The sequence below is a fragment of the Neobacillus drentensis NBRC 102427 genome, assembly GCF_001591445.1.
GTDB lineage: Bacteria > Bacillota > Bacilli > Bacillales > Cytobacillaceae > Neobacillus > Neobacillus drentensis.
In genome coordinates, this window is the sequence record NZ_BCUX01000004.1 from 1 (window position 1) to 57671 (window position 57671).

62 protein-coding genes, 1 pseudogene and 1 riboswitch (1 of these 64 running past the window's edge) are annotated in these 57671 nt (G+C 38.4%); of the genes and pseudogenes, 20 read left to right on the forward strand and 43 right to left on the reverse strand.

The window, feature by feature from the left end:
- Window positions 1-338: 338 nt before the first annotated feature.
- The gene (locus tag BDR01S_RS25185; protein ID WP_157406090.1) at window positions 339-476 is read left to right on the forward strand and encodes a hypothetical protein; all 138 of its coding nucleotides are present in this window, start codon (window positions 339-341) and stop codon (window positions 474-476) included.
- 516 nt (window positions 477-992) lie between these two features.
- Here BDR01S_RS25185 and BDR01S_RS02095 read toward each other — a convergent pair.
- The 5 genes from BDR01S_RS02095 to BDR01S_RS02115 all read right to left on the reverse strand — a co-directional run bounded on the left by BDR01S_RS02095 (window position 993) and on the right by BDR01S_RS02115 (window position 4945).
- Window positions 993-1745, reverse strand: a complete 753-nt coding sequence (locus BDR01S_RS02095) for an exodeoxyribonuclease III (protein WP_066256332.1) — start codon at window positions 1743-1745, stop codon at window positions 993-995.
- Window positions 1746-1865: 120 nt separating this feature from the next.
- Window positions 1866-2666 carry a divergent polysaccharide deacetylase family protein gene (locus tag BDR01S_RS02100; RefSeq protein WP_066256334.1) on the reverse strand — a complete coding sequence of 267 codons (801 nt, stop codon included), beginning with the start codon at window positions 2664-2666 and terminating at the stop codon, window positions 1866-1868.
- A gap of 96 nt (window positions 2667-2762) precedes the next feature.
- Entirely contained in the window at window positions 2763-3203 is a 441-nt protein-coding gene (locus BDR01S_RS02105) for a peptidylprolyl isomerase (RefSeq protein ID WP_066256336.1), read from the reverse strand.
- Window positions 3204-3444: 241 nt separating this feature from the next.
- Window positions 3445-3897, reverse strand: coding sequence for a CBO0543 family protein (locus BDR01S_RS02110; protein ID WP_066256338.1), 453 nt, complete (start codon window positions 3895-3897; stop codon window positions 3445-3447).
- On the reverse strand, window positions 3824-4945 hold the full coding sequence (locus tag BDR01S_RS02115) for a DUF2515 domain-containing protein (protein ID WP_066256341.1): 1122 nt from the start codon (window positions 4943-4945) through the stop codon (window positions 3824-3826). Before BDR01S_RS02115 ends, BDR01S_RS02110 begins: the two co-directional genes overlap by 74 nt.
- 90 nt (window positions 4946-5035) lie before the next feature.
- On the opposite strand from BDR01S_RS02115, the gene shc reads away from it, so the two are divergent.
- Window positions 5036-6901 carry a squalene--hopene cyclase gene (gene shc, locus BDR01S_RS02120; protein ID WP_066256345.1) on the forward strand — a complete coding sequence of 622 codons (1866 nt, stop codon included), beginning with the start codon at window positions 5036-5038 and terminating at the stop codon, window positions 6899-6901.
- Between the two features lie 46 nt (window positions 6902-6947).
- Here the strand turns inward: shc and BDR01S_RS02125 are convergent, their stop codons facing one another.
- A complete protein-coding gene (locus BDR01S_RS02125; protein ID WP_066256348.1) occupies window positions 6948-7454 on the reverse strand; it encodes a mismatch-specific DNA-glycosylase in 507 nt (168 codons plus the stop codon).
- 141 nt (window positions 7455-7595) lie between these two features.
- Between BDR01S_RS02125 and BDR01S_RS02130 the strand changes: the two genes are divergently transcribed.
- The 4 genes from BDR01S_RS02130 to BDR01S_RS02145 are packed head-to-tail and all read left to right on the forward strand — an operon-like array spanning window position 7596 to window position 9966.
- On the forward strand, window positions 7596-8216 hold the full coding sequence (locus BDR01S_RS02130; RefSeq protein ID WP_066256349.1) for a copper amine oxidase N-terminal domain-containing protein: 621 nt from the start codon (window positions 7596-7598) through the stop codon (window positions 8214-8216).
- Window positions 8217-8232: 16 nt separating this feature from the next.
- Window positions 8233-8484, forward strand: coding sequence for a hypothetical protein (locus BDR01S_RS02135; protein WP_066256352.1), 252 nt, complete (start codon window positions 8233-8235; stop codon window positions 8482-8484).
- Window positions 8459-9406 (forward strand): FAD:protein FMN transferase, encoded by a 948-nt coding sequence (locus BDR01S_RS02140; protein WP_066362982.1) that lies wholly within the window; start codon window positions 8459-8461, stop codon window positions 9404-9406. Before BDR01S_RS02135 ends, BDR01S_RS02140 begins: the two co-directional genes overlap by 26 nt.
- The gene (locus BDR01S_RS02145) at window positions 9403-9966 is read left to right on the forward strand and encodes a ferric reductase-like transmembrane domain-containing protein (protein ID WP_235846473.1); all 564 of its coding nucleotides are present in this window, start codon (window positions 9403-9405) and stop codon (window positions 9964-9966) included. Before BDR01S_RS02140 ends, BDR01S_RS02145 begins: the two co-directional genes overlap by 4 nt.
- A 26-nt stretch (window positions 9967-9992) precedes the next feature.
- Here BDR01S_RS02145 and BDR01S_RS02150 read toward each other — a convergent pair whose 3' ends face one another.
- The 23 genes and pseudogenes from BDR01S_RS02150 to BDR01S_RS02245 all read right to left on the reverse strand — a co-directional run bounded on the left by BDR01S_RS02150 (window position 9993) and on the right by BDR01S_RS02245 (window position 32318).
- Window positions 9993-11231 (reverse strand): sensor histidine kinase, encoded by a 1239-nt coding sequence (locus BDR01S_RS02150; RefSeq protein ID WP_066256357.1) that lies wholly within the window; start codon window positions 11229-11231, stop codon window positions 9993-9995.
- Window positions 11224-11901, reverse strand: coding sequence for a response regulator transcription factor (locus BDR01S_RS02155; protein WP_066260163.1), 678 nt, complete (start codon window positions 11899-11901; stop codon window positions 11224-11226). The genes BDR01S_RS02150 and BDR01S_RS02155 overlap by 8 nt, the downstream gene beginning before the upstream one ends.
- A 109-nt stretch (window positions 11902-12010) precedes the next feature.
- Window positions 12011-12595 carry a YitT family protein gene (locus BDR01S_RS02160; RefSeq protein ID WP_066256361.1) on the reverse strand — a complete coding sequence of 195 codons (585 nt, stop codon included), beginning with the start codon at window positions 12593-12595 and terminating at the stop codon, window positions 12011-12013.
- 112 nt (window positions 12596-12707) lie between these two features.
- Window positions 12708-14033, reverse strand: a complete 1326-nt coding sequence (locus BDR01S_RS02165; RefSeq protein ID WP_066256363.1) for a Na+/H+ antiporter NhaC family protein — start codon at window positions 14031-14033, stop codon at window positions 12708-12710.
- A 152-nt stretch (window positions 14034-14185) separates the two neighbouring features.
- Entirely contained in the window at window positions 14186-16060 is a 1875-nt protein-coding gene (abc-f, locus tag BDR01S_RS02170; RefSeq protein WP_066256366.1) for a ribosomal protection-like ABC-F family protein, read from the reverse strand.
- Window positions 16061-16199: 139 nt separating this feature from the next.
- On the reverse strand, window positions 16200-16361 hold the full coding sequence (locus tag BDR01S_RS25190; protein ID WP_157406091.1) for an RAxF-45 family protein: 162 nt from the start codon (window positions 16359-16361) through the stop codon (window positions 16200-16202).
- A 224-nt stretch (window positions 16362-16585) separates the two neighbouring features.
- On the reverse strand, window positions 16586-16999 hold the full coding sequence (locus BDR01S_RS02175) for a hypothetical protein (RefSeq protein ID WP_066256369.1): 414 nt from the start codon (window positions 16997-16999) through the stop codon (window positions 16586-16588).
- 27 nt (window positions 17000-17026) lie between these two features.
- The gene (locus tag BDR01S_RS24685) at window positions 17027-17293 is read right to left on the reverse strand and encodes a peptidylprolyl isomerase (RefSeq protein ID WP_082797282.1); all 267 of its coding nucleotides are present in this window, start codon (window positions 17291-17293) and stop codon (window positions 17027-17029) included.
- Window positions 17290-18729 carry a S1C family serine protease gene (locus BDR01S_RS02180; RefSeq protein WP_082797280.1) on the reverse strand — a complete coding sequence of 480 codons (1440 nt, stop codon included), beginning with the start codon at window positions 18727-18729 and terminating at the stop codon, window positions 17290-17292. The genes BDR01S_RS24685 and BDR01S_RS02180 overlap by 4 nt, the downstream gene beginning before the upstream one ends.
- A 163-nt stretch (window positions 18730-18892) precedes the next feature.
- Complete coding sequence (locus tag BDR01S_RS02185) at window positions 18893-20293, reverse strand: ATP-binding protein (RefSeq protein ID WP_066256372.1); 1401 nt, start codon at window positions 20291-20293, stop codon at window positions 18893-18895.
- Window positions 20283-20984: a response regulator transcription factor gene (locus BDR01S_RS02190; protein ID WP_066256374.1), complete on the reverse strand. Its 702-nt coding sequence runs from the start codon at window positions 20982-20984 to the stop codon at window positions 20283-20285. Before BDR01S_RS02190 ends, BDR01S_RS02185 begins: the two co-directional genes overlap by 11 nt.
- A gap of 224 nt (window positions 20985-21208) precedes the next feature.
- The gene (locus BDR01S_RS02195) at window positions 21209-22183 is read right to left on the reverse strand and encodes a quinone oxidoreductase family protein (RefSeq protein WP_066260168.1); all 975 of its coding nucleotides are present in this window, start codon (window positions 22181-22183) and stop codon (window positions 21209-21211) included.
- A 13-nt stretch (window positions 22184-22196) separates the two neighbouring features.
- Complete coding sequence (locus BDR01S_RS02200) at window positions 22197-22976, reverse strand: enoyl-CoA hydratase/isomerase family protein (RefSeq protein ID WP_066256376.1); 780 nt, start codon at window positions 22974-22976, stop codon at window positions 22197-22199.
- Between the two features lie 48 nt (window positions 22977-23024).
- Window positions 23025-23150 (reverse strand): annotated as a pseudogene (locus tag BDR01S_RS24690) (SDR family oxidoreductase); the annotation flags it as partial.
- A gap of 26 nt (window positions 23151-23176) precedes the next feature.
- Window positions 23177-23914 carry a 2-phosphosulfolactate phosphatase gene (locus BDR01S_RS02205; protein WP_066256378.1) on the reverse strand — a complete coding sequence of 246 codons (738 nt, stop codon included), beginning with the start codon at window positions 23912-23914 and terminating at the stop codon, window positions 23177-23179.
- Window positions 23915-23940: 26 nt separating this feature from the next.
- Window positions 23941-24996 carry a phosphotransferase family protein gene (locus BDR01S_RS02210; RefSeq protein ID WP_066256380.1) on the reverse strand — a complete coding sequence of 352 codons (1056 nt, stop codon included), beginning with the start codon at window positions 24994-24996 and terminating at the stop codon, window positions 23941-23943.
- A 118-nt stretch (window positions 24997-25114) separates the two neighbouring features.
- A complete protein-coding gene (locus BDR01S_RS02215; protein ID WP_066260171.1) occupies window positions 25115-25681 on the reverse strand; it encodes a TetR/AcrR family transcriptional regulator in 567 nt (188 codons plus the stop codon).
- Window positions 25682-25812: 131 nt separating this feature from the next.
- Window positions 25813-27426 carry a long-chain-fatty-acid--CoA ligase gene (locus BDR01S_RS02220; RefSeq protein WP_066256382.1) on the reverse strand — a complete coding sequence of 538 codons (1614 nt, stop codon included), beginning with the start codon at window positions 27424-27426 and terminating at the stop codon, window positions 25813-25815.
- Between the two features lie 60 nt (window positions 27427-27486).
- Window positions 27487-28239: an SDR family NAD(P)-dependent oxidoreductase gene (locus tag BDR01S_RS02225; RefSeq protein WP_066256385.1), complete on the reverse strand. Its 753-nt coding sequence runs from the start codon at window positions 28237-28239 to the stop codon at window positions 27487-27489.
- A gap of 32 nt (window positions 28240-28271) precedes the next feature.
- Window positions 28272-29480: an acyl-CoA dehydrogenase family protein gene (locus BDR01S_RS02230; RefSeq protein WP_066256388.1), complete on the reverse strand. Its 1209-nt coding sequence runs from the start codon at window positions 29478-29480 to the stop codon at window positions 28272-28274.
- 168 nt (window positions 29481-29648) lie between these two features.
- Complete coding sequence (locus BDR01S_RS02235; RefSeq protein WP_066256390.1) at window positions 29649-29846, reverse strand: hypothetical protein; 198 nt, start codon at window positions 29844-29846, stop codon at window positions 29649-29651.
- A 934-nt stretch (window positions 29847-30780) separates the two neighbouring features.
- Complete coding sequence (locus BDR01S_RS02240; protein WP_066256392.1) at window positions 30781-31758, reverse strand: alpha/beta hydrolase; 978 nt, start codon at window positions 31756-31758, stop codon at window positions 30781-30783.
- Window positions 31759-31769: 11 nt separating this feature from the next.
- Window positions 31770-32318: a helix-turn-helix domain-containing protein gene (locus BDR01S_RS02245; protein ID WP_066256393.1), complete on the reverse strand. Its 549-nt coding sequence runs from the start codon at window positions 32316-32318 to the stop codon at window positions 31770-31772.
- Between the two features lie 181 nt (window positions 32319-32499).
- Between BDR01S_RS02245 and BDR01S_RS02250 the strand changes: the two genes are divergently transcribed.
- Window positions 32500-33384 (forward strand): VanW family protein, encoded by an 885-nt coding sequence (locus tag BDR01S_RS02250; RefSeq protein ID WP_066256394.1) that lies wholly within the window; start codon window positions 32500-32502, stop codon window positions 33382-33384.
- A gap of 31 nt (window positions 33385-33415) precedes the next feature.
- Here BDR01S_RS02250 and BDR01S_RS02255 read toward each other — a convergent pair whose 3' ends face one another.
- The gene (locus tag BDR01S_RS02255; RefSeq protein WP_066256396.1) at window positions 33416-33682 is read right to left on the reverse strand and encodes a hypothetical protein; all 267 of its coding nucleotides are present in this window, start codon (window positions 33680-33682) and stop codon (window positions 33416-33418) included.
- 197 nt (window positions 33683-33879) lie between these two features.
- Between BDR01S_RS02255 and BDR01S_RS02260 the strand changes: the two genes are divergently transcribed.
- Together BDR01S_RS02260 and BDR01S_RS02265 are read left to right on the forward strand one after the other, a co-directional pair.
- The gene (locus BDR01S_RS02260) at window positions 33880-34593 is read left to right on the forward strand and encodes a class I SAM-dependent methyltransferase (RefSeq protein ID WP_066256398.1); all 714 of its coding nucleotides are present in this window, start codon (window positions 33880-33882) and stop codon (window positions 34591-34593) included.
- A gap of 101 nt (window positions 34594-34694) precedes the next feature.
- On the forward strand, window positions 34695-34946 hold the full coding sequence (locus tag BDR01S_RS02265; RefSeq protein WP_066260172.1) for a sigma-G-dependent sporulation-specific acid-soluble spore protein CsgA: 252 nt from the start codon (window positions 34695-34697) through the stop codon (window positions 34944-34946).
- A 281-nt stretch (window positions 34947-35227) separates the two neighbouring features.
- Here the strand turns inward: BDR01S_RS02265 and BDR01S_RS02270 are convergent, their stop codons facing one another.
- Complete coding sequence (locus tag BDR01S_RS02270; protein ID WP_066260176.1) at window positions 35228-36097, reverse strand: YitT family protein; 870 nt, start codon at window positions 36095-36097, stop codon at window positions 35228-35230.
- 1030 nt (window positions 36098-37127) lie between these two features.
- Here BDR01S_RS02270 and BDR01S_RS02280 point away from each other — a divergent pair.
- The 4 genes from BDR01S_RS02280 (at window position 37128) to BDR01S_RS02295 (ending at window position 39905) form a co-directional block, all read left to right on the forward strand.
- Window positions 37128-38402, forward strand: a complete 1275-nt coding sequence (locus tag BDR01S_RS02280) for an erythromycin esterase family protein (protein WP_066256405.1) — start codon at window positions 37128-37130, stop codon at window positions 38400-38402.
- A 142-nt stretch (window positions 38403-38544) separates the two neighbouring features.
- Entirely contained in the window at window positions 38545-38748 is a 204-nt protein-coding gene (locus tag BDR01S_RS02285) for a DUF1657 domain-containing protein (RefSeq protein ID WP_066256408.1), read from the forward strand.
- A 70-nt stretch (window positions 38749-38818) separates the two neighbouring features.
- On the forward strand, window positions 38819-39025 hold the full coding sequence (locus tag BDR01S_RS02290; protein ID WP_066256411.1) for a DUF1657 domain-containing protein: 207 nt from the start codon (window positions 38819-38821) through the stop codon (window positions 39023-39025).
- Window positions 39026-39044: 19 nt separating this feature from the next.
- Window positions 39045-39905, forward strand: a complete 861-nt coding sequence (locus BDR01S_RS02295) for a DUF421 domain-containing protein (RefSeq protein ID WP_066256414.1) — start codon at window positions 39045-39047, stop codon at window positions 39903-39905.
- A gap of 47 nt (window positions 39906-39952) precedes the next feature.
- Here BDR01S_RS02295 and BDR01S_RS02300 read toward each other — a convergent pair whose 3' ends face one another.
- The gene (locus BDR01S_RS02300) at window positions 39953-40945 is read right to left on the reverse strand and encodes a DMT family transporter (RefSeq protein ID WP_066256416.1); all 993 of its coding nucleotides are present in this window, start codon (window positions 40943-40945) and stop codon (window positions 39953-39955) included.
- Between the two features lie 235 nt (window positions 40946-41180).
- On the opposite strand from BDR01S_RS02300, the gene BDR01S_RS02305 reads away from it, so the two are divergent.
- Window positions 41181-41795 (forward strand): PH domain-containing protein, encoded by a 615-nt coding sequence (locus tag BDR01S_RS02305; RefSeq protein ID WP_066256419.1) that lies wholly within the window; start codon window positions 41181-41183, stop codon window positions 41793-41795.
- Between the two features lie 44 nt (window positions 41796-41839).
- On the opposite strand, the gene BDR01S_RS02310 is transcribed toward BDR01S_RS02305, so the two are convergent.
- Window positions 41840-42472: a nitroreductase family protein gene (locus BDR01S_RS02310; protein ID WP_066256422.1), complete on the reverse strand. Its 633-nt coding sequence runs from the start codon at window positions 42470-42472 to the stop codon at window positions 41840-41842.
- A 135-nt stretch (window positions 42473-42607) separates the two neighbouring features.
- Between BDR01S_RS02310 and BDR01S_RS02315 the strand changes: the two genes are divergently transcribed.
- Window positions 42608-42967: a winged helix-turn-helix transcriptional regulator gene (locus BDR01S_RS02315; protein ID WP_235846474.1), complete on the forward strand. Its 360-nt coding sequence runs from the start codon at window positions 42608-42610 to the stop codon at window positions 42965-42967.
- Between the two features lie 61 nt (window positions 42968-43028).
- Here BDR01S_RS02315 and BDR01S_RS02320 read toward each other — a convergent pair whose 3' ends face one another.
- Window positions 43029-43841 (reverse strand): YitT family protein, encoded by an 813-nt coding sequence (locus tag BDR01S_RS02320; protein ID WP_066256424.1) that lies wholly within the window; start codon window positions 43839-43841, stop codon window positions 43029-43031.
- A 226-nt stretch (window positions 43842-44067) separates the two neighbouring features.
- Window positions 44068-44259, forward strand: a riboswitch (Lysine riboswitch).
- 103 nt (window positions 44260-44362) lie between these two features.
- Here BDR01S_RS02320 and BDR01S_RS02325 point away from each other — a divergent pair.
- Window positions 44363-45844 (forward strand): amino acid permease, encoded by a 1482-nt coding sequence (locus BDR01S_RS02325; protein WP_066256427.1) that lies wholly within the window; start codon window positions 44363-44365, stop codon window positions 45842-45844.
- An 89-nt stretch (window positions 45845-45933) separates the two neighbouring features.
- Here the strand turns inward: BDR01S_RS02325 and BDR01S_RS02330 are convergent, their stop codons facing one another.
- Complete coding sequence (locus tag BDR01S_RS02330; RefSeq protein ID WP_066256434.1) at window positions 45934-46158, reverse strand: helix-turn-helix domain-containing protein; 225 nt, start codon at window positions 46156-46158, stop codon at window positions 45934-45936.
- Between the two features lie 124 nt (window positions 46159-46282).
- On the opposite strand from BDR01S_RS02330, the gene BDR01S_RS25635 reads away from it, so the two are divergent.
- Complete coding sequence (locus tag BDR01S_RS25635; RefSeq protein ID WP_166252002.1) at window positions 46283-46456, forward strand: hypothetical protein; 174 nt, start codon at window positions 46283-46285, stop codon at window positions 46454-46456.
- A gap of 54 nt (window positions 46457-46510) precedes the next feature.
- On the opposite strand, the gene asnS is transcribed toward BDR01S_RS25635, so the two are convergent.
- Window positions 46511-47902 (reverse strand): asparagine--tRNA ligase, encoded by a 1392-nt coding sequence (gene asnS / locus BDR01S_RS02335; RefSeq protein WP_066256437.1) that lies wholly within the window; start codon window positions 47900-47902, stop codon window positions 46511-46513.
- A 170-nt stretch (window positions 47903-48072) separates the two neighbouring features.
- The gene (locus BDR01S_RS02340) at window positions 48073-48954 is read right to left on the reverse strand and encodes an alpha/beta hydrolase (RefSeq protein WP_066256441.1); all 882 of its coding nucleotides are present in this window, start codon (window positions 48952-48954) and stop codon (window positions 48073-48075) included.
- Between the two features lie 203 nt (window positions 48955-49157).
- Between BDR01S_RS02340 and BDR01S_RS02345 the strand changes: the two genes are divergently transcribed.
- Window positions 49158-49388, forward strand: a complete 231-nt coding sequence (locus tag BDR01S_RS02345; RefSeq protein ID WP_066256444.1) for a hypothetical protein — start codon at window positions 49158-49160, stop codon at window positions 49386-49388.
- A 19-nt stretch (window positions 49389-49407) separates the two neighbouring features.
- On the opposite strand, the gene BDR01S_RS02350 is transcribed toward BDR01S_RS02345, so the two are convergent.
- A complete protein-coding gene (locus BDR01S_RS02350; RefSeq protein WP_066256447.1) occupies window positions 49408-49869 on the reverse strand; it encodes a GNAT family N-acetyltransferase in 462 nt (153 codons plus the stop codon).
- A gap of 180 nt (window positions 49870-50049) precedes the next feature.
- Between BDR01S_RS02350 and BDR01S_RS02355 the strand changes: the two genes are divergently transcribed.
- Window positions 50050-50184 (forward strand): BA3454 family stress response protein, encoded by a 135-nt coding sequence (locus tag BDR01S_RS02355; RefSeq protein ID WP_066256449.1) that lies wholly within the window; start codon window positions 50050-50052, stop codon window positions 50182-50184.
- A gap of 100 nt (window positions 50185-50284) precedes the next feature.
- Here the strand turns inward: BDR01S_RS02355 and helD are convergent, their stop codons facing one another.
- Window positions 50285-52621 (reverse strand): RNA polymerase recycling motor HelD, encoded by a 2337-nt coding sequence (gene helD, locus BDR01S_RS02360; protein WP_066256452.1) that lies wholly within the window; start codon window positions 52619-52621, stop codon window positions 50285-50287.
- A gap of 366 nt (window positions 52622-52987) precedes the next feature.
- Here helD and BDR01S_RS02365 point away from each other — a divergent pair, with 366 nt between their 5' ends.
- Window positions 52988-53521, forward strand: a complete 534-nt coding sequence (locus BDR01S_RS02365) for a YceI family protein (protein WP_066256457.1) — start codon at window positions 52988-52990, stop codon at window positions 53519-53521.
- A 524-nt stretch (window positions 53522-54045) separates the two neighbouring features.
- On the opposite strand, the gene BDR01S_RS02370 is transcribed toward BDR01S_RS02365, so the two are convergent.
- From BDR01S_RS02370 to BDR01S_RS02385, 4 genes are all read right to left on the reverse strand, one after another.
- Window positions 54046-54984, reverse strand: a complete 939-nt coding sequence (locus BDR01S_RS02370) for an ATP-grasp domain-containing protein (protein WP_066256459.1) — start codon at window positions 54982-54984, stop codon at window positions 54046-54048.
- Between the two features lie 195 nt (window positions 54985-55179).
- Entirely contained in the window at window positions 55180-55668 is a 489-nt protein-coding gene (locus BDR01S_RS02375) for a L,D-transpeptidase family protein (protein ID WP_066256462.1), read from the reverse strand.
- 97 nt (window positions 55669-55765) lie between these two features.
- Window positions 55766-57268 carry an aminotransferase class V-fold PLP-dependent enzyme gene (locus tag BDR01S_RS02380; protein WP_066256466.1) on the reverse strand — a complete coding sequence of 501 codons (1503 nt, stop codon included), beginning with the start codon at window positions 57266-57268 and terminating at the stop codon, window positions 55766-55768.
- 142 nt (window positions 57269-57410) lie between these two features.
- Window positions 57411-57671: the 3' portion of a hypothetical protein gene (locus BDR01S_RS02385; protein ID WP_066256469.1), read on the reverse strand. The gene runs 87 nt beyond the window's last position; the window shows 261 of its 348 coding nt (coding positions 88-348); its start codon lies beyond the right edge, outside the window — the gene reads right to left on this strand; the stop codon is at window positions 57411-57413.

The following is a 57671-nucleotide window of genomic DNA, read 5'->3' on the forward strand; positions in this document are numbered from 1 at the left end:
TTCTATGATTCTACTCTGTTGCCAACCAATCAGGTGATTAGCGACTTTTATTATTCTAACATAACATTTTTTCAATGTCAACTTCACCAGAAATAACTTTCAAATACGTTATTTCGTTTCAGCGACAAGATATATCATACTATCCTAACAACTATTCGTCAACCCCTTTCCCACAATTTTTTTATAAATTGAATAGCACTATTAATGAAGTTATTTGGACTTGCAATAATCATATATAATTACATACCTATAGGAAAAAGATTGAAATAGGTTAAGATTCCCTTTTAAAGGAAAAACTACTTCTGTAATTGTGTTAGCAAAAAGGAGATGACGCAGATATGAATATGTATTTTCAGAAAAAAGAGGATGAAAGTAGCTTAGATACTACTGTAGAACAAGAGCAATATAATCCATCAGTTTTTGAGGAAAGATCACCTGAATTTGATGTAATTGGAACGGCCCTAAACGATGTTTAATTCACCAAACAAACCCTTTAATAAAAAGAGCACTCCTCTTTTTATTAAAGGGTTCCGTTTTCGGGCGCTTTCTTATTAAAAGACTCAAAAATTGACGTATGAATCGCATACGTTTCTTTATTTATCAGGGGATAGACGGAAAAATTCCGCTTAATTCGTAATTATTATTAAAAAAGGCTTAAATAGACGGAGAGATTCCGCCTATTGACTCGAAAAATTCGAAAAGGGAAGATTTTGCTTTGCATAACCGGAAAACCTCCGCTTATATACCCCGAAACGAGCTCCATTTTGCATTTAACCGGAAAAGCTCCGCCTATTTTACTTTTACTAGTTACTCGATTAAGGACAAGATATCTAGGAATCTGCACTTTTTCCAAACTGCTTTTGAACATCCTTCTTGATATCCATATCATTCCCTCCTAGAATACTTCTGTATTATTACTATATTAGAGATTCCTGATAAAGAAAATGACATGAATTTTATGATTTGTAATAAGAAAAACTAATGATTTAAAATCAATTGATTTCAAGTAGCACTGGACAATGATCACTCCCCATCACATTGCAATGAATATCTGCATTTTTAAGGCGCTCCCGCAATTTTTCGGAGACAATAAAGTAATCAATCCGCCAGCCAATATTCCTTTCCCTGACTTTAGCCATGTATGACCACCAACTATACGCACCAACCTGTTCCGGATAAAAATGACGATAGCTGTCAATAAAGCCCGCTGCAAGTAATGAGGTCATTTTCCCGCGTTCTTCGTCCGTAAACCCGGAATTTCCTACATTAGATTTTGGATTTCGAAGGTCAATTTCCTGATGGGCGACATTCAAATCTCCGCATAGGATAACAGGTTTCAGGTTATCTAAATCTTTCAAATGCTGAAGGATACGGTCCTCCCAATCCAAACGGTAATTGATTCTCGCTAGATCTCTTTGTGAATTAGGGGTATAGACATTGACTAAGAAAAAATCGTCAAACTCTAATGTAAGAACTCGTCCTTCATCCTCACTCTCATCTGTTCCTAAACCATAGCGAACCGAAAGAGGTTTATTCTTAGTAAATACAGCGGTACCGGAATAGCCTTTCTTTAACGCATAATTCCAGTATTGATAGTATCCTTCTAACTCAAGACTAATTTGCCCTTCTTGCAGCTTGGTTTCTTGCACACAGAAAATATCTGCTTTCACTTCCTGAAAATATTCCATAAAGCCTTTTTTAACGCATGCCCTAAGGCCATTGACATTCCAAGATACTAATTTCATTTTAACTATTCCTTCTTCCTTGCTGAAGCTTTATTTATTTGTGTTTGATTGCTGACATTTTATCAGTTAAGACGGAAGAGTAAAAGCAATATGAAAATTACACAAAGCAAAAAAAGGCAGTTAGCTGCCTTTTTTGAAGGGGATAAAGTACTTTTCTGATACCTTGTCAGAAAACAGTTTAGAAGCTGGGACTATTTTTATTTTTCGTCTATTGAATTCGTCTATCGATTGAAAGACCCCAATCGAACACACCTTCCCAGTTATTCCGACATGTCCAATTGCAATTCCCGTGCCTTTAATTTCTGTAATCTTAGCCAGTCTTATCATTTGTTTTCGAACATGCGCTGACGAGGATATATCGTCTAAAAACACATCTCTTTTTAAAATGGGGACGCCCAGTTCCTCAGCTATTTTTGGAAATTTTGTATTTGGACTTGTTGCACTATCGATAATAAATAATCTTTTTTCCTTTGCAACCTCAACAATTGCACGAACTATTTGTTCATTTTCAACTGCCAGGGAACCCATATGATTATTGATGCCTACAGCATATGGAACATCTTTGATTGCATCCTCGACAATTTGCCTTACTTCACCCGGTGAAAGATCATTCGTGATGGGTCTTGGCCCGAGCCATGATCTTTTTCCCTTTTTCGGTTCCATTGATAAATGAATCATCACTTCGATCCCATATTTATGAGCCCATTTTGCATGTTCTTTCGAGTGTTCTGTAAACGGCATAACTGCTGCCGTAATCGGTATGTTCCCTTCGAGGAAGTCCCGTACACCACCCGAACCACCACCGAAATCATCAATGATAACCGCAGCCTTTAGTTCTTTGGGTTCGATTTTTTCGGCAAATGCTGGCTGTTGAAATGTAAATACCATTAATGGAATAAGCATCATTACAAATTTCCCCATAACTGACCCCCAACTTGAGCTATTTGAGGTTAATTTGCCCCATGTCATTAATAATTAGACAAAAAAAAAGAGGGCTGGAACAGCCCCCTATGTTACCTATTCTTCATCAAATACTTTAACTTCTTCCATTTTATCGCCGTTACGCATCGCTTTAGCCGCTTCAAGTCCTGAAGTTACTTGACCAAACACGGTATGAACACCGTTTAAATGCGGCTGTGATTCATGAACGATAAAGAATTGGCTTCCGCCAGTGTTTTTGCCTGCATGTGCCATTGACAGTGAACCAGGAACATGCTTGTGAGGATTTCCTTCTGTTTCACAGTTGATTGTATAACCAGGACCACCCATTCCAGTTCCGGTTGGATCGCCTCCCTGACTCACGAAACCAGGAATAACACGATGGAAAACTACCCCATTGTAAAAGCCTTCATTCGCTAATTTTTCGAAATTAGCTACTGTCCCTGGTGCTTCATTTGGGAATAAATCAAATTCGATTGTCTCGCCATTTTGCATTTTTATGTATCCTTTTTTAGCCATTAAAAACACTCCTTTATGTAAAAATCATTTTTATCATACACTTTTCAATGAAGAAAAGAAAGTTTAGGAACCCAATTTTCTTCAATTGGTTATATTTCTCCTATGGTTGTGGTAATATAATAGTACCCCTTCCGAACATTCGCTTGTTGCGGGACACTTAACCAATGTACGGACGGAAGGGGCAAGGTGTAACATTGGTTACATCGCAAAAGCCGAGATGTGAGTCTCGGCTTTTTGTATGTTAATCTTTTCGTTTTTCCATCCAAGTGTAAAACAAATAAATCATCGTTAAAAATAGCAGATACCCAAAAAACGTATAGAGGTGTTTCCAGTTCTTGGTATGCTCAAACCAGCCGATTACTTCAGCAAATTTTTCAAAAATAGGCATCAAAAGACTAATAAAAAGAATAAGCCCCACTTTCCCCCAGCGATTAACCTGGTTCATCGCCTGAAGAAAGAGGAAAACCAACACTGGCAGCACCCCAAGTGTAAAGGCAATATTGATGGAGAAAGTATCCTTCATTAGCCTCATTGGGAATCGATAAATATCTTTCCCTACAAAGAAAAGGTCTAAATACGTAGCCACCAAGGTAGCTAAAAAAACTGCGGTAAGTGAAGGGTTACTCCAAAATCGAGATCGCTTTTTTGGCGATTGCTGCGAGTTCGAGTCTTTCCAGTGTTTTACAGTATTCATTTCTAATCTCCCCGTCAATTTTTTCGCTGTCATCCATTAAATATTCAACAACAAGATGATCTTCAAACCAATCCCCTTTTTCGGCTTCCGATTGACTCACATTCTTCCAAGCATTTTCAAGGGCCGGACTATAAATTCTCCTTGCTCGCGGCCTCAGCTGACAGGACTTTAAACGCGTTTGGTAGGCAAAGCCGGGAATTCCTTCGTTGACGTTATTAAAAATTTGCGGCCAGTAATCCTTCCTAGAACCTGTATGCGGATGTGTTTTTGCCCACTCCAACACTTGTTTTAGCCGCTCTTTGTCTTTAAATAGGACTGCATATAATCTTTTTCCAAGTAAAATTCGTTCATTTAATGATTCAAACTGATGAAGGGTTTGCCCGACAAGGTTTCTTTTTCCATAGGGAAAAAGGATATGATTAAAAGAAAGCAGATCTTGGAGGATAAATTGGAGTTTAGTTAACACTCCTTTTTGGTAAATCGGATTTTGCACCACTCTTTTTTCCAGATAACTTTGTTCATTAATAATCAGTGCGATGGCTAGGATGTAGGTTTCTTGATTGATCCAAAAATGATTCCAAATCGTTTCCATAAAGGTAGAAATGTTTAGATACGAACATAAATGAAACAGCGGTTTATTTTGTTTTAAGCTTTCCCTGTACAATAGAAATTGCGGAAAAACATCTTGAAAAATCAACCAATTCCCACGCTCCAAAAAGGCAAAAAAGGTATCTCTTTCTTTTTTAGGGAGTAATCGGGTAAGGAATTCACCTTTAAGGTCCGTCATATTCCAACCGCCATTCCGGGAGACCATATGCCCGAGAAACGCCCAATGGATTTCCGGATGGTGAAGATAAAATTCAAGGTAGGCCTTTGTTCTTGTGACATTATTTAAGTTATGTTCCTTTGTCTCCATTCTTATTTGGTCTAAAAGTGCCCCTTCACTTTTTATAATCAATGGCGGCAAATAGGATTGTTTGCTTTTCTTCTTTAATTCGTCTCTAATCAATTCAAGTGGTGACTTCTCGCGATTTCTCGTAAAAAATATGGCACATGGCCTCCTTTCGTAATTCTCCTTCCACTATTGGAATATGTATGAATGAGAATAATTTTCCGGGAGAGGAGTGAGTACTAAACAATGATTAATACAAAAAAGGGTATCGATTGGATTATTGAAAGGTTACGGAAAGACCAATCTCCCGACGGATCTTGGAATTACCCCTTTGAAACAGGATTGTCAACTGATGCCTATATGATCATTTTATTGCGGACATTAGAATTAAATGATGAAGAATTAATTCAAGGCTTGGTTTCGAGGATCTTAAGTAAGCAAGAAAAAAACGGAGCCTGGAAACTTTACTATGATGAAGGCGATGGAAACTTGAGTGCGACCGTGGAAGCATATTACGCTTTGTTGTATTCGGGATATGCAAAGAAAGATGACAAACGTTTACGCGCTGCAAAAAAGTTTATTTTATCCACTGGGGGCTTAGAGGAAGTTAGTATCTTTACAAAAGTGATGCTTTCATTAACCGGCCAATATATTTGGCCGGATTTCTCTCCACTTCCGATTGAATTTATTCTCTTGCCACACTATTTTCCGATTAATTTCTATTCTTTTTCCGTCTTTGGCCGAGCAAATCTTACTCCAATTATTCTTCTCGCCGACAAAAAGTTTTTTATTAAGACAAAGAACAGCCCTAATCTTTCCGAACTGCATTTACACCGTAATCAGGAAAATTTCTGGTTTCGTTCTTCTGAATATCGCTCCTTGTTTTCATTTATCGAGGATGGGGTCAAACGATTAATGGGCATACCCGAGCATCTCCATCAGTTGGCGATTGAACGCGCCAAAAAGTATATGCTGGACCACCTGGAACCGGATGGCACCTTTTATAGTTCCTACAGCAGTACCTTTTTAATGATCTTTGCCCTACTATCATTAGGCTATAAGAAAACGGATCCGGTAATCACAAAAGCCGTGAACGGATTGATTGCCATGAAGTGTGAAATCAACGGATACCCCCATATGCAGTATACAACGGCAAATGTCTGGAATACTTCGTTGATTGGATATTCCCTTCAGGGCGCTGGGGTTTCAACAGACGATCCAATGGTCAAGAAGGCCAATCATTATCTGCTAGACCAGCAACAGCATAAATTCGGTGATTGGGTCATCCATAATCCAAAGACTTTGCCGGGAGGGTGGGGGTTTTCCGAGGTAAATACAATGAATCCTGATGTCGATGATACAACTGCCTCCCTCCGCTCGATCTCTAGAATTGTTCCGCAGGAGAGACATGCCTGGGACCGAGGTCTGGAGTGGCTTTTGTCGATGCAAAATGACGATGGCGGCTGGGCGGCGTTTGAAAAAAACACCGATACAAAGTTATTTGAATTCCTCCCGCTCGAAAAAGGAGAATTTTTGCTGACAGATCCCTCCTGTGCAGATATTACAGGACGGACCCTGGAATTCTTGGGGAATTATACAAATTTATCAAGCGACCACAAGGCCATCCAAAGAGGTGTCAACTGGCTGTTGAGAAATCAAATGAAGGACGGTTCTTGGTATGGAAGATGGGGTATTTGTTATTTATACGGAACTTGGGGCGCCATTACCGGTTTATTAGCTGCAGGGATTCCTACGAGTCATTCGGCCATTCAAAAGGCAGTAAAATGGATACATGGAATCCAAAATGAGGATGGCGGCTGGGGAGAGTCATGCCATAGCGATAGTAAAAAAACCTACGTGCCATTACAAGCAAGTACCTTAACGCATACGGGCTGGGCACTCGATACACTAATATCCACTTCAGAGGAACCCACTTCCCAAATTCGAAAAGGAATAACCTATTTATTATCGTCACTTGAAAAAGAAGATTGGACCACTGCTTATCCAAAGGGTCAAGGAATGGCTGGCAATTTTTACATTCACTACCACAGCTATCGCTACATTTACCCGCTCATCGCCTTGTCCCATTATCGGAAAAAATTTAATTTGTAATAAAAAATAAAACATCGACGGCACTGTGTATGTTCCGTCGATGTTTTTATTCTGAAAGAATTGGGGCAAGCCCTTTATAGATGTCAACGATTTCCTCCATTTTCATTCGAACTAGGCCACTTGAAGAGGGAGCAACGAAATCAACCACCCCAGGAACCATGCTTTTTGTTTGCCTTCCCCATTGAATCACTTTTAATCCACTGTATTGCTGGTAAACTCCCTTTCCAACAAAGCAAACTACCTTTGGCTTTAACTGCTCCACCTTTTTCTTTAATATTTCTTTCCCCAGCATGTACTCTTCTTTCGTAATTTCATCGGCTGCCTTCGTCGGCCTTTGAACAATATTTGTAAAGCCATACCCTAATTCGAGAAGTTTTGCGTCTTCTGTTGCATCATATTTTCGTGGTGTTAACCCTGCATCGTACACTATCCTCCAAAAACGATTGTTAGGATTGGCATAATGATGTCCAAGTTCACTCGAACGGATGCTGGGATTAAAACCAACAAATAAGATCTTTAAATTTTCCTTTAAATGGTCATTGATGGGATTCATAACTATTCCCCTTTTCTGTAAGCCTTCATACCTTTACCAACTATAACATTTATTATGTTTTTTATTATATCCTACCGTTTTCAGTTTTTTTTCAGATTAGTGGACTAAACTGCTTAAAAAAGGTACAAGGAGGACAAAAAGTTGAACAAAAAATGGAAAAGGTTAATGACGATGTTGGCTATCCTCATCACGGTAATTTCAATTGGAACCCGTGTGATTGCAGATGATGGACACGACCATGATGATGACGATGATGACGACAGAACTGAATATTATCAAGAAAAAAATGACAATGATGATGAAAACAGGCACGTGCCACAAAATCAAATCACTAATCTACAACCATCAGAATATTGGAATGTCTGGTCTCGCGAGTCAAGGAACAGCCCAAACAATCCCTTACCAATTACAGAACCTGCTGAGTTAACTTTTCTTGTGGAAGGTGACGAAACAAGGGTTTACTTTATCCCCAAGGAAGGCCAGTTACTGGTATCAGCAGATCGTATTTCTGAACTCTTAGGTGCTCGAGTCAAGTTCTATCAGCAAAGTAAGATAGTAGTCTTACAAAAAGGAGAGCTAGAATTAGCCATTAGAGCAGGTTCAAACGCAGCGTTTGAAAATAGGATTAAAACACCGATGCCAACTCAAGCAACTGCCTATGAGAATTCCATCTACCTTCCTATTTCGGTAGCTGCGAATGCACTTGGCTACCGAATTTCTTTCGATAACACTAAAAAGGCACTGGTTCTTCAATCAATTTAAAGGGAGCGTGAACATTGTGGCAAAATCTAATAAAGCAAAGTGGCTTATCGGGGTGACAGGTACTGCTCTTTCCGCGTTTGTAATTAGTCAGGTTGGCGCAAACCAACAGGGTCAGAGCCTGCCATACGATCAACCCATCATTACAGACTCAATGAGCAAGGAGGAAAAGGATTTCGTTCAACTAGATTGGTCAAATTATTCGATTTATGGGGATGACGTTGTAACGGAAGGTGTTGAACAAAGTGATCGACAAACAAGTAGATCCTGAAACGTTTGAAACAATAACCTTTGACGCTATGAATACCACCTTTTATTTTGTAGTTTCAAAATGTAAGATGTCGAATTGGAAAGAAGTTATCAAAGGATGGGTTAGGTATGTTGAAAAGGAGTGGTCTCGATTTCAAGGAGGAGACAATGAGTTAGGACAATTAAATAATTTAAAAGTAGGTCAAAAAATGAAATTATCACTTCCGCTTTACTACGTCCTACAAAGAGCAGAAGAATATCGCCATAGAACAAACAGTTCATTTTCGCCCTATTTACTATCGCAACTCCAATTTCATGGTTATCAACTATCCTTTCCCTTCCCAATGAATGGATTCGTTAAGAAGGAGGTAATTCCTCCGATGATTGACAGCAAAACTTCTCCATTTTTGTTTGATCCAAAACAGATTACAGTCATCCGGACGTCTGAAGGAAAGGTTGATTTAGGAGGAATCGGGAAAGGATATACCGTTCAAGCAGCTGCAAGATGGTTGAAGAATATTGGCGGGGCTTCAGCAGGGATGGTAGATGGAGGTGGTGACTTAACGGTTTGGTCTGATGGATTAAAGGAATGGAAAATAGGTGTCGCCCATCCACTGCAAAATAATAGGGAAATCGCCCAATTTCGCCTTAAAAATGGCAGTATCGCAACATCAAATGTAATTTATCGGAGTTGGACCAAAGGAAATGAGAAGAAGCATCATATTTTAAACGGCAGGACTGGCTTACCTGCTGAGAATCATATGATTCAAGCGACAGTCATTTCAGAAAACTGTCTGGATGCAGAAGTCGGCGCAAAACTGTGTCTCATCGAAGAAGTGAAAAATATTAAAACTCAGTTAAAAAAACTAAATTCAGCATGTACTTATCTTCTTGTAAATGATCAAGGGAAAGTTATATCAGACAAATTTGGGGAATTGATGTGACCGAATTATTTTCTTCTTGGACATTAATCCGCACGTCAGGATTCTTGGGGTATTACTTCCTAACCCTTTCCCTTTCTCTTGGATTAGTTCAATCATTGTCAATACTGAAGAAAAAGAAAGCAATGCTTCTTTCGTTACACCAGAAAAGCAGTTGGTATGGATTGCTTTCGATCATCTTTCATATCATCTTAATTTGGCAGGATCAATTTGTTCCCTACTCACTAGATGAGCTTTTCATTCCTTTTTTTGCCGAAAACGAACCGCTTTTTTCCGCATTGGGTACTCTATCATTTTACTTGTTTTTCCTTGTCGCACTATCCTCCGATTTTTTCATGAAGAAATTGGGGTTTAAGATGTGGAAGAATATTCATTTTGCCGTGTTACCTGCTTGGATTTTAATGCTTATTCATGGACTTGCGATTGGGACGGATTCAAGTGAACCGTGGGCGTTATTTATTTACTCTTTTTCGAGCTTTCTAATTATCGTCCTATTGTTTATTAGGATCACCGATAATGCTTCGAAACATCAAAGCTCCAGCCGCAAAAATCTTAAATGCTAATAAACGTCAGCTCCGTAAGCTGGCGTTTATCTTTTGTCCTTAAAACTCACCGTAAACACTGTTCCCTCTCCTTCATTACTGACTACATATATTTCTCCGCCATGGGCCTTAACAATGGTTTGAGCAATCGAAAGACCCAAGCCTGCCCCACCTTTTCCCCGTGACAAATCGGCACGATAAAACCGATCGAAAATAAACGGCAGGTCCTTGGATGTGATCCCGCAGCCTGTATCACGAACAGTTATTATTTTTACCCCATTTTCTGAATGTAAAGATAAGCTAACCTTGCCTTCCGTTGTGTACCTTATAGCATTATCGAGCAAAATATATAGTAATTGTTGAACTCTTACTTCATCACAGATAAAAGTGATATCCGTTTGGATATTTTGTTCAAATTGAATACTTTCCGGTGCTATCCTTGAGAATTTTTTAAAAACGGTCATTAATAAGCCTGATAGATTTACCTCTTTCATCTCCAAGCTTAATTGGTCATTATCACTTCTTGCTAAAAATAAAAGATTATTGATTAGACTGCTCATGAGATTTGCTTCTGTTTTGACATCTTCCAGAACCTCTTGCCCGTAAGAACTTAAATTTTCTTTTTCTTCCCTCATCAATACATCAACGGAGCTATAAAAAATACTTAGCGGAGTTCTTATTTCATGAGAAGCGTCAGAAACAAATTTTTCTTGTTTCTGAAAGGCATTTGTTATTGGTTTCATTGCTTGCCCTGCAAAATAATAGCCCAAGCCTGCAAATAACAAGCTAAAAAGTAAGGTTAATCCAATGAGAGTCCATGTGATATTTTGAATCAGGTGCTTTTCGCTTGAAATATTCATCCCAAGAATAACAAAATCGTACGGGTTTTCATTGAGTGACAGAGGTCGTTTAACTAAGAGGAGATGTTCCTGTTTCCAATCCACTCTTTCTGTAAATGACTTTCCTTTTGTCAGCATATTTTCTTCTATCCAACTAGAGAGGGATGGAAGTGATTCCTCCCCATAAATCAGTTCAGCCTGTCGATTGTAAACGTAGTAAAATATCGCTCGGTTTGGATCTTTCTCTAAGCCATGATGTTTTTTTTCATAGAGCTCTTCGATAAAGTCCGATTTTTCTTTATTAAAATATACGTTTATTTCATCTAATTCTTTTTCATTTATTTCATCTGAGATCAATAAATAAAGCAAGCCAATAAATGATACAAGTACACAAAGGAGCGACAAGGAATAGAGTAAGGTTAACTTTGCTTTCACTTGGCTAAACATCGGAATGTCTCACTTTATAACCGATTCCGCGAATATTTTGAATTAACGATGGAACCCCCGGTAAATCTATCTTTTTTCGAACTAATTTTACCAATGCATCCAAGGCATTATCAGAGACTTCTGTCTCATAGCCCCACAGTTTTTCAAACAATAGCTCTCTTGTCAGTACTTGATTATGGTTTCGAAATAATAGTTCTAAAAGATGGTATTCTTTTTTTGTTAATTCAATTATGGAATCGTTTCTTTTTAAGACATGAGTATTTAGGTCGAGGGTTAAATCAGCGAGAGTGATTACTTCTTCTAAAGGTTTTTCTTTTCTGCGGCTTATCGCTCTTATCCGTGCTAATAACTCATTCAATTCAAACGGCTTAACAATATAATCATCGGCACCTGAATCAAGACCTAAGATGATATCTTGATTGGCATCCTTTGCAGTTACAAATAAAATTCCACTCTGGATTCCTTTTTGACGCAGCCTTTTACAAACAGCTAAACCATCTTGTCCCGGCATCATCCAATCCAAAATAATGACATCGTAAGTAAGAAGGCTGGCATGGTCATATGCTTCCTTCCCATTCTTTACCCAATCAACGCGGTGAAATTCGTTTTGAAGTAAGTGGGCAACTAACTTCCCAAGTCGGACATCATCCTCTGCCAGTAATATATTCACATGCTCCAGCTCCTCTTTCAAAAAAATTCCTTTTGCTTTTATCATAGCAAGCTTTTCTGAAAAAAGAGTGAAAAATCCATGAACGTATTGGGAGGAAAGAATGATTAACCTAATCTATGTAAATTTGCTCCTTTCGAAAAGAGGTAATCAGACTCGCTAATAGTCCCACAATTGCTACGATGATCAATGAATAAAAAAGTTTCACATCTTGAAGCAGAAAGAGGCCAGTAATAATGATGACGGCGTCCATCGCAAACATAATGACACCAACATTCACCTTTGACCATTTGGCAATGATTAATGCAAGCAAGTCCATACCTCCAGGACTAATATGATGTCGGAGCATAACCCCAACCCCACTACCAATAATCATCGCCCCAATAATCACACTACTAATAATCGGCAAATGGAACATTCCATCCAATGGGACCAACAACTCTATCATGAGTCCTGTACAGATTGCCCCAATTACACCGTTGAAAAAATAACCAGGATCTGATTTAAATGCGAACATATACACAGGGATATTAAGAAGAATAAAAGTAATTCCCGTTTTAAAACCAAATATATATTTTAGCAATAGGCTGATGCCTAAAAACCCTCCATTAATAATGTTCAAAGGAAGAATAAACCCATTTATACCAATCCCAATCATGGTACTCCCAAACCCAATTATCAGCAATTTCTTGATCATATAATTCATCCCTTGTCCCAATTCTTTATTACCACATATATGATAGAAGGAGGAACTTCATTCGAAGGGATTCATTTTAGTTCGCAGAAAAGGAGTCACAAAGGACTCCTTTTTAAGCAATTGCTGTTTGTTTTTCTTTGGATTTTCGAGTCTGTTTAACCACGGATACCAACATCGTTAAAATGGGTAATATCCATAAAAAAAGCGCAAAAGGCAGATATTCAATGATTGGAATACCGACGATTGTACTGCACATGATGGCAAGGACACTCCACGGCACTACTCCTGGAAATAGCATGGTTGTGTCCCCCATGACTCTTGCTAACTCCTCTTTTCCATAATTCCTCGACCAATGTGGTAGGAAGGACCTCCCGGTAAGAATAATTGGCAAGGTTTGATTGGCCGCAATTAACGTAATCAAAAAGGTTGCCAGAAGTGTTTTAAAGGTATCACCAGTTAGAGAACGAGATGATTGTAACCACTTATCTAAATAAGGCTGAATGACATTCATTTCTTCCAACAGGCCATTATACGCACCTGCCAAGCCTAAAAACAGGAGCAATTCATACATATGAAGGAACCCACCGCCCAGACCCTCGATGCCGTGCCATAAAGAGAATACGAGTTGAGGTAAAGTTGTTCCGCTGAAAAGTGCAATGACTGCAGCTGATATTATGCTAGTTAAAAAGGCATAAACAATGCTAATTCTTAATAGAACAAACGTTATTAGGATGAGCGGGGGGATAAATCGTACAACTGATAGTTCATTCCAACTTACTTGTTGCTGATTAGTAACAGCTGTTTGTGAGACCAGATAGTCCGCAACCCCATAAAAGCAAAGGCATAGAATAATTGCCGCTATGGTAGTTATAAACATCGCCTTCCATTGTCTTTTTACCGGTAATTCCACCGTATGTGATAAAAGTTGATGCGCACTTGAAAACGGTGAAGTCCTGTCCCCTACAAACGCTCCTGATACCAAGGCACCAGCCACTATTTCAACAGGAAGGTGCAAGACGATAGCCGTACCGATAATTGGTAAACCAATCGCGCTTAAAGTGCCTACCGTGGTGCCAAGCAGCATCGAAAATACCATGGCACTAAGAAACGATAAGACAAGAAAATGATGCGGTGTAATAAAATGCAGAGCAATTTTTACCATTTGTTGAATGGTACCTGATAAGTACCAAGACGGCAGTAAAAAACTAACCAGGAATAGAATTAGAATAACGATTCTTGTCTTAGTAACACCCAATATACTAATATGCAGGATCTTTTTTATCGATAGATTTTTCCTTTTTGCTAACCAAATAAGCAGGAGATAGCCTGGAAAAAATCCAACCACGAGGGGGTGATGAAAGATAACGGACCAAACCACCCCTGTTAAAGTAATGAGCAAAAGCAGCAAAACTTGTCTTAATGAAAACTTATCAATCATAGAAGAACCCACCCTTTGTTTACCAAACATCTTTTCATTATAAGGAAAAGTTCTCCTTTCGAATAGGAAAAATTTATATAAAAAGAGCCGCAAAACTGTCGGCTCCATTATTCCTAAAAAGCATTATAAACAAATTGACATTCTTTCCGGTTTTAGATGATTTCCTCTAGCTGTTGGTAGAGACGGTCACGGCTGTTTTCTCGCAATTCTAATTCATGATATATTTTTTGCAGTAACTCCAGCTCGCTTTCAACTCCAAGTTTTTGTTTTAGATCTTGAATTTCTGCCTCAATTTCCTCGATTTCCACTTCAAGTACGCCTACCTTATCTTCTTCCACCTTTGATACTTTTGGCAAGGAAGTTTTGCTCAACACCGGCTTTTCCGGTGGTTGTTTGATCGTGATTGTTTCTTCCAGTTTACGCTTTGCCCAGTCATAGTTTCCATCGAAAAAGCGAACAGTCCCATCCTGAAGCCAGTAGATTTTCTTAAATAGTTTATTGAGGAAATAGCGGTCGTGGGACACAGCTAATATCGTTCCGTTAAAATGTTCTAGCGCCTCCTCTAACACCTCGCTGGAATCAATATCGAGATGATTGGTCGGTTCATCTAGGATCAAAAGATTAATATCCTGGTACATCAACTGGGCAAGTCTAAGTCTCATTCTTTCTCCACCGCTTAGTTGACTTACCTTGCGGAATACGGCTGGGCCGTAGAATAAAAACCGGGCTAAAATATGACGCGCTTCTCCTTCATTGACGACTACTTCAGACCGAAATACATCAATCAGCTGCTGATCGCCGATTTGAGTAAAGACATGTTGTGACAGATAACCAACTTTCACATTACTTCCAACCTTGACCACACCTTTATCCGGTTCCATTTCCTTTAGAATCATTTTTAAAAGCGTAGATTTACCAGTGCCATTCTCCCCGACAATGGCGGTACGGTCCTTAAATTGAATAAGCAGGTTCACGCGGTCAAACAAGGTCCTGCTTCCAAAACTCTTCGTAACGTCTTCTATTACGATCACATCTTTGCCGCTACGGTCAGCTGCCTCGAAATCGATCGCCATTTTTTTGACATCTATCTTGGGACGCTCCAGTTTTTCAATCCGATCCAGTGCCCTTTGCATATTTGTCGCTCGTTTGTGAAGAGCTGCACTTGGTGGGTTGGAGCGGTTTGCCCACTCACGGAGACGCTTAATCGCCTCTTTCATCTTTTTTATTTTCTTCTGTTGTTCTTGATACTCCTGAAATTCTCTTAACAATCGCAATTCTTTCTCTTTCACATAGCCGCTGAAATTCGTATGGTAGAGTTCAATTTCTCCATCTTCCATTTCCAGCACCTTTGTGACAACCTCATCTAAAAAATAACGGTCATGGGAGATGAGGATAATTGTTCCCGTGTATTCCTTTAGGAAGGCCCCCAGCCATTCAATCGCCTTCAAATCTAAATGATTTGTCGGTTCATCAAGCAACAAAAGTTCTGGATTTTTCAATAAACTCAAACCCAGTCCAACTTTTGTTTTCTCCCCTCCGCTTAATGATGAGAAAGTTTTTTCAAGCAGGTCAGTAATATTTAACCCGTTTGCAATCCGGTCCAATTGAGCATCCATATCGTATCCGCCATTTAAGATAAACTCATCTTGCAGTTTCCCGTAATGATCCATTAATCTTTGGAGATCACTAGGAGCAATATCCTGCCCCATTTCAACCTCTAATTGCTGCAGCTTGGTTTCTGCTGCTGTTAATTTCTCAAAAGCAGTTTTTAATACTTCCTTCCCTGTCAGCTCTTTATAATCAGGAATCTGAGCTAGATAGCCGATTTTGAGACCTTTTTTCCAATGAATAACCCCTTCATCAACCGTTTCCTGATTTGCAAGTAATTTTAATAATGTTGTTTTGCCGCCGCCGTTGCGTCCGACAAGACCCATCCGGCTTCCTTCCTGTACTTCAATGGATAAGTCTTTAAAAATTATATTTCCACCAAATGATTTGGCTATATGATTAACGCTGCAAATTATCATGTTCATTCTCCTTTTTCATAAAAATTAAAGATGAACACTCTCTTTTTAATAATAAAAAGGCCGCGGGCATCTATTACGACCCGCAGCTTTTAAAAAAGGGCATGAAAAAAGAGTGCGTCAAGATGCACTCTCTTCCTACCTATTTTTGGTGGGGAAAGAGATGTGTTATCGTTCTATATTCATTTTTTTGTTTTGAAAAAAGGGCAGACTCCCCCCCTTTGAAAACTACACCATGAAAAATTGCACGATAAATATTAAGAGCTTCCAACCATAATAACCGTGCAAAAATAGAACGATTCATCTCTTCTCCACCTCCGTTTCTAATCAAGTTATTTTTATTGTAAATTTTTCTGATAACGATTGCAAGCCCGTTTTTTCTGATTAATCTAAAGGTTGGGAGTTTGATTCCGCCAAATGAGGTAGTTATTCCGCCAACATTTGGGTGAATTCCGCCAAACCGAAAGATTATTCCGCCAAACTTTAACGTGATTCCGCCTACTTAGCCACTTTTTCCGCCAACACACTTTAATGAAGGTACTTTTTACGAGAACCCTGCCTTCTTCGGAAGACAAACTTTCGAAAATCATCTTCCTTTAAATTCCCATCGTAGATTAAGAAGAGTAATGATTGATATTCTGGATACCGCCCCTTGACAAAAAGGGCGAAATCCTTTCGATCGCCCTTTTGTTTCATTTTAAACTCTTCCTGTCCAATGATTTCTTCAATCTTCTTCTCATAATAGGCCTTCGTATCTTCCCACTTTTCCTTGCGATTCACCAAAACATCTCTAGCATAATCAGGTAATTTCTCAATCACAAGATCAATATAGCCTTCTGACCACATTATCATTTTGTCCTTTTCAGGGAGTTCAAAGACCATATTCATCAACTCAAGATCATCGACAGTATCCGTTGCTGCATATTTCCCGACCCGATTCATCTTGTTGTTCACCTCTTGATTGTTGGGTTAGACCTCTTCTAGAGTATTCTCAATCTTATAGTTCTTCTTCTTAGCCTCTAGCCAGGTTGTATACTCAGATTCAACTTTCTGATCAAGTAAAGTCGCTTTAATTTTAGCTTTACTGTCATTATAATTTGCTTCTTGTGCTTCCTTTTTAGCCGCAACTTTAATAATATGATAGCCATACTTTGTCTTTACTGGTTTACTTACTTGGTTTACGGCTAGTCCAAAAGCCGCATCGTCAAATTCTGTAACCGTTCTCCCTTTGGTTATTCTGGAAGTTTCACATTGACCGTCATTTGTTTTCCGTCACGGTAAACTCCAAATTTTATTTCATCACCCTTGTTTACTTTTGTGTATAAATATTTCCTTAGATCTGAAGAACTAGTAATTTTTGTTCCATTCATGGAGATAATAATATCCTTTACTTGCAGTCCGGCGCTTGCAGCTGCAGAATTAGGCTCAATGGTTGTAAGCATGACACCCTTAGTTGTGTTCGGCAGGTTTTGCCAGTACATTTGTGGAACTTGATCAAGGTCAGAAAGCCCTACTCCAAGATAGGGACGGTCAATTTTCCCGCTTTTTATTAATTGATTCACAATTGGAATCAGGTCATTACTTGGAATCGCAAAGCCTAACCCTTCGACACCACTCTCAGAGATTTTTAAACTATTAATGCCAATCACTTGCCCTTGTGGGTTAATTAAGGCACCGCCGCTGTTCCCTGGATTGATTGCAGCGTCCGTCTGAATAACATTAGTATCCCAATTTCCCGCTGAAGTGGTTACTGCGATGCTTCGATTCGTCGCACTTACAATCCCTTGTGTTACTGTTCTTGATAGATCAAGTCCGAGCGGGTTTCCAATTGCATAAACCTGGTCGCCCGGACGGAGTGTAGATGAATCACCAAAATCGGCTTTTGCCGTCACGTATTTGGCATCAATTTTTAATACAGCGAGATCCGTTAAGGCATCCGTACCAACCACTTCTGCGGTTGCCTTTTCCCCGTCAAACAAAGATACTTCAAGTTTTGAGGCCCCTTCGACCACGTGGTTGTTGGTGACAATATAGGCTTTGCCATTATTTTTTTGAAAAATAACCCCAGAGCCTGATCCACTTTCCACACTTTGTGAAGTATTAGGATCTCCATAAAAATTATTCTGTTGTTGTTGATAATTGACGATCCCGACAATGGCTTTTGATACCTTTTCGACCGTATCTGCAATTGAATTAGATGATGCCGCTGTTGGCTGAGCCACAACAGGAGTTACCTGTGTACCTTGTTGAGAACTGATTGCCACTTGATTCTCCACTTTTGGGAAATGATCATTGATATAGTCTGTATAAGGAAGAACGGCTAATGTCAAAACAGACCCAATTACTCCTGCTGCAAGTGTAGAAGCAAATCCTTTTGCGCTCCGTTTTTTCTTATCCTTTTGAACAACCTGACTGAAAGTACGCGATTGCTCCATTTCCGGTGGTAATAATACTTCCTCCGTGGGTTTAAAATCTGTAGTTTCTTCTCGCTCCTCACGCTCCATAAAATCGTTCACCTCAACTTTGTAAGTTGCATCGACTGCATATTTATTTTCTTCGGTATGATTGACATTGATTACATCTGTAATTGGTTCTTCTCTATTCGTATTTCCGGTTTTCTCAGATGAATTTTGTTGACCTTTTTCGAATTCATTTTCATTTTTAAATTCCATCTCACTCAATCTCCTTCAAAGATTTTCTACCTTGTCTATACTTTAACGAACAAATCTTAAGAAATTATTAACAAACTATAACGGCTTTTGGAAATATCTAAGAAATTATATCTTTTTTGCACAGAAAAGCTGCCGGCACCCGCCCGCAGCTTTTCATAAACTATTAAAGTTTAATCACGAATTTGGTCCCTTTACCCGCTTCACTGAACACATTAATTTCTCCATTATGAAGCAGGACTAATTGCTTAACAATCGAAAGTCCTAAACCAAATTCACCGTACGGGTTACTGGTCCTGGAAAGATCAGCTTTATAGAAACGACGCCAGATGTTATCTAACTCACCTGGATCAATGCCAATCCCCGTGTCTTCCACTTCAATGATGGTCGACTGATCCTCCATTCTTCCGCGCAGCCAAATGGTCCCGTCCGAGGTAAACTGAATGCTATTTTTGGTAATGTTAATTAATATTTGAATCAGACGGTCATAGTCAGCATTGACCATAACATCTGGTGAAGCATCAATCACAATTTGAACTTTTTTATCCTCTGCTTGCGGCATTAATTGTTCCTGAATAATTTCTAATAACTCAAGGAGCTGAAAATCTTCTCTATATAATTGGATCTGATTGGAGCGAATTTTGTCGTAATCCAAGTTTTCATTGACGAGGCGAATTAGTCTTTTTGCTTCTTGGCTCACTAAATTAATCCCACGTTCTTTATCTTCTTCTGGAATCATGTCATTTTTCAAACCCTCGATGACGCCGCTAATTGTCGTTAAGGGTGTCCGCATTTCATGAGAAACATCAGACAAAAATTGTCTTCGTCTATTTTCAAGACTTTCAATTTCCTCCATGGAGGTATTAATTTTATCAACCATATGATTAAAATCGTTTGCTAATTCACCGATTTCATCAAAATTAGCGGAAGCTACGTGTACATGATAATTCCCGGCAGAGACAAGGGAGGTTGCTTCTCGAAGACGTTTAATCCGGTTAACATGAATCCTCGATAAAAACCAACTAAGCAGAAAGGACACGGCCAGTGCAATAAGGATGGTATATAGAATAAACTGATTGACACGGTGAATCATTGCACTTGAGCCGCTAATCGGAGAAGTTAACAAAATTCCTCCGATAAAGTTCCCGTTATCAAGATATGGTAAAACAACAAAAGTAACCCCTTCTTGGCCAAACCTTTTAAAATCACTTTTCACTACCAAGGTTCGCCCCTTTGAAATCTGATCCCAATCCTTGTCGGATAGACCTCGAATAGCCGGACCTTGTTTTCCTACTGCGTAAAGGTTCCCATATTGATCAAACATACTAAAGCTCATTTTTCGAGTCACTAACACGGAACTATACCGATTAATAATAGACTCCGTCGCTTGAGGAGTTTGTTCAATATCTGACAGGATGGACTTCCCGTAAGAAATGAGCTCGTTTGCTTTGTTCTCATAGACCAGATTTTCTACATAATGGGCAAATAAAAGACTTAATACTAAAAAGGCAACAATGATAATACTGATGTGACTAAAGAATTGTTGGTAAATATACCTAAACTTCATCCGCTTTGACTGATTCATCAAACTTATACCCTACCCCCCATACCGTATGGAAGAATGGCTGTGAGTTTGTTTCTACTTTTTTCCGTAGTCGTTTGATGTGAACATCGACCGTCCGCTCATCACCGTAAAACTGATAACCCCACACTCGTTCAAGCAGCTGTTCTCTTGAAAACACCTGGCGGGGATGTTCAACCAAATAATAAAGTAAATCGAACTCCTTTGGTGTTAAGTTTGTGACCGACGTTCCATCGACAATTACTTCTCTGGTATTTTTACTTACTTTAAAGTGGTCTGTCTTGAGAGAATCGTCACTTTCTTTTGGAACTTGGGTTTGGAAGCGTCGCGTTACTGCCTTAATTCTCGCCATCAATGTCAGTGGACTAAATGGCTTGGTCACATAATCATCCGCTCCCATTTCCAGCCCAAGTACCTGGTCTGACTCACTGTCTTTCGCTGTTAACATAATAATTGGAACCGTATAATTTTCTTGACGGATTTTACGACAAATCGTTACCCCGTCCATTCCAGGCAGCATCCAGTCAATAATGAGAGCATCCCATGACCCTTCTTTTATACGGTTGTATCCGACGAGGCCATCATTGACAAACTCCCCATCAATACCTTCTTTGGCAAAAAACATTTCAATCATGGAACACACACTTTTATTATCTTCAATCACTAATATCCTCATTATTGATCCACTCCTACTACAACTTAAAGTGTTCTTTTTATTAAGTTTATCTCAAATTTTAAGCATATCAACAATAAATACAATTCTTCCCTACTATTTAATAGTTTGTTCATAGTTTATTAATAAATGAGACGGTGTGAAGAGAGCCAGGCGGCGCTTCACCTTTTTCCAATTAAAAAGAGGCTTGAATCACATCAAGACCTCTTTCATACGTTTATAAAACATTATGGCTCTAAAATTAATTTCCCTTGGGTTTTTCGCGATTGCAGCAGGGTGTGGACCTTTGTTGCATCCTCTAATGGGAATACCCCGCCAATGGTGAGCTTTAATTTCCCTGCACCGAGGTATGTAAATAACTCAACTAAACTTGGCTGAAGTAACTCGGGTTTCCTCATAATCTGTGGCAGGAAAAAGCCAATTACTGATTGATTTCTGGCCATAAGCGATGACGGATAAAAGCGGGCCTGTTCGCCGCTTGCTGCACCAAACACAACAAGGCGTCCAAACGTGGCAAGACATTTAACAGTTTTATTAAAAACCTCACCGCCCACCATTTCAAGCGCCAAATTTACCCCTTTGCCTCCTGTTGCCTCAAGAACCTGCTGTTCCCAGTCCGGCTCCGTATAGTTAATGAGCACATCTGCACCCATTTCACGTGCTAACGCCAATTTTTCATCCGAGCTTGCGGTTGCAATCACTTTGCCTGCCCCCAATAATTTGGCGAGTTGAACAGCAATTGTTCCCACACCACCTGCAGCAGCATGCACAAGGACACTTTCACCTTCTTCTAACCGTCCCATTGTTTTTAAAATATGGTACGCACTTAAGCCTTGAAGTGGAAGTGCGACAGCGGTATGGAAATCTAAATGCTCCGGAATTGGTATCAGCGCACGCTCATCGGCTAACGCATATTCCGCATAGCCCCCTGATTCGATTAAAGTGACAATTCTTGTTCCCGGCTTAACTTTCGTCACCTGGTCGCCCACGGCAGCGACGACTCCGGCTATTTCAGCACCTGGGATAAAAGGCAGCGGTGTTTTCACGACGTACTTCCCTTCTCTCCTCGCGGTATCTGCGTAGTTGACACCAATTGCTTTAATTTCAATTAATACTTCATTGCCAGTTGGGGCCGGCTTGTCAATTTCCACTAACTTTAATACTTCTGGTCCGCCATACTCTGTTAATCGAACTGCTTTCATCATTTGTCATCCCCTATTTCCCTTTAAATGCTGGTTTTCTCTTTTCCTTAAAAGCAGTAATACCTTCTTTGTGATCAGCCGTTTGCACCATTAATGTCTGAATTAGCCGTTCCTGCTCAAGGATATCCTCAAGTGTTGAGGTAAATGATTGATCAATTAATTTCTTTTGTTTTCCAAATGCTTTTCCGGGACCATGAGCTAATTTTAAAGCAAACTTTGTTGTTTCTTCCTGGAGTTTTTCTAATGGTACTAGATAATTAATCACCCCCAGTTGATAGAGACGCTCTGCAGGGACCGGCTCTGCCGTAAAGAAGAATTGTTTTGCTAAATGCGGGCCAATTAGTCTTGGAAGTAAATAAGAGCCGCCGCCATCAGATATTAAGCCCACCTGTGAAAAACTAAGGGCAAACTTACTTCCCTCTGCTGCTACAATTAAATCACAGGCAAGAGCTAAATTAAAACCCGCCCCGGCTGCAAACCCGTGGACAGCTGCAATGATCGGCTTTTCTGTTTCTTTCATTAGTAAAATGAGTTCATTAAGTTTCCCGATATGGTCGTAAACTTGAACAGAATCTGCCTGCCCCATTGTTTTCACGTCACCACCCGCACTAAAGGAACGCCCAGCTCCTGATAACACAATCACCTGGATGTCTTGATCATTTTGGGCATTTATAAGTGCATCCTTTAACCCTAAAATCATCTCGGGGCTAAACGCATTTAGACTTTCCGGACGGTTTAATGTTAATGACAAGACCGGACCTAATTTTTCTATTACTAAATCTCCTTGGCTCATTTTCATCTTCCTTTCGGTTTAAGTTGGAAAACTTTCATTTAAATAGATTTATTTTATCAGCCAGCCGCCATCAACAAGTAAATCCGAACCAGTCATATAAGAGGCGTCACTTGAAGCAGCAAATGCTATGACACTGGCAATTTCTTCGGGATTTCCTACTCTTTGTAGGGTTGTGCAAACCTCATCAATGCCACCACCTTCTATACAGAGTAGATTGTTTCGACCACAACTCTTCCGTCCTTTAAAATAGGGACAATCGATGTTATACCTTTGGATGCAGCTAACCTTAAGTCTGGCTGTTGATCATATTTATCAAGCAGTTTACCAACATAGGAATCTAGTAAAACTTCGTAGGCATCCACTCGACTCCTGTAGAAATATAAGGCTGTTTTCGCTGCATCCGTTAATTCATATTCACTATTATTGATCAGACAATCAACTAAATGACCTGCGCCATAAAAATCTTCTAAACTCGTTTCACCTGAATTTCCGGAACAAATAATTAGAACAGTGTCGTCCTTTGCCTCTTTTTGAATGGCAGCGGCGATAGCCGGGTTATTGAGCATTGATGCAATATAGACCTTTTTTGCCGAGGACGATTTTCTCAATGCAATCGTACCATTTGTAGTTGACAGTATTAATGTTTTTCCGTTGATGGACTCTCTGATTAACGTTGGACTAGGATAAACAAACCCATCAATTGGTTTAGCATTAAATTCCCCAGCCAGGACATATTCACCCTGTTGGTACATTTTTGTTTGTTCAATGGCATCCTTGCTATGTAAAACCGGAACCACTTCTTTTGCGCCATCCTTTAATGCCGAAACAATCGTGGTTGTGGCTAGGAGGATGTCTATGACAACTGCGAGTTTATTTCCATCTGTTAATTTCTCTTCTTGGATGTCTTCTTTCTTCATGAGAAGGTGAATCTTTGTCATTCCCACCCAGCTCCCCTTTAGATTCGTTAATCTGCAACATTCGCAGCATGCAGAATTAAATTTTTTACGAAGTAATTAAAATTAGCAAAACGTGTATCCGTGGTTTGCCCTTTTTTATAGCGATAATAAATTTGTTGACCAATAACCGCAAGTTTAAAATAGGCAAATGTTAAATAAAAGTTTAAATTAGAAACATCGCGGCCGCTTTTTTTCGCATAAAGCTCAATAAATTCATTCCTTGATAAAAATCCTTCATGGACAGCTGTAACCGGGGCCTTACCTAAACCATTAATCAAAAGCTCCGAATCATCGCTTTGATTCCAATAACTCATGGCGACACCAAGGTCTGCTAGTGGGTCGCCAACAGTGGTCATTTCCCAATCAAACAGTCCAACCATATCCGTTAAATCCTCATTAAACATGGCGTTATTAAACTTATAGTCATAATGAATGATAGCCGCTTCGTGTTTTTTCGGCGTATGGTCTGCCAGCCAACGCTTTAACTGTTCAAGACCATCGATTTCATCGGTTTTTGCCCTTTCATATCTCCCAATCCACCCATGGACCTGCCTTTCCATAAACCCATCCGGCTTGCTTATTTCAGCAAGACCCATTTCTCTATAGTCAATAGCATGTAATTCAACAAGACGATTAACCATTACCTCCGAAAGGCCCCGACAGAGATCTTCAGTTACTGTAATTCCGGCAGGGAAAAACGTGTCGATTACAAGGCCCTTTTTTCTTTCCATCAGGAAAAAAGGACTGCCAACGATCATCTCATTATTAGAAAATAGGAGAGGCTTCGGGGCAACAGGAAATATAGGATGCAGATCGGATAGAATTTTATATTCCCTTTCCATATCGTGAGCTTTCGGTGCGACAGGTCCTAGAGGAGGCCGTCTAAGTACAGCTTCCCACCCCCCCTTTTTGATTTGATAGGTTAAATTCGAATGTCCCGCAAAAAATTGTAAGATTTCAAGTGGACCACCTGGCAAGTTTTCAATGTGATCTTGTAAAAACTTTTCTAGGGCAGGAAGGTTCAATTCCTCTCCTTTTCGGACAGGGATTGTATCTTTACTCATATGGAGATTCCTCCTTGCAATTTGGAATTTTCATTCTCCCAAAACCAATACTAACCGGTTGGTATTTTCATTGAAAAAAAAGAGAGAAATTTCCACAAAACTCTCTCTCTACTTTTCTTCAATTCACTTGGATTCCCTTTAAAATCATTTCGACAAATATTTCTGCTACTTCCCGGTCTGTTACCCTTCCGCTCGGATTAAACCATTGATAGCTCCAGTTGGTAATTCCTAAAATCGCCATTGTGATGATTAAAACATCTAACTCGGGTCGGAACTCACCATTTTCTACCCCGGTCCGAATCAATTCTTCTATATTGAGACGGAACTGGTCTCTTTTTTGCATAATTAGTTCAACATGCTCAGAACTTAAATTATTAATTTCTCTAAAGAAAATCTTTGCAGCCGCTCCTTGACTGGGTATACTTGTGATTAACATCGTAACAATCTCAAATAATTTTTCTTTACAAGACTTCGAAGCATCCTTTAATATTTGCTCCTGGTATAAAAGTAAACCATCTATATATCCCAGGTGGATATCCATTAGTAATTCTTCCTTACTTGAAAAGTAATAGTAGAATGTACCCTTGGTCACACCTAGCGAATCCACAACATCTTGAATGGAAGTTTCGGTAAATCCCTTTTTTTCAAAAAGACGGATGCTTTGCGTAGTAATTTTTTCCTTCACATTATGTCCTCGCATTCTGTAAAAATCTCTATTGAGAATTATATCATAATCTATAATGCCCCTTTAAGCACAAACGAGGATATATTCTAACTTAATTATTATTAAGAATTCGTACAAATTTCTAAAGGCCTTTATTTATTTTTCACTTCGTCCCTCAGGGCACGGCGAAGTATTTTTCCAACATTTGTTTTCGGAAGTTGTTCGCGGAATTCAACATGACGCGGAACTTTATACGCTGCCATATTTTCTTTGCAATATCGAATCATTTCTTCTTCTGTTGCCGTCTTTCCGGCTTTTAATACAATCACGGCTTTCACATCTTCTCCCCGGTAGGGTTCTGGTACACCAATACACACCGCCTCTTGAACAGCAGGGTGTTCGTAAAGTACTTCTTCAATATCTCGAGGATAGATATTAAATCCACTGGCAATAATCAAATCCTTCTTCCGGTCAACAATGTATAAATAACCATCTTCGTCAACCTTTGCGATATCACCTGTGTAAAGCCAGCCATCACGGAGGGTATTCGCCGTTTCTTCAGGCATGTTCCAGTACCCTTTCATAACTTGCGGACCCTTAATAATCACTTCCCCCAACTCACCAGCCTGCACCTCCACAGTACCAGTTGCCAAATCGACAATTTTATATTCGGTTGAAGGCATACCAATCCCAACACTGCCTGTTTTCCTGTCGGCAAATGGCGGGTTACAATGTGTGGTTGGTGATGCCTCTGATAATCCATACCCCTCTAAAATTTTCGCACCCGTTTTCCCTTCAAACTCACGCAGCAACTCAACAGGCATTGGTGCACTTCCGCTATTGCAGGACTTAATACTATTAATTCCATAATCTTCTGCATGTGGATGATTCGTAATCGCTACATACATGGTGGGCACACCCGGGAAGAAGGTCGGCTGTTCCGTTTTAATAGTGGTTAATACTTCTTCTAATTCAAACCTTGGCAACAGGATTAATTCCGCTGCAATATATATCGATAGATTCATACAAGAAGTCATCCCAAACACATGAAAAAGGGGAATGACCGTTAAACAACGTTCTTTTCCAACCTCCAATTCATGTTTGAAAAATTCGTGGGACTGAAGAACATTTGCCAAAACATTGCGGTGTGTTAACATCGCACCCTTGGACCGTCCTGTCGTTCCTCCCGTGTATTGAAGGACAGCAATATCGTTTTCAGGGTCCATTGCAATAGGCAGGACATTCCCATTCCCTTCAGTAAGGAAGCTCTCAAAGCTTCTGTCAGGAGAAAAGTCATTTCCGGATGGCTGCAAGCTGACAACTATGATATTTTTCAATTTCGATTGTGCTTGAACACTTTTAACTCGTGGATAAAAAGCATCTAAGACAACTATTGTTTCTGCTCCTGAATCTTTGAGAATATATTCAATTTCCCGTTCAACCAACATTGGATTCACCTGAGTAACGATGGCCCCGGCCGTGAGAATTCCATAATAAGAAATTACATACTGTGGACAGTTTGGCAGCATAATTGCTACTCTGTCCCCTTTTTGAACTTGATTTTGCTGAAGGGCTGAAGTGAATGCAAGGGCAAGTGCGTTTAATTCCTGATAACTAATCTTTCTTCCAAAAAAAGACAAGGCATTATGAGTTGGATATTTCTCAACCGTTTCTTTAAGAATATGTCCCAAGGGTTTATTTGGAATATCAAGTTCTTTGGCAATTGACTCCGGGTAGCGAGTTAACCAGGCTTTCTTTTCACTCATGTGTTCCCCTCCACAAGGTATTTTCACTGATTTGATTAAAAGAAATGATTATTCAAGCGCCTAAAAAGCTAGTCCTCCGCCATCAACTGAGAGAGTGGTACCAGTAATAAACGAGGCTTCATCAGAAGCTAAAAATAACACCGCATTTGCAACTTCATCTGGAGTTCCAATTCTTCTTAGCGCGTTTGCACGTGATATAATTGGCCATTTCCGCTCATCCTGTTTCCAATGATCAATAATCGGGGTGTCAATTACACCTGGTGCAATGGCATTAACTCTGATATTAAATTTCCCATATTCAAGGGATGCATTTTGTGTCAGCATGACAACTCCAGCTTTGGAGGCATTATAGGCAGACACATATTTCTGCCCTTTTAAGCCGAGCAAGCTGGATGTGTTAATGATTGCTCCGCCCCCTGCTTTAATTAATTCAGGGACTGCATATTTTATTCCAAGGAAGACTCCCTTTAAATTAATGTCAATGACCCGATCCCATTCTTCTTCAGATAAATCAATACTACATACTTCGGAATTCCCGACACCCGCATTGTTGAACAAGATGTGTAATGCGCCGAAAGTGCTGTTGGTGGTGTTAATTAATGCTTTAATTTGTTCAGAATCGGTTACATCTGTTTTGACAAATATCGCTTCACCGCCTTTTTCTTTTATTAAGCGAACGGTTTCTTCGCCAATAATGGAATCAATATCTGCTACAGCGACCTTTGCTCCTTCTTTGGCAAATCGGATCGCAGTTGAGCGGCCAATACCACCTCCGCCCCCCGTAATTATCGCTGTTTTTCCTAGTAATCTCATAAATCTTCCAACCCTTCTTCATGTCTAAAAATCTATTGATATTTTTTTAGTTCAAGTTTGGCCACCTGGGCACGATGGACTTCATCGGGACCATCTGCTAATCTTAATGTTCTAGCATTCGCCCACTGGGCAGCAAGTGTAAAATCATTTGATACTCCCGCAGCACCGAGTGCTTGAATAGCGCGGTCAAGGACCCGTAAGGCCATTGACGGGGCAACCACTTTAATCATCGCAATCTCTGCTTTTGCTTCTTTATTGCCAACGGTGTCCATCATATAGGCAGCTTTTAACGTAAGCAGCCTTGCTTGTTCTATTTCAATTCTTGAATCTGCAATCCATTCACCAATAACCCCTTGCCTTGCTAACGGTTTCCCGAAAGCGGTCCGACTCTGAACACGCTTACATAATTCTTCAAGCGCCCGTTCGGCTGCCCCAATTAATCTCATACAATGATGAATTCTCCCCGGTCCTAATCTACCTTGAGCGATAGCAAACCCTTTTCCTACTCCCCAGAGGATATTTTCAGCTGGTACGCGGACATTTTCATAGGTGATTTCTCCGTGCCCATGCGGGGCATGATCATAACCGAAGACAGGGAGCATCCGTTCAATTTTCACACCGGGAGAATCCAGTGGGACGAGGATCATTGATTGCTGCTCATGACGGTTTGCCGAAAGATCTGTTTTTCCCATTACAATCGCAATCTTACAACGTGGATCGCCTGCACCGGATGACCACCATTTCCGACCATTAATTACGTATTCATCGCCATCTCTTTCGATCCTGGCTTCGATGTTCGTCGCATCTGCTGAAGCCACAGCCGGCTCTGTCATCGAAAAGCACGATCGAATTTCTCCGGCTAACAGCGGCCTTAGCCATTGCTCTTTCTGCCTGTCTGTTCCATAACGTACGATGACTTCCATATTACCTGTGTCAGGAGCACTGCAATTAAATACCTCTGGTCCGATTAAAGACCGTCCCATAATTTCACATAAAGGAGCATATTCCTGATTGGTCAATCCAGCACCAAATTCACTTTCCGGCAGAAATAAGTTCCAGATACCTTCCGCTTTTGCTTTTTGTTTTAGTTCCTCCATAATCGGTGGTACGTCACTCCAACGGCTTTCTTGTTCGTTTAATTGCTGCTCGTAAATTCGCTCATTCGGATAAACATTTGCTTCCATAAAGGCTGTTAATTTCCCCTGCAACTCTTTCACTTTTTGAGAATATGAAAAATCCAACTTTTCCACTCCTTTCTCATACTAACCAGTTGGTATGTTATAAAAATAATTATACCTGTAAATATTAAATATTCAAATTAAATTCTAAATATTCTATCAAAGTGAGTAGGCCAAGAAAGGGCAAACCAATTCCATCATTCTCTATAGACATTTCCTGACCATAGTTTCTTAAAACCTTTTCGTAAATGATCTCTTTTGTTTATTCATTACTTCATGCGATTTTTCGATAATATCCGTAAGTACATCTCCTTTATAAATTCTTCCTAGTTTCAATCCTTGCTGGTAATACTCAACGATTTCATCCAGAAGCAAGGATGTTTCCTTCGTAATTCTTACATTTAATTGAATTCTTTCGTTTTCAGCCAAGATAAACACTCCTATTTATTCATTAGCAATCTGCTAGCACTTTTCTATTCTATTGTTATCATCTATTAATATACTATATTTCAACATTTTTTTCAGTAAAATCAAAAAAAATTGGCCATCGCTTGTTTGGCCAATCAGATTGTCGAGAAAAAGGATTTTTCTATGCAATTTTTTATTTTGTCTAATCTAAATTACTGATTTTTTATTAGTTGATTGTCTCTGAATTGGTCTGTTGATTTCCGCTCCGGGCACTCGCTTTCCGCGGGGAGGTCCGGGAGCCTCCTCGGCGCTTTGGCGCCTGCGGGGTCTCCCGTGACCTATCAATCCCGCAGGAGTCGAGTGCCCTCCGCTCCAATCAACAGTGTGGTAAATCAACCTAAAGCATTGCAACATATCATTTTTAATAGAATAAGGGGATCGGTAGGGCGTCCATTATCATCACTAAAATAAGGACGGCTTTTATCAAGAAAAAACGAAAAATAAATATATTTATCAATCTAACGAAGAAGGTGGTCATCTGGAACTAATTCATCAATAGATACAAATTCATATTCACTTTGACTAGACACTTTTGGCTTAATTATTGAATTCACCGAGTATGCAAAATATTTATAAGTTGAGTTGAAGATCTTTATTGATAACACTCTGTTGATTTGCGCGGAAGGCACGTAGACTCCTGCGGGAGTACGGGGCAGGAGAGACCCCGCAGAAGCGAAGCGACGAGGAGGCTCGCCGGCTCGCCCGCGGAAAGCGAAGTGCCTGGAGCGCCAATCAACAGACATGTAGAAAAACCAATATATTTTATAACAAATTAACGCTATAAAATTGTCGAAGAAGTTGAATTAGTAAAAAGGCTATCGAAAGTTTTACGACAGCATGATTGGCCATCACTTTGATGACCAATTTTAGTATAGCTCCGATAGAATCAAACTTTTTAGCTGATAGCAGACTCTTTCTGAGAATTGCTTACAAAGTGTCCTTGCAGCCAATTTTCGAGTAACTTTTCTAATTCCGGATGAATAGGTAATTTTGATTCAGCAATAATATCCTTTTTTACCGTTAACATTGTTGAAGTCTGTGAAATATACTTACAGGAATGGCCCATATTTTCCACTACATGAAACTCGGCATCACCTTTTACATATAAAGGGAGATCCTTTAGAACCTCAGGATTGGCTTGAATATCTCGCTCCCCTGTTATTGCAAGGACCGGGCAGGTAACTTTGGCTAAATCTTTCCTTACATCATAGGTGAAATGCTCCCGCATCCACTTTGCATTGGTTTTGATTAGACTAACTTTTATCACGTCTTTAGAAGAGTTCATAACTTTATCAATATATTTTTGTGCCTGTTTTTCCACTTTGTTTTGGACACCTAATAACCGTAGTAACTTACCTTGAAAACCCTTGGCATGGATGATGTCCTCTTTTGCAATATCTCTTTGGCGCTTGGTAGCTTCACTTAATCTTTCAACTGCACCGGAAAGCAAAACTAATCCTCCAAGTTCCTCTCTGACAGCAACTGCTGTTCCAATCGTGCTGCCTTCACTATGTCCAAGGACAATGACTTTTTCCGGATCCACTTCAGGAAGGCTTTTTAAAAATTGGACAGCGGCTTGGGCGTCATCTACTAGGTCCCATAGCCCTGTTGATAAAAAATCCCCTTCACTTGCCGCTACCCCACGTTTGTCATATCTAAGATTAATAAAACCTAACGTGGTTAAATATTCAGCAATTTGACCGTAAAGCTTTAAATCAATCTTTTTATTTAATTTTCCGTTCCGGTCTAATTTGCCTGACCCCGAAATGATCAGTATGGCCGGTGCTTTTTCTTCAGGATTTTCCGGTATGCTTAATGTCCCTTTTAATGCTTCTTTGCTTTGTATCGTAACTTCCTTCTCTCTGAATGTCATCTCTATTCCCCCTATTGTTCTTCTGCCAATTGCTCTGGAATAATGATCGTAGCTATTGTCCTTCTTCGTCTCCCCTTTTGTGGCTTATTGTTTATTACTTTTGAATAAACAGCTGTAAGCTCCTTTATTAAATCGGCATACTCGACTTCAGAAAGGTACATGGAAGCTTGACGAAAAATTACTCCATCTGCAACTAAGTCAATGTGATCCTGATTTAAATACCGTTCATATTCCCCCATTAAGTTGGCCATAAATTTGATAAAAAGACCTAAATGGTCATCCTTTGAAAGCTTGTTTAGGTCTTCTGGCCCAATAGATGCTTTACTCGGATTTTCTATAGAATATACTTTTTCAATTGTTCCTCGATTAGGAATTTCATCAACTATATGAATAACCCCCGTTTCTACTAATTTTTTTAAGTTACGATACAAAGAGGCTTGCGGGATATCGGGCAGAAACTCTTTTAATTGTTGGGCAGTAAGCCGTTGATTAATTAAAAACTGGATAATCCTCATACGAACGGGGTGTAAAATAACGTCTACTGCTGATTCCTTTGTCATATCAATAATTGCTCCTAAATTTTTATTATCATTATCAATAATGATAATAAGGGAATTTTCTAGTTTTGTAAAGCCCAGATTGGAAAATACTTATACTTTTTCCTAATTCATTTGAATTTGTATTGTAGTTACATGAATTAGCAAACTTTTACCAATATTATAGTCAGGGGGTTTGCTGATTATGATTTTTTCATTAATATTGGGATATTTTCTATTAGCCCAGCCAAGTACAGCATCTACAGATCATTTAATTATTACCAAGGATGGTCAGACCGTAACTATTATTAATCGAGAAGAATATATTTTCCCTCAAACGGGCTTGCCACTCATTAAAACACGTAAGTACCGTAGTTTTTTGGACAAACTAGATAATCAATTTTCTGTAGCACCGGAAAATGCAAGTTTGGACCAGAATGGGATGATCATACCGGAACGAACAGGCTCTCGAATCCATCGTCAGGCTTTTACGGAACAATTCTATTCATATCTTTTTAGCCCCCAAAAGGCAAAAATGGAAATACCCATCCTAAGGGTCTATCCAAAGGTGGATAGTGAATTGCTGAGTGATATCCGCAGCATGAGAATCGGGCGCTATGTTACTTCTTTTAATCCACAAAACAAAAAAAGATCTAACAATATTCAGTTAGCAACGAAGGCAATTAACAATCATGTAGTTTTCCCAGGGGAAACATTTTCTTTTAATAAAGTGGTTGGTAAACGAACCGTTGCAAAGGGGTATCTACGTGCTCCAGTGATTGTAAGGGGTGAGTTCTCTGAAGATATTGGCGGAGGAATTTGCCAGGTATCTTCCACATTATACAATGCCGTTGACAATGCCGGGGTCAAGATTGTCGAGCGTTTTTCTCATTCAAGAAAGGTTCCCTATATTCCTCCTGGAAGAGACGCAACCGTCAGTTGGTATGGTCCTGATTTTGAATTTAAAAATAACTACAATCAACCAATATTAATCAGGGCAAGAACTTTAGGACATCTGTTAATCATTAAAGTTTATTCGTCTGAAAATATAAACTACCTGCCACGCAAGGTTCCATATCTCCCTTATTAAAAAAGTCCGCATCAATGTGCGGACTTTTTTCTTACCGTTTTTTATTCAGTGCACTCATTAAAAGTTCCTCTGAAAACTCTGTTATTGCAGCATTATCCATCAGATTTAGATTTGTTTTAGGTGCAAATTTCTTTACCATGTTTTGAAAAGGAGGTGCAAGGTCCTTACGTTTTCCCTTTGTCACTCCAAAAACGGCAGCACTTATACCTATGCCTAAGAGAGATGCCCACATAGCTCCCCTACTTTTTCGCTTTCTCGCAAACATCTTGAGAAACGGTTGAACTTTTACTTTTTTCATCCGAAGCACTCCTTCAAATTGAAATGGAAAGGAATATAACTACCCTTCCATTTATTTAATTTGTGCGGAATGACATAAAAGTATTAGATAGAAACTAAACAAATTTGTTATTTTCTGGTAGTTTTTATTTTTTAAAGAACCTCTCTCCACTATTTATCATAGTATGAAAAAAGATAAATGAGGTGGTGTCTTTATTTATGGGGGGGTTAACTTATTTTGACTTTTTGGCCAAATTTGGCGTGGGTGGAGCTCATCCAGGTGGTATCCCTTTAACAAAAAACATTCTTTCTGGTGAAAACATTACAAACAAAACCCAAATTTTAGATGCTGGCTGTGGGACTGGACAAACAGCCGCATATTTATATCAACAATATAAGGCAAAGGTAGTGGGACTTGAAATCAATCCAATCATGATCAAAAAGGCAAAAAAACGCTTTCAATCTTTAAATTTACCCATTCAATTAATCCAAGGATCCGTTGAAAATCTTCCCTTTCCAGACAATAGCTTTGATTATATATTATCTGAATCCGTATTAGCTTTTGTTAATAAACCGATTGCACTAAGAGAATTTTTTAGAGTGTTAAAAAAAGGTGGACGTTTGATTGCGAATGAGATGACCATAAATACCAAACTCAGTCCTCCTGAAGAATTGGAAATAATGAAATTTTACGCATTGGATTCTTTATTGATGGAGAAGGATTGGAAAAGTTTATTAGAGCAGACAGGTTTCCAAGAAATTGTAATAAAAGCGGAAAACATAGCAACAAGTCAAGAGAATAACGCGACTGAATTTAATTTTTCAAAAAACTTTGAACCTGAACTGTTCCAAATTTTAAATGAACACGGAAATATGGTCTTAAAGTATCAAGGGATTTTGAGTTATCGAATTATTACATGTTCAAAAGTTTAACTAAAAAATACAGCTTTTCAAAGTCGAAATTTCTACTCCTTCCGCACGTATATAAATATCATCTCGATGAAAAATATGAGGTGAAAGGAAGGGTGAAAATCATGGATCAAACATTGGGTTACCTGAGAGAAACTTTATCAAATTACACAGACGACCATTCCGGAGGAAAGAATATTTATCGGAAATTAATGGAGGGGCAGTATTCTTCCGAAGGTGAGTTTGTCCGACAGTTGGACCAAAAAGAAATTAATTTTTTGAATAAAATGCTTCCGGAGGAAATTAAGTACGCGAAAGAAGAAAAAGATGAAAAAAGGGCTCACGAACTGAATGAAGTGTTTGAACTTTTGTTCTGAATACTCTATAATATCAAAGGGTGGCAGAGTAATCCTGCCATCTTTTTTGGAAATAATTCATTTTTCGCAAAAATATTTCCGAGGTAAGCGCAAGGTACGACAAAAACAACTTCAATTAAATCGGGAATTTCAGCATTAACCGACATATACATACAAGAATCTCACACTTATTCTATCGATTTTTCCACGAATAGCCCCATAACGACAATTTGCCAATTTCTCGCTTATTTCTTCTATAATGACATAATCCCGCAAAAAAGAAGCCTTCTCTTTCCAGGCTTCTAATGAATGTCCTTTTTCTTAAATCTTCCACCACGAACTTCTGCAATATCCGCAACTGCTAAAAAGGCACTATCATCACTTTCAGTGACAATTTCCTTCAATTTTGCTTCTTCAAGACGGTTGATAACACAAAAAATGACTTTTTTATCATCACCTGAATATGCTCCCTCACCATTGATATATGTGACACCCCGACCCAGACGATTCATAATAGCGTCCCCAATTTGCTTAGCATTGTCACTAATGATCCAAACGGATTTAGATTCATCAAGGCCGGTGATCGTAATATCAATTGTTTTATAAGCAACAAAATACGCAATAAGCGAATACATAGCACGATCCCATGAGAATACAAAGCCGGCACACCCAAGAATGAAAAGATTAAAGAACATAATAATTTCACCGACGGAAAAAGGAAGTTTGTTATTAAATAGAATTGCTAAAATTTCAGTACCGTCTAATGACCCGCCATAACGAATAACTAAACCCACCCCTATACCAAGCACTAATCCTCCAAATACAGTTGCAAGCAGAATATCCTGGGTAAACGCCGGAACGGGATGTAAAAGCGTGGTACCAATTGAAAGAATAATGATTCCATAAAGAGTGGATAAAGCGAAGGTTTTCCCTATTTGTTTATAACCAATAAAGAAAAAAGGTATATTAAGAATAAAGAGGAACATTCCTAATTTCCAACCTGTAATATACGAAAGTATAATGGAGATGCCCGTTATCCCGCCATCAATAACATTATTAGGGACGAGGAATATCTCTAATCCGACAGCCATCAAGGACGCACCAAGTGTTATTAATAAAATGCGTTGAAAAATCTTTCTCTTTGTTAATTTTCGATGTTGCATTTTCGCCATAATTGCTTCTTGCTGTTCGATTAAATTCAATTCTTGAATTCCTGACATTATCTTGCCCCTTTCGAAAAATATTTCCTAACTTTATTATAACGAATTATTAGTTCATTTTATAATTTAATGCTTCTTAATTACTAACTCCATTAAATGAAAAAGAAGCTACCTCAAATAATATGAAGTAACTCCTTAATTTTATTAACACCTTAGGAGACCCAACCATGACATCAGCTGATAGATTTCTAATAACATTTCCTTTTAGCTGTCTTTTCAATCTAAATGGAAACTTTAATCCATCTGCCAATGAGTGTTTGCTCCGTTGAAGGAATTAATTCACATGTTATTGGAATTCAAATTCCTTTAAGAAACAAATCCTCGGTTTGACACCGATTGAGACTCTTTTTTTATTCCATCATTTGGAACTTCGGCTTCTTGGCAATGTAATTTTTGGAGAAGATAATATCCTGTAATCTTTTCTTTTACATTTTCCTTATTAGGTTGTGAGCCCCATTATCAATTTGATCTCAAATAGTTTTTTTCTACTACTTGATTTAATGTTATTAATTTTAATGACTCTTTTTTTCAGAAGAATCATTTGGGTTGTGATCAATTTTTCTACGTATTGAGTAATAGATAGAAAAATATTTTTCAGTCCCAACAAAACCATAACATCAATCATTAAATTGATTTTGGAAATTTTCTCTTCTCCTATTAGGTTGGATGTTTTCCTTTTTTAATTTTCCTATGGAATACATAGAATAAATCTTGAAAGGAATCAGTTAAGAATTACACTCTTTCCAATGATTAACATCGCTCCACCTTCCAAATGATTGTTGAGGAATAACCTTACTACTCGTTCACAAACGGAACGAACACGTATGGTTGAGCCTCCTAAGATGTTAGCTTTATTTCTCTTCTTTACAATTAAATTATAACACGGAATTTTTAGAATTTACGTAATACTTGTGTCAAAAATGTGAATTATTGGATATTTAGATTCCAGATAAATGGGGATATTATCTGAAACTTATTCCTTATGGAAAGGATGTTCTACTCTATGATTAAAGCCATTCATAAATATGCTAAACCTTTCGCAACCGTTGATGATCTTGACCCATTAATAGCAGCTATAGGTGATTCAAAAATAGTGCTGCTAGGTGAATCATCGCACGGAACCTCAGAATACTATTCACTGCGTGCAGAGTTATCTAAAAGATTAATTAAAGAAAAAGGTTTTTCATTTATCGCAGTTGAAGGCGATTGGCCTTCATGTCAAAGTATCAATCAATACATTAAAGGATTTAACCACTCAACACAAGATGTCAGAACGGTACTTGAGGATTTTAACAGATGGCCCACCTGGATGTGGGCTAACGTGGAAATCATTGATCTTGTCGAATGGTTAAAAAATTATAATCAGCAAAATAATCCTACTCAAAAGGTTGGATTTTATGGTTTAGATGTGTATAGTCTTTGGGAAAGTATGGATGAAATCATTCGCTATTTAGAAAAGACCAATTCTCCAAGTCTTAAGGAGGCTAAAAAGGCGTTTTCTTGCTTTGAGCCATTTAACCGCAATCATGAATCTTATGCTGTTTCTGCCGGATATATTTCTGAAAACTGTACAAAAGAAGCACTTGAACTGCTTGCATCGATTCGGAAAAATAAATGCAAATTTGATGACGATCAAGAAAACAGCTTGAACATGGAAGTAAATGCTATTGTTACTGCAAATGCAGAAGAATATTATCGGACCATGGTCACTAGTGATTCAAAGTCATGGAATGTTCGTGACCAACACATGGTTGAAGCACTCAATGCAGTGCGAAGATTTTATGGAGCGGATGCAAAGGTAATCATATGGGAGCATAATACCCATGTCGGGGATGCCAGGGCGACGGATATGAGAGATGAAGGAATGGTGAATGTTGGTCAACTCCTTAGAGAGGAAAACGGCGCTGAAAATGTATTTATTGTTGGATTTGGAACTTATAGTGGGACCGTGATTGCCGCCACAGAATGGGGAGCGGACTTCCAAATCATGGATGTACCACCTGCAGGATTCGGAAGTTGGGAATCACTCATGCATAAATCAGGGGCGGTCAATAAATATTTAATCTTTACTGACGGGAATCGCCATGAATTTTCAACTACGATTGGTCATCGAGCAATTGGTGTTGTTTACCGGCCGGAATACGAACATTTCGGTAATTATGTCCCCTCAATTATGGGGCATCGGTATGATGGGTTTATTTTTATTGATAAAACAAATGCCTTACATCCACTTGTTCTAGAAAATATTCTTGTCTAAAGGAAAGTCTTCCCTGTTATCTGAAAAAGGGAAGACTTCGTTTTTATTCAAGAAATAGTTCTGTTTATAATACATAACCAAATGAATATTCCACATACTATTTTTGTAATTTAATTCTGTACCAAGAAAGAAGGATTGAGTAATGACAGTTGGAACACAGGTAAAACAAGCAGTAGCCGGATTAAAAAGTGCACAGGCTAGTTTTGAAGGCTTCGCACTAGCAACTGATAACCAAAATGCAAAGCAGCTATATCAACAAGCAGCACAACAAACCCAATCCGTACTTGATAGTCTTGAACCACGTCTTCAAGAAATTATCAGTGAAGAACCACAATACAATCAATAATGGAAAATTTAGGTTGGCGACTTATGCCAACCCCTTTTTACTTTTATGAATTCCTTAAGGAAGTGCTATTGTGACAATCGCTTCAAATGTTAAACAATGCCTCTCAACCATGAAAGGAATCGAAGCACAGTTGTCCTCCTTTGCCCTTAATTCACTCGATAAAGATGCACAAGCTATTTTTCATGAAGCAATGTTAACGATTGGTGAGGTAAAGAAGGATCTTCAATACCGTGTTTTGGAGCTTGAACGACATGAACCCCAATATATGGGTTCATAAATTTTTGAGGTGAGAACTAATGCCAGATTGGATTTTTATCATAAGTCGTTCATTAACTTTATTGGGACTTTTATTTATTATCACCAAAGTACTAGGGAAGAAACAAATCTCTGAGCTTTCTTTCTTTGAGTACGTGGCCGGTATTACCATCGGAAGTATTGCGGGTGAAGTAGTCACAGGACTTGAAAGTAACATGGGTCATGGAGTGCTGGCACTATTGGTTTTTGGATTTGTTACTTTTCTGGTGAACTACATAGCCATAAAAAGTAAAAAGTTTAGTGATTTCGCTGAAGGTAAAAGTACCGTCGTTATTAAAGATGGAAAAATATTAGAAGAGAACTTGAAAAAGGAAAGATACACCATTGACGAATTATCAGCTCTACTTCGTCAGAAGGATATTTTCAAGTTCGCTGACGTAGAATTTGCTGTCTTAGAACCGCGGGGAACATTAAGCGCTTTATTAAAAAAGGAAAATCAGCCCCTAACACCCAAAGATTTACAAATGAAAATGCCGAATGAGAAAGAGCCCCAAACTGTCATCATGGACGGGAATATTATTGATGAATCATTAAGATGTGCCGGGAAAGGCAGAGGCTGGCTTTATACAGAATTAGAAAAATTGGGTGTCACTCTTGATAATGTTTTCCTCGGTCAAGTGGATTCATATGGAGAAATAACTGTTGATCTTTATAATGATAAAATACAAGTGCCAACACCCGCTCAACGTCCACTTCTCCTAGCAACACTAAAAAAGGTTCAGGCTGATTTAGAGATTTTTTCACTTGAAACAGAATGTGAAAAATCAAAAGCAATGTATAAGAAAAATTCAATAAAGCTACAAGAAACGATCGACAAGCTTAGTCCTTATTTAAACGGTTAAATGCGCGAAATAAAAAAACAATCCTTATCAATCTGAATTGATAAGGATTAAACATTTCTGGAAAAAGTTTTTCCATTGCTTTGTTTCCGATGCATTTTAAGGTTACTTTTATGCGAAAAGAAGCTGTGCAGGATCATTCCAACCATGACCAATACCATCCCACTCCAAGAGAGTCCGGTTGGCATGAGACTGTTTAGAAGTAACAATTCCCCTATTACTGTAAATAATACTTCCGCAGATTGTGTTGCCTCCACTGCAGCAAGCTTCTGCATATTTCCTCTAACAAGATCCGTTGCTTTAAAAAACAAAATGGTTGCAATAACTCCCGAGGTCACAGCAACAAGACCTGATTGGATTATTTGCCCTTTGCTTGGTGTACCCACAGTAAATAGGCCAAAAATAGATAAAACCACCCACACCGGCAGACTTGCTAAGGTCATACCTAATACACGTTGGAAAACATCGAGACGCCCCCCGCAAATATCCATCATTTTTCTGTTTCCAAGCGGGTAAGCAAAAGAGGCAATTAGCACTGGAAGGACCCCCAAGGATAGGGATACAATCGAAATGCGATTAGCCTGTTCCACTTGCATCAATATAATTCCGAGCAAGATGATTAATGACATTCCTAAGCCTTTAAAGGGAATTTTCCCCTTCTGTTGGATGACTCCCTTTTCAGTCATTACCTTTTCATAAAAAAGTGGGGCGAGCAAGGAACCTGAGATGATCGTTACCTGCCATGTTGCTGCGATGAGCCAGCCTGGTGCGTAGGCGGCCGAAAAACAGATCGGTCCATAAAATAGGCCAAACCCAACGGTACTCCATAAAACCCAGACACCAGGGTTATTTTTCATTTCAGCAAGCAATGGTTTAAGGTTCTTTCTTCCCAACACAATCACGAAAAGAAATGGAACCATAAAGAAATACCTTAGGGATGCACTCCAAATCCAGCTTCCCCCTGCCTGATCCATGGCTCTGTTAAGGATAAATGTAAATGCAAAAAAGAATGCCGCTAGGAGGCCTAAAACGATTGGCCGCATTGTCCTCTATCCCCTCTGTTTCAATTTTTTAATATGTATATAGTGTATTTTCCATTAAAAGCAGGAAACCATCAAGTAGTTTCCCTCTTATAATTAGTTGTTTGTTTATTGTTTTAGAGATAAAAAGCATACAGCCCATTTTTTAAACATAAAGTATTTTGGATACGAGTGAAACTTTCTTGTCCTCCAATCGTAAACACTGCTGGAATGATTTTATAAAAGTGAGGTTGATATGATGTTTGGTAAAGTAGCTGCGGATATTTTAGGATTAAGTGATGTGGGATCAGTTATTAAGCCGGAGAATTATGATAAGGTGGATGCTGACGATTATGTCATGCATGAAGATAACGAGAAAATTTATTTTCTTATTAAATCAAAGTCTGATGAATACTGTTTTACAAACAACGCCCTTATCCATTTAGATGGCACAAGCGCAACTAGCAAAAAACGGATGCTGCACCGTTATAGTTATGCAACAAATCGAATCTTTGACGTAAAACTTGAAACGGCTGGAACGGTTGATCTAGATGTTGAAATTAAGTTTAAAATCGGCTCAGAACCCTTCTCCATTGACGTTCATAAGAAACATATTGAAGAAGTTAAGGATTTGTATAAAGCCCTAATAAAAATCTCAGAAATCTCTCATGAAAATGAAATTTCCCTTCAGTTTGCCAAACAAAGCCTCGATGTGGCATCCACCACATTAGGACGTGTAACAAGTCCTGACAGCAACTTGGTTGTACAATTTAAAATGCTCAATCAAGCAGCCTTTCAGTGGTTAGAAGATAGCAAAAAACAATATATAGTGAAAGATTTTGGTTATGTTTTTGAGAAGTATATTAATAACTAAAAATATGAAGCAGGCGCATGAAAAATTATCATGCGCCTACTTTTTTACTTATACTCTATTAAAACATCCTCCAATGGTAAACGAGTTGTATTGAAAGCAGGTGCTGCCGCCTTCCCTACTGAAATCAACACAATTGGGAAAAGACGCTCGGAGACATCGAACATTTTCAAGAATCTTTCTTTATCAAAGCCACCCATTGGAACCGTGTCATAACCTCTGTCTTTTGCAATTAACATCAACTGCATCGACACTAAACCAGCATCAAATGAGGCAATATTTTTCAAGACTTCTTCTGGAGCAAATGGGTATGTTTTATTTGTACCTTCTATCAATCGATTCATATTAGCTTCGTCCATAAAACCAGCCTCGTATGCACTTCGATAGACATTTTCTACACTTTTATACATTTCCTTATCGCCTAGTACTGCAATAACGGCAGACGCTGTTTCTACTTGCTCTTGATTGTTGGCGATTGCTCTTAGTTCCTTTTTCGCCTCCCGATCTTGAATCACAATAAAACGCCAAGGTTGCAGATTACTAGAGGATGGTGCTTGTGTCGCTTCTTTTAGCATATCTTTAATTTCTTCCTGAGAAATAATGTATGTTGAATCATATTTTCTGACTGAATGACGTTCTTTTATTATTTCAGATAAACTTTTTATTAATGTGGTTTCCATGATTGATTTCCCCCTGTAAATTTTTTAACTTACTAAAAATAAGTTCTAAAACATCTTACTATTAGTAAGTACCTATCGTCAAGAAATTAAAATATGGTATGATACAGTTAGAAAAGTAAAAAAGAGGGATTTTATATGAGGGAACCTAACCACCAAGATTGTATGACTCATTCTGCAGAGGAAATTAAACATATATGTACTAACTTTCATAAGGCAATCGAATTTATCGGCAAACGCTGGATGGGAACTGTGATATATACGCTTATGGAGGGACCGAAGCGGTACCATGAAATAATATCATCCATTCCGGGAATATCTGATCGACTCTTAACCGAACGCTTACGTGATTTAGAAAATGAGGGATTGATTGTCAAAAACGTCATTACTACCTCTCCCAAAAAAGTGGAATATGAATTGACTCCAACTGGTAAAGAACTTGATGAGGTTATTCATGTGCTAATGAAATGGGTAAAAAAACGTGGGGAATCCCTGTGACGTTGGATAACTTTCTCACACAAAAAAGGCTTGCTCTATTTAGATAGATGCAAGCCTTTTTTTATGGACTTGGTCGATGAAACAGCCCCATAACCTCAATAGTTTCTGTGATATTCACGAAGGCGCATGAATCAACTTCTGTAATCAAGTTTTTAACTTCATTTAATTCATATCTAGAAATTACTGTAATCAATACGTTCCGCTGATTATTTGAGTATCCACCCACACCATCCATTACAGTTAGGCCTCGATACAAATTCTCCAGTAAATGATTTCTCATCTCTTCGCCCTTTTCTGTAATGATCATTAACGTTAATTTAGCATGATCTGTATAGATTGCATCGACAACTTTCCCTGTCACAAATATGGACACTAAGGTATATAGTGCAGAATCCCAATCAAACATAAAACCACTAATCAAAATAACTACAGCATTCATACCTGAAAGTAAAACACCAATCGGAAAATCTCTTTTTCTTGCTACAATCATGCCAATAATATCAAATCCCCCGGTTGATCCAGAACAACGAAAAACAATACCTACTCCTAAACCGGTTAAGGCACCACCAAAAATAGAAGAAAGAATCATATCATCGGCGATTGCGTATTGGGGAACGATGTAAAGGCCTATCGAGATCACTATGACCGAAAAAATCGAATTCACGATAAATTTTTTCCCTAACATTTTATAACCAATAATTAATAAGGGGAAATTCAGCAGGAAGTTCGCTACCCCTGTATTAACCGGTGAAATCATCCCTAATATCATAGAAATTCCGCTCAAACCGCTGCTTAACACTTCATGGGGTATTAAGAAAAGGTTAAAGGCAACTACAACAATTAGAGACCCAAGTAACATTCCAACAATTTGCATGGTACAAATCCTCCTACTACAGGCAATTAATTCTATTTAAAAATAATAACCGATTCTCTCAATTAAAGTAAATTAAATAATTAATTAAAAAGAAACTCAATTATCTTTCAATTCTAAACTGATAAGTTAAACATCTCATTTTTGGGAAAATATATTATTGACAATTTACAAATAATATTTATACTTTAGTAATATATTAACTTCATATGTTAAATCCTCATCAAACCGATGAGGTAGAGGTCGCAGATTTTATGAGTAAACCGGACGAGATGTAAGAGACATTATTGACTCCGTTTGAAAGGAAAAGCTGCCGAAGTGTGCTTTTATCTCTATAAAAAGCATGCTGGGGCTGTCTCCGAATAGGAACAGAACTGTCATGTTTAGCCCTACCAGCTAAGCGTGTTGAGCTATCTTTCGGAAGGTATGATGCGGGGTATTAATAATGCCATCGATTATTCCTCGATGGCATTTTTCTATTCCAAACTCCTTCTCGAAAAAATTAAATAAGAGGAGTCAAAACTATGCAAACTGCAAGAGTTTTAAAAGAGAGTGAATACACTAGTGATATAACACTACAACAGGAACCAACCGAATTAAAACGCGGCTTAAAATCTCGTCACCTAACGATGATTTCCCTCGGTGGAACGATTGGAACAGGCCTTTTTCTGGCAAGTGGCGGTGCAATCCATTCAGCGGGACCAGGCGGTGCAATCCTTTCCTACCTCGTTATTGGTGTCATGGTATACTTTTTGATGCAAGGTTTGGCAGAAATGGGTGCCTATATGCCTGTTGCCGGCAGTTTTAGTACGTATGCAACGAAATTTGTCGATCCTTCCCTTGGTTTTGCCCTAGGTTGGAACTATTGGTATAACTGGGCCATTACAATTGCAGCAGAATTAGCTGCTGTTACGATGATCATGAAATTTTGGTTTCCAAATACACCTTCATTCATTTGGAGCGGTATCTTTTTAGTGATTATGTTTCTCTTAAATTATCTTTCGGTTAAAGGCTTTGGAGAAGCAGAATATTGGTTTTCCTTAATTAAAATAGTCACTGTCATTATTTTTGTCATTACTGGTACATTAATGATTTTTGGAATTATGGGTAATGAAGCGGTCGGCTTTAAAAACTTTACGATTGGTGATGCTCCCTTCCACGGCGGCTTTTTATCGATGTTAGGTATCTTTATGGCTGCAGGCTTCTCCTTCCAGGGAACCGAACTATTAGGGGTTGCTGCCGGGGAAACGGAAGATCCGAAGAAAGCCATTCCACGCGCAGTGAAACAGGTGTTCTGGCGTATTTTGCTATTCTATGTATTGGCTATATTTGTAATCGGATTGCTTATTCCATATACAAACGGGAATTTAGCCAATGGTGATATAACCGTTAGCCCATTTACGTTAGTGTTTCAAAAAGCAGGGATCGCTTTCGCGGCTTCAATTATGAATGCTGTTATTCTTACGGCTGTATTATCAGCAGGAAATTCAGGAATGTATGCGTCCACTCGGATGCTTTGGGATTTGGCTCGTCAAGGCAAAGCACCAAAATTCCTTGGAAAATTAAACAAAAGAGGTGTTCCTGTTAATGCTTTAATTGCAACTACCTTAGTTGGAACACTAGCTTTCCTTGCTTCCTTCTTTGGAGATGGAACAGTTTATGTTTGGTTGTTAAATGCCTCAGGTATGTCTGGTTTTATCGCATGGCTTGGTATTGCTATATGTCATTATCGTTTCCGCAAGGCATTTATTGCCCAAGGCAAAGACTTTAGCTTGTTACCTTATAAATCGAAATTCTTTCCATTTGGTCCGATTTTTGCCTTTCTAGTCTGTGGATTTGTTGTTTTAGGACAAAATTATTCTGCTTTCATGGGTGACCACATCGATTGGAATGGTGTTCTAGTTTCATATGTCGGACTGCCATTATTCCTTATTGTATGGTTAGGATATAAATTCACTAAGAAAACGAAAGTTATTCCTTTAGATAAATGTGATCTAAGAAATTAATTTATAAAAAATAGCACGCGAAAAATTTCGCATGCTATTTTCTTACTTAAATAAAAAACAGACTCCATTGAAGAGTCTGTTATTAAGTATTACGCTTTCTTTTCCTCTGATGACCAAATGTATAAGTCTTCAATAGAGCAATTTAATTCTCTTGAAATTGTCATTGCCGTATTTAAATTCATTACTTTTTTGGACAAGTAGTCGTTGAGTTGAGTTTGAGGAATACTTGTATTCCTTTCTAAACTTTCCAAGTCCATGCCCTTTTTTGATAATAAGGCTTTGAGGTTACTCTTTTTTGCTTTATAATTTGTCAAAATGACACCTCACTTTTTTAAAAGTATAACACAATTAGTTCGTAATTGAAAGGAAGAACGGTTTACCCTTTCCTTCATTGCTTATGTTATACTTAATAATGAATAGGCAAAGGAGTTGTTAATTATGAAAAGCTCAAACAATCAATTTAAAAACGGACAGTCAGTTAACATTAAAGAAACTGGCGAGGTCGTCACCATTTTAAAATCACAATATGTTAAAAACATGAAAAGATATTCTTATATCGTTAAGGAACATCCAGAAACTTTCTTTTTTGAAGAGGAATTAAAGGTTCTATAATAAATGAAAAAAAGAGAAGGTCGATTCACTGAATCGGCCTTCTCTTTTTTTCTATTAAAATTCAGCGTTCCCTGTTGTTCTTGGGAATGGAATAACGTCTCTAATATTAGTCATTCCAGTTAAGTACATAATTAAACGTTCAAAGCCAATACCATAGCCGGAATGTTTTGTACCGCCATATTTTCTTAATTCTAGGTACCACCAATAGTCTTCTTCATTCATTCCAAGCTCATTAATTTTCCCAGCCAAAATCTCTTCACGTTCTTCACGCTGACTGCCGCCAATCAATTCACCAATACCAGGTACAAGTAAATCTGTTGCTGCTACTGTTTTGTTGTCCTCATTTAATCTCATATAGAAGGCTTTGATTTCTTTTGGATAGTCTGTAACAAATACTGGACGCTTGAAAACTTTTTCACTTAAATAACGTTCATGTTCAGTTTGCAGATCAAGACCCCATTCGACCGGATAACCAAAGGATTCTCCAGACTCCTTTAAAATCTCAATCGCTTCCGTATACGTCACACGGCCAAAGTCTGCTGTATACGCATTATTAAGGCGATCTAATAACCCCTTTTCAATAAAACTGTTAAAGAAGTTCATTTCTTCAGGCGCTTGTTCAAGTACATATCCGATCACATATTTCACCATTTCTTCAGCTAAGTCCATAACATCTGGAAGTTCAGCAAAGGCAAGTTCCGGTTCTACCATCCAAAATTCGGCTGCATGTCGGGCTGTATTGGAATTCTCTGCTCTAAACGTTGGGCCAAAAGTATAGACATTCCGGAATGCCAATGCAAACGCCTCAGCCGAAAGCTGTCCGCTCACAGTTAGATTTGTTTCTTTATTAAAGAAATCCTTGGTTAAATCCGTTTTGCCCTCTTCATTTTTTGGAAGATTGTCCATTTCCAGGGTTGTTACTCGGAACATTTCACCTGCACCTTCTGTATCACTGCCGGTGATAATTGGTGAGTGAACATACACAAACCCTTTATCTTGGAAAAATTTATGAAGTGCATAAGAAGCAAGAGATCTCACACGGAAAACAGCTGAAAACGTATTGGTCCTTGGACGTAAATGGGCAATCGTTCTTAAATATTCAAACGAATGCTTTTTCTTTTGTAAAGGATAATCGACATTTGACGAACCTTCAATCACAATGTCAGTTGCTTTAATTTCAAAAGGCTGTTTTGCTTGAGGAGTATGAATAAAATCTCCTTCCACCCTAATGGAAGAACTAATTGGAAGCTTCGCAATTTCCTTAAAGTTCTCTAAATGCTCATCAAATACAATTTGCACCCCTTTAAAAAAGCTGCCATCATTTAGTTCAATGAAACCAAAAGTTTTGGAATCACGAATGGTACGGATCCATCCGGATAACTGTACTTTTTGTTCAATATAGCTTTCCGTATTTCTGTACAAATCCTTGATTAAGGCTTGTTTCATTGGTTTTCCTCCTAGATCTTATGTAAAAAAGCAAAAACCTTCCATCCCTTTTGGGACGAAAGGTAAAATTCCACAGTACTATCGTTTTTCTTTTATCCCTTCAACATTATATAAAATACCATATCAAGTAAGCAAGATTCAACAAATTTTCCGTTTGGAAACGATTTATTTTAGTTTTTCATCGATTCTTTTGACAAAATGTCATCTTGTAACCAAAAATGCTCAGAAAGCCATTTTTGGCGATCCACTAATGCTGATTCACAATTGGTAAAAAGATGATCAGTATCATACCAAATGATTTTTTTGGGAGAACTTGCAGCAGCAAAAAAAGTAACAGAATGGTCTCGTTCAATAAACTCGTCATTAGTGGCAAATTGGAAGAGTATCGATGCCGGTGCGGCATTTTTTACAAAGTTAATTGCATCTAATTTTCTAAGACTTGATATAAAATATTCAAATCGTTCAGTCGGTAAAAAACTGCGAATGATTGCTGCCATTGGATATTCACTTGTCAATTGCCATTCCGAAACCTGCCCATATCCGGATATCAAGACAAACGTTTTAATCCGCGAATCAATTCCTGATATGACGCCGCCCAAGGCCGCTCCAAAACCATGTCCAATAAATGCAATCCGTTCTTCATCCACGATCGACAGCTTACAAAGGAGAGTAACTCCCCTCCTAATATCCATTATTGTTTGAATATATTTTTGGATATCCGCTAAGGATTCAACTCTTTTTATGAACGCTTTCCTTTCATCAAATACCTGCCCCCCATACCTTTCGAAGTACGGTGTTTCGATTAAGAGTGAAATATAGCCCTTTGTTGCAAACATTTGAGCTTCGCGAAGATAAGTTTTTCTGTTTCCTTGACTAGGGTGCATAAAAATTACAGCAGGAAACGGTCCTCCTTTATCTGGAATCAATAGAAAAGCAGACACTTGTCCATTGAAAGGGCTTTCATATTTTACATCGGTAATAGAATAACCTTCTTCTGTACTAGAACTAATCACCTCAAATTCTGCTTGTGTTTCTTCTTCGTAATCAAACATCCCTTACCGCCCCCGCGAAGATTCTTTTTAATAATTTATTTGAATTTTCTGAATAAAAGAACATAAAAATTGATAAATCTCAAGGCCCTGCTTACAATTTCTCTGAAGTTTTTTAAAATTTTCAGAATATTAGCAGGAAAAGCGTAGCTAATCCTCGAAATAATAAAATACCGTTAATACTTGATGTAAGAGGAGTGTTTGATGTGGACAAGATTACATGTATTGCCTACCTTTTATACAAGTCATCTAAGAATCAAGGCATTAGGGAAAAAGCGATTCAATTATTGAATGGCGATGTGTCCATTCGCGATTTAAAAAGAAATGTATCTATTCAAGCCAATGTAATGATTGCAGAATCGTTGCTGAAAAAAAATAAAATCGATAAAGATCAAGTCCAGCTATTTGCCGAGCAATTTATGTATCAAGAAATCTAATCGATAGATTTTAGAGTTTTTATCCAATTTGTTTTTGATAACAAAAAATACCACTACCTTTTTGGGTTGTTGCAGTATTATAATAGGTGAATCCTAACGATTCCCAGAAGCGTTTAGCCTTTACATTCTCTTTTAACACACCAAGCCTAATACTCTTCTCACCTCGTTCGAGCATCTCACTTTCGTATATTGCAAATGCCTGCGCACCGAAACCATAGCCTTGATAATCACTATGTAACAGTAACAGACCAAGCCAAGGGTAATGGTCCTTCGGATTCTCTAATAAGTAATCAATTATTCCAATATAGGTGTCATCAAGCTTTATAAATGCACTGATTGAATTCGGATTTAAGAATTCCTCTTCCATGTCAGCTAGTGTTCTCGCCTCTATGCCATTTTCAAAAATGTTATATTTTCGATTTGAGTTTATCATTTCGAGTGCAATATACAGCGTTTCTTTTTTTACCACTTCAAAATACATGGAGAATGTTTGCCTCCCTATTGTTTTTTCTAAAACAATTATATCAAACCTGTATATTTTAGTAACGTTTGTCGAACAATTATCGTCATAATTATTTAACTAACCAAATACACTTAATCGTTGTGTAATTTTTGATTACACTTTTTAACATACAATTTAAAATAAAAAGGAGATTTAATTATGGTACAAGTAGAAGTAACAGTAACTTTTGAAGGAAAAAGCTATTTAACGAATGTCATTGCCAATCGGGAAACATCCGAGGACGAAATATTCCAACTTGCCTTGGAACAAGTTCAAAAACAATGGAAAAAATAACATATCAAAAACCAGCAGAATTCGATTCTGCTGGTTTTTAATTCTCTATTAAGATTATCAATTTTGCACGAATGTATGGTGCTTAGATTGATATAGGAGATTAATTATTACTTTCTAGTGAGTAAGTATTTTTAGGTGCAACCTCCATTAGTGGACTTATCCCGGTTGTCGCAATCATGTGTAGTTCATGCATCGCCCTTGTACAGACAGTATAAAATAATTTCCGTTCACTTTCTTTTTTATATTGAGAGCAATCATACAAAACAACCGCATCAAATTCAATTCCTTTAGCAAGATAGGACGGGATGACGAGAATACCTTTTTCATAGGAAATTGTACCCTTCTCTATTAGATGAAGCGGAATATCCGTTCTGAGTGCTTCAAAGGCCCTTTTGCTTTCATCTGCTGTCCTGCAGATTATGGCTATGGTTCGATGGCCTTCATTTTGGAAATCTTTAATTTTCTTAATTACTTGTTCAATTATTTCATTAGGTTTTACAATGGTTACTAACGGCTTTCTACCCGGACGGTTAAAGGGGACAATATTTTCCCCACCCTCAATCAACGAACTGGTAAAGTTAACAATTTCTTTTGTTGATCGATAGGTTTTGGTAAGGACAAACGATTCGATTGTCTCTCCTAAGATATTTAGGTCTGATAATACGGTTTCCGCACCAGTGGCACCAGAAAATATCGCTTGATTAAAATCACCGAGTAACGTCATTTTGCTAAATGGAAATAACTTTTGTATGAAAGCAAACTGTAATGGCGAGTAATCTTGCGCTTCATCAATAAAAATATGACGAATGGCAGACTTGTTCTTCCGACCTTCAATCAAATCCTGGAGATAAACATATGGCGTGGCATCTTCATAAGGAATTTCCATCTCCTTAAGTTTCCCTACTGTCTGATTGCTAATTTGCTCCCAATCTACAGGTAGGCGTTCATCCATATTTTCAGCATACTTAAAAAGCTGACGATAAATCTTAGGTATATCAATAAACCGCAAACTTTTTACTCTCACAAATAATGGTTTGAATTTTTCTTTCACGACCATTTCTGCAAGGAGTTTCTGTTCCTGTTCAAAATCATCAAATGTATTTTCAGAAAACTGATTTTTTTCCTGCAGCTTTTTAAATACCTCCATAAAATCCTCTTTATCGAGATATTGGACTTCTTCCTCCACCCAACTTCTCGACCGTTCTTGTCTAACCTTTCGCTTTAAATCTCTTAATAGCCATTCCTTAACAAGCTGCATCCGGTTTGGGATGCTAATGCCTTCTTCCAGTGAATAAAAATAGTCATGAATTTCCCTTTTAGAAATTAATACATCTCCCCTAAAAGATAAATCCCTAAAAATCAGTCCTTTTTTCACTAATCCTTGTGCATATCGATCAATGATACTTTTAAAATCAAGGCTTGCTTTAAAACGAATTCCTTCAACTCGTGTATGATATTCCTTTTCTTGATCATCCCCACTTAACAAATATTCCATTTGCGTAAAGGGATCTTCTATATGAAATTCTCTTCCTAATCGAGAATTTAAATATTCCTGGAAAGTGGATTGCTGCATATTTTCTTCACCCAACTCAGGTAATACTGTTGCTACATAGCTATTAAACAAAGGGTTCGGTGAAAATAGCATAATGTTTTCAGAATTTAATGTTCCTCGATAACGATAGAGCAAGTAAGCAACACGTTGCAGCGCAGCTGACGTTTTACCACTTCCAGCCACCCCTTGAACGATCAGTATTTTCGAACGTTCATTACGAATAATTTCATTTTGCTCTCGTTGAATGGTGGCAACAATACTTTTCATTTGAGTGCTCGCGTTATTTCCAAGCACTTCCTGAAGCATTTCATCGCCAATAGTAACCCCGGTATCAAACATTCCTTTAATTTCTGATGCCCTAATAATAAATTGACGCTTTAAGATCATTTCCCCTTCAATTGTTCCTTCAGGGGTTTTATATTGGGCAGGTCCAGGAGCGTAATCATAATAAATGCTTGATATAGGTGCACGCCAGTCATAAATCAAGAAATTTTCATCCTGTTCATCCATTAACGATGCAATTCCTAGGTATACTTGGTCGGTAGATTCTTCTCCTTCTTCTAAAAAATCAATCCGCCCAAAGTACGGGGAATACTTTAACCTTGATAGAGTTCTAAGATGTTTATCTAAATGTTTATGGGTCCGCTCCCGTTCAGAGAGCAACTCAGCCTGTTGTTTGATACTTGCTGCCGTTTCTATCATATCATCTGGTTCATCCATATTAACTGTTACGTCTTCCCAAAAATCTTTTCGAATCTCGAGAACATCAGAGCCTACTTTCCCGGCATTTATCTTTAATTTATTTATTTTTTTATCAATTTCATTTACAACCGTGGTCACTCTTCTTTGTTCCATTTGCCAGTCTTTGCTCTGTAAATCGCTCATCCAACCACTCTCCAAATAAAGTTTTGGTCATTTGTTGACAATTGAATCGTTTTGTGATAATGTTATAATAGGTTATTTTTAAAAATTAAGATTAAAAATATTTATGCCAATAGTCATTTTATCATGCTCCTTTTACATTATCAAGGAGTTTTTTGCATGTAATTAACAAACGCCCTATGGGCGTTTTTTTTGTTGTCTATCTAAATTCATTTAGTCCTCTAGAGATAGTATAGGAATAAATTTCAAAAAAAATTATAAAATCTTATTGACAGTAGATTGGCCCACAACATATAATTTATCTTGAATTAAGTTATTTTTATTTCGAGATAAAATATTAAAAAACAAACAAATTGGAGGAAAATTAAAATGACAAAAACTAAATGGGCTTTAGATGCATCTCACAGCAGTGTAGATTTTTCCGTACGTCACATGATGATTGCAAACGTGAAGGGTACTTTCAACAAGTTTGATGCCACAATTGAAGCAGATCCAACCGATTTAACAACTGCAAGCATTGAATTTTCAGTTGATACAGCAAGTGTAGACACTCGTAATCAAGATCGCGATGCACACTTGGTTTCAGCAGATTTCTTTGATGTTGAAAATCACCCAGCGATGACTTTTAAAGCAACTACAATCGAAAAAACAGATGATGGTGAATATAATGTAACTGGTGATTTAACACTTCGCGGCGTAACTAAACCAGAAACTTTCGCAGTTACATTTGAAGGCCAAGGAAAAGATCCATGGGGTAATGAAAAAGTTGGCTTCAGTGCAGAAGGCACAATCAGTCGTTCAGAATATGGTCTAGTATGGAATGCAGCCCTTGAAACTGGCGGAGTCCTTGTAGCTGACAAAGTGAAAATCAGCTTACAAATACAAGCAGCTAAAGCAGAATAATTAAGGCAAAGCACATTAAATAACAACAGCAAAAAGCCAGTCCAATGTTAGCTAAAGAGTTCCGTTTTCGGTGCTTTCTTATTAAATACACAAGATTGACGTATGGATCGCATACGTCTTTTTCTTTATTTATCCAGGTTTCTACGAAATTTCATTAACTTTGACATAGCACTTGAGGATCTGAGGATCCGCACCTATCTGTTGGGGGGCGGCAGGTTAATCACCCGAGCTAATAAATAGACGGAAAAATTCCGCTTAATTCGTAATTATTATTAAAAAAGGCTTAAATAGACGGAGAGATTCCGCCTATTGACTCGAAAAATTCGAAAAGGGAAGATTTTGCTTTGCATAACCGGAAAACCTCCGCTTATATACCCCGAAACGAGCTCCATTTTGCATTTAACCGGAAAATCTCCGCTTATTTTACTTTTACTGGTTACATTTCGGCACGTATTTTATGAAAAGCACCTAAAAAATGGAACCCTTTACAACTAAGCGACTGGATTTTTACGTTGTAGTTATTACTAAATCAATCGGTCATGTTCCACTTTCAAATACTTTGCAAGTTCTAACATACCAAATTTTCCAGCTTTCACTTCTGCCTCAGAATTATAATTCGTATTCGTATTGATATCATAAGTATAAATATCACCTGCTATATCAGGGATAAATTCGATTCCAGCCACTTGAATGTTGTTGGCCGTAAGTACTTGCTCATACTTTTTAATTATCGGGTCTGAAAAACCATCAATGATTTCAAACTTTGGTTTCGCTTCCTTCTCCTCACCAACCGGACAGAATAAATCACCAATCTGGCAGGCATCAGCCGGACATAATTGAAAACCTTCCGTTGTATCTACCTTCACAGCATAAACGAATTTCCCGCCGATAAATTCGCAGCGAGTAATAAAACTCTCCGGTGCTTGTATGTACTCTTGAATTAATGTAACACCATCCACTGGTTCTTCAAAGGCTGGCCCGTCTATATAGTTTTTTAAACCATTTAAGGATTGAAAAAGCTGCACCCCTAGCCCTTTCCCGGCTCGGTTGTGTTTTGTAATAAAAGGTTTGTCGATAAATTCCGCTGCTGCCTCAAGGATTTGATCCTTCCCGACAGCTGCAATGGTTCGAGGGGTTTGAATCCCAAATTTATTTAGTTCTAAGTATTGGATTACCTTACTAACTTCCAGCTGCAGAGCCCGTGTTCCATTAAATACCCTTCGACCATGGGCTTCAAGCCAGGCAAGAACCTGTGCAGCGAATTCAGGTGCAAAACGGTGCCCTCTTGTATGGGAGGAGGCACTCATCCGGTTATAAAAAACACCATCCGGAGGTTCTTTTGAAAGATCAAGACGTCCGCTGTCAAGATGCCATTCCTCATAGGGCACTCCTAGTTCATCTAAACGGTTTGTAAGATGAATGGTCCAGTCGCTATTTTCATGGATGATATAAACTTTTTTCAAAAGATTAGTCCCCCTTTGTGTCTATTGATAGTCTCATATATATTAAATTATAATTTTGATACGACCATTTGTGAAGGTACGATATCAAATTAAGAAGAAATCTCCAGTCTCAAGATGCCGTATCGTTTATTACTGAAAAAATCCCACCTTATTACATTGAAAGTGGGATTTTTACTCTTTATCATCTCTTTTAATTCAAGGGCGAATCGTAACTCTAGTTCCATTCGGAACCATATCAGCCAGCTGAAGAACATCCCGATTATACATTCTCACGCATCCATGTGAGACTGCTTTTCCTATCGAACTAGGATCGTTTGTGCCGTGAATCCCATAGCCCTGTTTTGATAAGGAAAGCCACAATACTCCGAATGGCCCTCCAGGATTATATTCTCGGTTTACAATCACGAAATCGCCCGTCGGAGTATTGGTCAGCATCTTCCCGACTGCAATTGGAAAAATTTTCACTAATTTTCCATTGTTGTATAAGTTAAGTCTTCGTTTTCCAACAGATATTTGAATCCAATATGGTATAGTAGACGGCTCTGGCAAACCGGGAATCTGGATTCTTTGGCCGACTTGTAAATGCCCGACCCCTGGATTCGCTGCATAGAGGCGCTGAAGGCTTATGCGATAATTAGCAGAGATAATATTCAGCGTTTCACCACGTTTAACAATATGAATCATGCAATCCCACCTTTCATCTGATATCATATGCCCATACCAGTTTGTGGTTGCTTTATTTAGAATAGTTCAGAAAACAACTGTGCAAAGGGACTCAGAATTATTCAAACCGAAAAAGCGGCGCCATGTCCTCCCTTTCGTGGTTCACGAAAAAGTAATCATTACTTGCTTTATCGTATCGATAATCATTTTTCCACTCATTTATATTAAAGGCGATATCTCTAATGGCATTTACAAACAACAGGATTTCTTCGTTAGTCAAAATCGGATGTAACGATAAACGCACCCACCCCGGTTTCTTTGACAGATCTCCCTGATTAATTTTTTCGGTAATTTGCATAGAGGATTGTTTATTAATATGAAGAAGATAGTGTCCATAGGTCCCTGCACAGGAACATCCCCCTCTTACTTGAATCCCAAACCGATCATTAAGCAAGCGGACGATAAGATTATAATGGATATTCTCAATATAAAACGAAACAATACCCAGACGATCTGTTTTATGTCCATCCAATAAATGAAGACCGGGAATCTCTACTAAGCTAGGTAATAAAATACTTAACTGTTCCTTCTCTCTTTTTATAATATTGTCCACACCCATTTGATTCTTCAAATTCAAACAAAGTGCAGTCCGAATGGCTTGTAATATTCCTGGTGTCCCACCATCTTCACGCAGCTCGATGTTCAGATGATATTGATGCTCGCCCCACGGATTCGTCCATGTCACAGTCCCGCCCCCCGGATGATCGGGGACATGATTAGCATATAATCTACGATCAAAAACCAAGACACCACTAGTTCCCGGTCCCCCTAAAAACTTATGAGGGGAGAAAAAGATGGCATCAAGTTTTTCCAAGGGATCCTTAGGGTGCATGTTGATGTTTACATAAGGAGCTGCAGCTGCAAAATCCACTAAACAGATACCGCCATGCTGGTGCATGATCTTCGCTAATTGATGATACGGGGTTTGAATCCCTGTTACATTGGAGCATGCAGTAAACGAGCCAATCTTCATGCGTCTGTTTTTGTAACGATGAAGCAGTTGTTCAAGCTGGTTAATGTCGACGCCGCCATTTTCATCAGGACTTAATACAACTACTTCACCCAGTGTCTCGAGCCAGGATGTTTGGTTAGAATGATGTTCCATATGTGTTAAAAAAATAACCGGACGCTCACTTTCGGAAAGCTGCAGACGCCCTTTCCACTTTTCATGTACCCTGATTCCAATCATCCGCTGAAACTTATTCATGACAGAGGTCATTCCAAAACCATCCAGAATCAAAGCATCATGCTCGTCAGCATTGACATGGTCCTTAATAATTTTTCTGGATTGATTATAGATTCCCGTCATCATCAAACTGGTTATATTCGATTCTGTATGTGTATTTGCCATATAAGGACCAAATACCTCAGAAATCTTCTGTTCGATGGGTCGATAAAGTCGGCCGCTTGCTGTCCAGTCCGCATAGATTATTGTCTTTTTCCCATATGGGGTAGCAAATTCTTGGTTCATCCCAATCACTTGTGAGCGAAACGGTTGAAAATATTCCTCAAGGTTATCCGGGATTCGGTAGGTTTTACTGCCGATATTAGCGGTGATCATGTGTTTCACACCTCACAATTTATATCTGTAATTAATATATGCAGGATACTTAAGCTCTGGTTCTTTAACTTAAGACAAATAAAAAGCAGCCTAATCCATTGATCAGGCTGCTTCTGAGTAATAGGGGGATGAAGTTCGTTTCTTAATAAGTAGTAATTTTCGCCGATTCTTTTCTTGTGACTTCATCAATCTTTTGGATAAACATCTGGAAAACACGCCTTTTTTCCTCGAGATCCTTTATGTATTCTTTCAGTTGGTTATAGCTTTCTTCAAATGGTTTATGGTACAAGTCACGAATTTTTTCGATAATTTCTTCGTTTACCGTCGATTGAATCACTTGCTTTGTTATTCCATATTTATAGGAATAAACCTTTAGTTCCTGTGCTACTTCATCATATTCATT

Coding starts and splice junctions, on each gene's coding strand:
- BDR01S_RS02250 (WP_066256394.1), top strand. CDS start 32,500: ATGATTTTTTCATTAATATTGGGATATTTTCTATTAGCCCAGCCAAGT.
- BDR01S_RS02160 (WP_066256361.1), bottom strand. CDS start 12,595: ATGATCAAGAAATTGCTGATAATTGGGTTTGGGAGTACCATGATTGGG.
- BDR01S_RS02375 (WP_066256462.1), bottom strand. CDS start 55,668: ATGATTCATATTGTTAAACGTGGTGAAACGCTGAATATTATCTCTGCT.
- BDR01S_RS02380 (WP_066256466.1), bottom strand. CDS start 57,268: ATGATCACCGCTAATATCGGCAGTAAAACCTACCGAATCCCGGATAAC.
- abc-f (WP_066256366.1), bottom strand. CDS start 16,060: ATGATAATTTGCAGCGTTAATCATATAGCCAAATCATTTGGTGGAAAT.
- BDR01S_RS02100 (WP_066256334.1), bottom strand. CDS start 2,666: ATGGGGAAATTTGTAATGATGCTTATTCCATTAATGGTATTTACATTT.
- helD (WP_066256452.1), bottom strand. CDS start 52,621: ATGAGCGATTTACAGAGCAAAGACTGGCAAATGGAACAAAGAAGAGTG.
- BDR01S_RS02105 (WP_066256336.1), bottom strand. CDS start 3,203: ATGGCTAAAAAAGGATACATAAAAATGCAAAATGGCGAGACAATCGAA.
- BDR01S_RS02295 (WP_066256414.1), top strand. CDS start 39,045: ATGCCAGATTGGATTTTTATCATAAGTCGTTCATTAACTTTATTGGGA.
- BDR01S_RS02320 (WP_066256424.1), bottom strand. CDS start 43,841: ATGCAAATTGTTGGAATGTTACTTGGGTCTCTAATTGTTGTAGTTGCC.
- BDR01S_RS02240 (WP_066256392.1), bottom strand. CDS start 31,758: ATGACATTCAGAGAGAAGGAAGTTACGATACAAAGCAAAGAAGCATTA.
- BDR01S_RS02315 (WP_235846474.1), top strand. CDS start 42,608: ATGAGGGAACCTAACCACCAAGATTGTATGACTCATTCTGCAGAGGAA.
- BDR01S_RS02095 (WP_066256332.1), bottom strand. CDS start 1,745: ATGAAATTAGTATCTTGGAATGTCAATGGCCTTAGGGCATGCGTTAAA.
- BDR01S_RS02255 (WP_066256396.1), bottom strand. CDS start 33,682: ATGAAAAAAGTAAAAGTTCAACCGTTTCTCAAGATGTTTGCGAGAAAG.
- BDR01S_RS02245 (WP_066256393.1), bottom strand. CDS start 32,318: ATGACAAAGGAATCAGCAGTAGACGTTATTTTACACCCCGTTCGTATG.
- BDR01S_RS02195 (WP_066260168.1), bottom strand. CDS start 22,183: ATGAAAGCAGTTCGATTAACAGAGTATGGCGGACCAGAAGTATTAAAG.
- BDR01S_RS02280 (WP_066256405.1), top strand. CDS start 37,128: ATGGAAAGGATGTTCTACTCTATGATTAAAGCCATTCATAAATATGCT.
- BDR01S_RS02190 (WP_066256374.1), bottom strand. CDS start 20,984: ATGAGGATATTAGTGATTGAAGATAATAAAAGTGTGTGTTCCATGATT.
- BDR01S_RS02220 (WP_066256382.1), bottom strand. CDS start 27,426: ATGAGTGAAAAGAAAGCCTGGTTAACTCGCTACCCGGAGTCAATTGCC.
- BDR01S_RS02285 (WP_066256408.1), top strand. CDS start 38,545: ATGACAGTTGGAACACAGGTAAAACAAGCAGTAGCCGGATTAAAAAGT.
- BDR01S_RS02355 (WP_066256449.1), top strand. CDS start 50,050: ATGGTACAAGTAGAAGTAACAGTAACTTTTGAAGGAAAAAGCTATTTA.
- BDR01S_RS02165 (WP_066256363.1), bottom strand. CDS start 14,033: ATGATTGATAAGTTTTCATTAAGACAAGTTTTGCTGCTTTTGCTCATT.
- BDR01S_RS02180 (WP_082797280.1), bottom strand. CDS start 18,729: ATGGAATTTAAAAATGAAAATGAATTCGAAAAAGGTCAACAAAATTCA.
- BDR01S_RS02325 (WP_066256427.1), top strand. CDS start 44,363: ATGCAAACTGCAAGAGTTTTAAAAGAGAGTGAATACACTAGTGATATA.
- BDR01S_RS02185 (WP_066256372.1), bottom strand. CDS start 20,293: ATGAAGTTTAGGTATATTTACCAACAATTCTTTAGTCACATCAGTATT.
- BDR01S_RS02265 (WP_066260172.1), top strand. CDS start 34,695: ATGGATCAAACATTGGGTTACCTGAGAGAAACTTTATCAAATTACACA.
- shc (WP_066256345.1), top strand. CDS start 5,036: ATGATTAATACAAAAAAGGGTATCGATTGGATTATTGAAAGGTTACGG.
- BDR01S_RS02125 (WP_066256348.1), bottom strand. CDS start 7,454: ATGAATCCCATCAATGACCATTTAAAGGAAAATTTAAAGATCTTATTT.
- BDR01S_RS02150 (WP_066256357.1), bottom strand. CDS start 11,231: ATGTTTAGCCAAGTGAAAGCAAAGTTAACCTTACTCTATTCCTTGTCG.
- BDR01S_RS02300 (WP_066256416.1), bottom strand. CDS start 40,945: ATGCGGCCAATCGTTTTAGGCCTCCTAGCGGCATTCTTTTTTGCATTT.
- BDR01S_RS02205 (WP_066256378.1), bottom strand. CDS start 23,914: ATGACAAAGATTCACCTTCTCATGAAGAAAGAAGACATCCAAGAAGAG.
- asnS (WP_066256437.1), bottom strand. CDS start 47,902: ATGAAACAAGCCTTAATCAAGGATTTGTACAGAAATACGGAAAGCTAT.
- BDR01S_RS25190 (WP_157406091.1), bottom strand. CDS start 16,361: ATGAATCGTTCTATTTTTGCACGGTTATTATGGTTGGAAGCTCTTAAT.
- BDR01S_RS02225 (WP_066256385.1), bottom strand. CDS start 28,239: ATGAGATTACTAGGAAAAACAGCGATAATTACGGGGGGCGGAGGTGGT.
- BDR01S_RS02110 (WP_066256338.1), bottom strand. CDS start 3,897: ATGAATACTGTAAAACACTGGAAAGACTCGAACTCGCAGCAATCGCCA.
- BDR01S_RS02350 (WP_066256447.1), bottom strand. CDS start 49,869: ATGTATTTTGAAGTGGTAAAAAAAGAAACGCTGTATATTGCACTCGAA.
- BDR01S_RS25185 (WP_157406090.1), top strand. CDS start 339: ATGAATATGTATTTTCAGAAAAAAGAGGATGAAAGTAGCTTAGATACT.
- BDR01S_RS02305 (WP_066256419.1), top strand. CDS start 41,181: ATGTTTGGTAAAGTAGCTGCGGATATTTTAGGATTAAGTGATGTGGGA.
- BDR01S_RS02210 (WP_066256380.1), bottom strand. CDS start 24,996: ATGAGTAAAGATACAATCCCTGTCCGAAAAGGAGAGGAATTGAACCTT.
- BDR01S_RS02365 (WP_066256457.1), top strand. CDS start 52,988: ATGACAAAAACTAAATGGGCTTTAGATGCATCTCACAGCAGTGTAGAT.
- BDR01S_RS02310 (WP_066256422.1), bottom strand. CDS start 42,472: ATGGAAACCACATTAATAAAAAGTTTATCTGAAATAATAAAAGAACGT.
- BDR01S_RS02175 (WP_066256369.1), bottom strand. CDS start 16,999: ATGAATCGGGTCGGGAAATATGCAGCAACGGATACTGTCGATGATCTT.
- BDR01S_RS25635 (WP_166252002.1), top strand. CDS start 46,283: ATGAAAAGCTCAAACAATCAATTTAAAAACGGACAGTCAGTTAACATT.
- BDR01S_RS02260 (WP_066256398.1), top strand. CDS start 33,880: ATGGGGGGGTTAACTTATTTTGACTTTTTGGCCAAATTTGGCGTGGGT.
- BDR01S_RS02200 (WP_066256376.1), bottom strand. CDS start 22,976: ATGAGCCAAGGAGATTTAGTAATAGAAAAATTAGGTCCGGTCTTGTCA.
- BDR01S_RS02340 (WP_066256441.1), bottom strand. CDS start 48,954: ATGTTTGATTACGAAGAAGAAACACAAGCAGAATTTGAGGTGATTAGT.
- BDR01S_RS02270 (WP_066260176.1), bottom strand. CDS start 36,097: ATGGCGAAAATGCAACATCGAAAATTAACAAAGAGAAAGATTTTTCAA.